51 protein-coding genes (1 of these 51 only partly in view) are annotated in these 57,211 nt (G+C 53.7%); 22 read left to right on the top strand and 29 right to left on the bottom strand.

The features are described 5' to 3' along the window. Positions 1-60: 60 nt before the first annotated feature. The gene (locus QWY27_RS05025; protein ID WP_290195326.1) at positions 61-843 is read left to right on the top strand and encodes an enoyl-CoA hydratase; all 783 of its coding nucleotides are present in this window, start codon (positions 61-63) and stop codon (positions 841-843) included. On the opposite strand, the gene QWY27_RS05020 is transcribed toward QWY27_RS05025, so the two are convergent. From QWY27_RS05020 to QWY27_RS05010, 3 genes are all read right to left on the bottom strand, one after another. Then, positions 844-1,632, bottom strand: a complete 789-nt coding sequence (locus tag QWY27_RS05020) for a hypothetical protein (RefSeq protein WP_290195325.1) — start codon at positions 1,630-1,632, stop codon at positions 844-846. A 73-nt stretch (positions 1,633-1,705) separates the two neighbouring features. Then, positions 1,706-2,155 (bottom strand): acyl-CoA thioesterase, encoded by a 450-nt coding sequence (locus QWY27_RS05015; RefSeq protein ID WP_290195323.1) that lies wholly within the window; start codon positions 2,153-2,155, stop codon positions 1,706-1,708. Positions 2,156-2,243: 88 nt separating this feature from the next. Further along, on the bottom strand, positions 2,244-3,500 hold the full coding sequence (locus tag QWY27_RS05010; RefSeq protein ID WP_290195321.1) for an MFS transporter: 1,257 nt from the start codon (positions 3,498-3,500) through the stop codon (positions 2,244-2,246). Positions 3,501-3,637: 137 nt separating this feature from the next. Between QWY27_RS05010 and QWY27_RS05005 the strand changes: the two genes are divergently transcribed. From QWY27_RS05005 to QWY27_RS04995, 3 genes are all read left to right on the top strand, one after another. Further along, positions 3,638-5,035: a M20 family metallopeptidase gene (locus QWY27_RS05005; RefSeq protein ID WP_290195319.1), complete on the top strand. Its 1,398-nt coding sequence runs from the start codon at positions 3,638-3,640 to the stop codon at positions 5,033-5,035. Positions 5,036-5,115: 80 nt separating this feature from the next. Next, positions 5,116-6,576 carry an N-acyl-D-amino-acid deacylase family protein gene (locus QWY27_RS05000; protein WP_290195318.1) on the top strand — a complete coding sequence of 487 codons (1,461 nt, stop codon included), beginning with the start codon at positions 5,116-5,118 and terminating at the stop codon, positions 6,574-6,576. Positions 6,577-6,624: 48 nt separating this feature from the next. Next, positions 6,625-7,716: a DUF6817 domain-containing protein gene (locus QWY27_RS04995; RefSeq protein WP_290195315.1), complete on the top strand. Its 1,092-nt coding sequence runs from the start codon at positions 6,625-6,627 to the stop codon at positions 7,714-7,716. An 18-nt stretch (positions 7,717-7,734) separates the two neighbouring features. Here QWY27_RS04995 and cho read toward each other — a convergent pair whose 3' ends face one another. Genes cho through QWY27_RS04980 form a run of 3 tightly spaced genes read right to left on the bottom strand, consistent with a single transcriptional unit; the run spans position 7,735 to position 11,009 of the window. Next, on the bottom strand, positions 7,735-8,598 hold the full coding sequence (cho, locus tag QWY27_RS04990; protein WP_290195313.1) for an excinuclease Cho: 864 nt from the start codon (positions 8,596-8,598) through the stop codon (positions 7,735-7,737). Positions 8,599-8,600: 2 nt separating this feature from the next. Beyond that, a complete protein-coding gene (locus tag QWY27_RS04985) occupies positions 8,601-10,211 on the bottom strand; it encodes an NAD(P)/FAD-dependent oxidoreductase (RefSeq protein ID WP_290195311.1) in 1,611 nt (536 codons plus the stop codon). Positions 10,212-10,226: 15 nt separating this feature from the next. After that, positions 10,227-11,009, bottom strand: coding sequence for a fumarylacetoacetate hydrolase family protein (locus QWY27_RS04980; protein ID WP_290195309.1), 783 nt, complete (start codon positions 11,007-11,009; stop codon positions 10,227-10,229). An 89-nt stretch (positions 11,010-11,098) separates the two neighbouring features. Between QWY27_RS04980 and QWY27_RS04975 the strand changes: the two genes are divergently transcribed. Further along, positions 11,099-11,635, top strand: coding sequence for a YaeQ family protein (locus tag QWY27_RS04975; protein WP_290195307.1), 537 nt, complete (start codon positions 11,099-11,101; stop codon positions 11,633-11,635). A gap of 7 nt (positions 11,636-11,642) precedes the next feature. Here QWY27_RS04975 and QWY27_RS04970 read toward each other — a convergent pair whose 3' ends face one another. The 3 genes from QWY27_RS04970 to QWY27_RS04960 form a co-directional block, all read right to left on the bottom strand. Beyond that, entirely contained in the window at positions 11,643-12,362 is a 720-nt protein-coding gene (locus QWY27_RS04970; protein WP_290195305.1) for a haloacid dehalogenase type II, read from the bottom strand. 16 nt (positions 12,363-12,378) lie between these two features. Then, the gene (locus QWY27_RS04965) at positions 12,379-13,152 is read right to left on the bottom strand and encodes an SDR family NAD(P)-dependent oxidoreductase (RefSeq protein WP_290195303.1); all 774 of its coding nucleotides are present in this window, start codon (positions 13,150-13,152) and stop codon (positions 12,379-12,381) included. 75 nt (positions 13,153-13,227) lie between these two features. Continuing rightward, entirely contained in the window at positions 13,228-13,890 is a 663-nt protein-coding gene (locus QWY27_RS04960; protein ID WP_290195302.1) for a DsbA family oxidoreductase, read from the bottom strand. Positions 13,891-14,039: 149 nt separating this feature from the next. Here QWY27_RS04960 and QWY27_RS04955 point away from each other — a divergent pair, with 149 nt between their 5' ends. The 6 genes from QWY27_RS04955 to QWY27_RS04930 all read left to right on the top strand — a co-directional run bounded on the left by QWY27_RS04955 (position 14,040) and on the right by QWY27_RS04930 (position 23,076). Next, positions 14,040-15,125 (top strand): isocitrate/isopropylmalate dehydrogenase family protein, encoded by a 1,086-nt coding sequence (locus QWY27_RS04955; protein WP_290195299.1) that lies wholly within the window; start codon positions 14,040-14,042, stop codon positions 15,123-15,125. Between the two features lie 120 nt (positions 15,126-15,245). Continuing rightward, positions 15,246-16,451 (top strand): efflux RND transporter periplasmic adaptor subunit, encoded by a 1,206-nt coding sequence (locus QWY27_RS04950; RefSeq protein WP_290195298.1) that lies wholly within the window; start codon positions 15,246-15,248, stop codon positions 16,449-16,451. Continuing rightward, complete coding sequence (locus QWY27_RS04945; RefSeq protein WP_290195296.1) at positions 16,448-19,615, top strand: efflux RND transporter permease subunit; 3,168 nt, start codon at positions 16,448-16,450, stop codon at positions 19,613-19,615. Before QWY27_RS04950 ends, QWY27_RS04945 begins: the two co-directional genes overlap by 4 nt. Then, positions 19,602-21,071, top strand: coding sequence for an efflux transporter outer membrane subunit (locus QWY27_RS04940; protein WP_290195295.1), 1,470 nt, complete (start codon positions 19,602-19,604; stop codon positions 21,069-21,071). Before QWY27_RS04945 ends, QWY27_RS04940 begins: the two co-directional genes overlap by 14 nt. 103 nt (positions 21,072-21,174) lie before the next feature. Next, the gene (locus tag QWY27_RS04935) at positions 21,175-22,011 is read left to right on the top strand and encodes an alpha/beta hydrolase (RefSeq protein ID WP_290195293.1); all 837 of its coding nucleotides are present in this window, start codon (positions 21,175-21,177) and stop codon (positions 22,009-22,011) included. Positions 22,012-22,014: 3 nt separating this feature from the next. Then, the gene (locus QWY27_RS04930) at positions 22,015-23,076 is read left to right on the top strand and encodes a helix-turn-helix domain-containing protein (protein WP_290195291.1); all 1,062 of its coding nucleotides are present in this window, start codon (positions 22,015-22,017) and stop codon (positions 23,074-23,076) included. Here QWY27_RS04930 and QWY27_RS04925 read toward each other — a convergent pair. The 4 genes from QWY27_RS04925 to QWY27_RS04910 form a co-directional block, all read right to left on the bottom strand. Continuing rightward, positions 23,030-24,508 (bottom strand): efflux transporter outer membrane subunit, encoded by a 1,479-nt coding sequence (locus QWY27_RS04925; RefSeq protein ID WP_290195289.1) that lies wholly within the window; start codon positions 24,506-24,508, stop codon positions 23,030-23,032. The genes QWY27_RS04930 and QWY27_RS04925 overlap by 47 nt on opposite strands. Positions 24,509-24,514: 6 nt before the next feature. Next, on the bottom strand, positions 24,515-25,714 hold the full coding sequence (locus QWY27_RS04920; RefSeq protein WP_290195287.1) for an efflux RND transporter periplasmic adaptor subunit: 1,200 nt from the start codon (positions 25,712-25,714) through the stop codon (positions 24,515-24,517). Then, the gene (locus QWY27_RS04915) at positions 25,711-28,908 is read right to left on the bottom strand and encodes an efflux RND transporter permease subunit (RefSeq protein WP_290195285.1); all 3,198 of its coding nucleotides are present in this window, start codon (positions 28,906-28,908) and stop codon (positions 25,711-25,713) included. The genes QWY27_RS04920 and QWY27_RS04915 overlap by 4 nt, the downstream gene beginning before the upstream one ends. A gap of 148 nt (positions 28,909-29,056) precedes the next feature. Continuing rightward, positions 29,057-30,115 carry an NAD(P)H-dependent flavin oxidoreductase gene (locus QWY27_RS04910; RefSeq protein WP_290195283.1) on the bottom strand — a complete coding sequence of 353 codons (1,059 nt, stop codon included), beginning with the start codon at positions 30,113-30,115 and terminating at the stop codon, positions 29,057-29,059. 125 nt (positions 30,116-30,240) lie between these two features. Here QWY27_RS04910 and QWY27_RS04905 point away from each other — a divergent pair, with 125 nt between their 5' ends. Further along, on the top strand, positions 30,241-30,813 hold the full coding sequence (locus QWY27_RS04905) for a cysteine dioxygenase family protein (RefSeq protein ID WP_290195281.1): 573 nt from the start codon (positions 30,241-30,243) through the stop codon (positions 30,811-30,813). Positions 30,814-30,818: 5 nt separating this feature from the next. After that, entirely contained in the window at positions 30,819-32,459 is a 1,641-nt protein-coding gene (locus tag QWY27_RS04900; protein ID WP_290195279.1) for a rhodanese homology domain-containing protein, read from the top strand. Here QWY27_RS04900 and QWY27_RS04895 read toward each other — a convergent pair. Both QWY27_RS04895 and QWY27_RS04890 read right to left on the bottom strand, forming a co-directional pair. Further along, positions 32,454-33,026, bottom strand: coding sequence for a phosphorylase family protein (locus tag QWY27_RS04895; RefSeq protein ID WP_290195278.1), 573 nt, complete (start codon positions 33,024-33,026; stop codon positions 32,454-32,456). The genes QWY27_RS04900 and QWY27_RS04895 overlap by 6 nt on opposite strands. Before the next feature lie 36 nt (positions 33,027-33,062). Next, a complete protein-coding gene (locus QWY27_RS04890) occupies positions 33,063-33,503 on the bottom strand; it encodes a PaaI family thioesterase (protein WP_290195276.1) in 441 nt (146 codons plus the stop codon). An 82-nt stretch (positions 33,504-33,585) separates the two neighbouring features. Between QWY27_RS04890 and QWY27_RS04885 the strand changes: the two genes are divergently transcribed. From QWY27_RS04885 to QWY27_RS04860, 6 genes are all read left to right on the top strand, one after another. Further along, complete coding sequence (locus QWY27_RS04885) at positions 33,586-34,803, top strand: serine hydrolase domain-containing protein (RefSeq protein ID WP_290195274.1); 1,218 nt, start codon at positions 33,586-33,588, stop codon at positions 34,801-34,803. Positions 34,804-34,827: 24 nt separating this feature from the next. Continuing rightward, positions 34,828-35,196: a cupin domain-containing protein gene (locus QWY27_RS04880; RefSeq protein ID WP_290195273.1), complete on the top strand. Its 369-nt coding sequence runs from the start codon at positions 34,828-34,830 to the stop codon at positions 35,194-35,196. Continuing rightward, positions 35,193-36,215 carry an alpha/beta hydrolase family protein gene (locus QWY27_RS04875; RefSeq protein WP_290195271.1) on the top strand — a complete coding sequence of 341 codons (1,023 nt, stop codon included), beginning with the start codon at positions 35,193-35,195 and terminating at the stop codon, positions 36,213-36,215. The genes QWY27_RS04880 and QWY27_RS04875 overlap by 4 nt, the downstream gene beginning before the upstream one ends. Positions 36,216-36,279: 64 nt before the next feature. Continuing rightward, on the top strand, positions 36,280-37,341 hold the full coding sequence (locus tag QWY27_RS04870; protein WP_290195269.1) for an isocitrate/isopropylmalate dehydrogenase family protein: 1,062 nt from the start codon (positions 36,280-36,282) through the stop codon (positions 37,339-37,341). 96 nt (positions 37,342-37,437) lie between these two features. Next, the gene (locus QWY27_RS04865) at positions 37,438-38,379 is read left to right on the top strand and encodes a dihydrodipicolinate synthase family protein (RefSeq protein ID WP_290195267.1); all 942 of its coding nucleotides are present in this window, start codon (positions 37,438-37,440) and stop codon (positions 38,377-38,379) included. A 43-nt stretch (positions 38,380-38,422) separates the two neighbouring features. Then, complete coding sequence (locus QWY27_RS04860; RefSeq protein ID WP_435433446.1) at positions 38,423-39,136, top strand: ribonuclease activity regulator RraA; 714 nt, start codon at positions 38,423-38,425, stop codon at positions 39,134-39,136. A 1-nt stretch (position 39,137) separates the two neighbouring features. Here QWY27_RS04860 and QWY27_RS04855 read toward each other — a convergent pair whose 3' ends face one another. Genes QWY27_RS04855 through QWY27_RS04825 form a run of 7 tightly spaced genes read right to left on the bottom strand, consistent with a single transcriptional unit; the run spans position 39,138 to position 46,380 of the window. After that, positions 39,138-39,983 carry a phosphatase PAP2 family protein gene (locus QWY27_RS04855; protein ID WP_290195266.1) on the bottom strand — a complete coding sequence of 282 codons (846 nt, stop codon included), beginning with the start codon at positions 39,981-39,983 and terminating at the stop codon, positions 39,138-39,140. After that, positions 39,976-41,208, bottom strand: coding sequence for a glycosyltransferase family 9 protein (locus tag QWY27_RS04850; RefSeq protein WP_290195264.1), 1,233 nt, complete (start codon positions 41,206-41,208; stop codon positions 39,976-39,978). Before QWY27_RS04850 ends, QWY27_RS04855 begins: the two co-directional genes overlap by 8 nt. 33 nt (positions 41,209-41,241) lie before the next feature. Continuing rightward, a complete protein-coding gene (locus QWY27_RS04845) occupies positions 41,242-42,288 on the bottom strand; it encodes a lysylphosphatidylglycerol synthase transmembrane domain-containing protein (RefSeq protein ID WP_290195262.1) in 1,047 nt (348 codons plus the stop codon). A 10-nt stretch (positions 42,289-42,298) separates the two neighbouring features. Beyond that, positions 42,299-43,882, bottom strand: a complete 1,584-nt coding sequence (locus QWY27_RS04840; protein ID WP_290195260.1) for a glycosyltransferase family 39 protein — start codon at positions 43,880-43,882, stop codon at positions 42,299-42,301. A gap of 20 nt (positions 43,883-43,902) precedes the next feature. Further along, positions 43,903-44,631 (bottom strand): DUF6776 family protein, encoded by a 729-nt coding sequence (locus QWY27_RS04835; RefSeq protein WP_290195258.1) that lies wholly within the window; start codon positions 44,629-44,631, stop codon positions 43,903-43,905. A gap of 22 nt (positions 44,632-44,653) precedes the next feature. Beyond that, positions 44,654-45,337: an N-acetylmuramate alpha-1-phosphate uridylyltransferase MurU gene (gene murU, locus QWY27_RS04830; RefSeq protein ID WP_290195257.1), complete on the bottom strand. Its 684-nt coding sequence runs from the start codon at positions 45,335-45,337 to the stop codon at positions 44,654-44,656. Then, positions 45,337-46,380, bottom strand: coding sequence for an aminoglycoside phosphotransferase family protein (locus tag QWY27_RS04825; protein WP_353958763.1), 1,044 nt, complete (start codon positions 46,378-46,380; stop codon positions 45,337-45,339). Before QWY27_RS04825 ends, murU begins: the two co-directional genes overlap by 1 nt. Positions 46,381-46,503: 123 nt before the next feature. Between QWY27_RS04825 and QWY27_RS04820 the strand changes: the two genes are divergently transcribed. The 3 genes from QWY27_RS04820 to rsmA are packed head-to-tail and all read left to right on the top strand — an operon-like array spanning position 46,504 to position 51,205. After that, the gene (locus QWY27_RS04820; protein ID WP_353958762.1) at positions 46,504-48,867 is read left to right on the top strand and encodes an LPS-assembly protein LptD; all 2,364 of its coding nucleotides are present in this window, start codon (positions 46,504-46,506) and stop codon (positions 48,865-48,867) included. Then, positions 48,864-50,402, top strand: a complete 1,539-nt coding sequence (locus QWY27_RS04815; RefSeq protein WP_290195253.1) for a peptidylprolyl isomerase — start codon at positions 48,864-48,866, stop codon at positions 50,400-50,402. The genes QWY27_RS04820 and QWY27_RS04815 overlap by 4 nt, the downstream gene beginning before the upstream one ends. 14 nt (positions 50,403-50,416) lie before the next feature. Beyond that, a complete protein-coding gene (rsmA, locus tag QWY27_RS04810; RefSeq protein WP_290195467.1) occupies positions 50,417-51,205 on the top strand; it encodes a 16S rRNA (adenine(1518)-N(6)/adenine(1519)-N(6))-dimethyltransferase RsmA in 789 nt (262 codons plus the stop codon). An 8-nt stretch (positions 51,206-51,213) separates the two neighbouring features. Here rsmA and QWY27_RS04805 read toward each other — a convergent pair whose 3' ends face one another. From QWY27_RS04805 to glyQ, 7 genes are all read right to left on the bottom strand, one after another. Continuing rightward, a complete protein-coding gene (locus tag QWY27_RS04805) occupies positions 51,214-52,353 on the bottom strand; it encodes a glycerate kinase (protein WP_290195251.1) in 1,140 nt (379 codons plus the stop codon). Between the two features lie 4 nt (positions 52,354-52,357). Beyond that, the gene (gene gloA, locus QWY27_RS04800; RefSeq protein ID WP_290195249.1) at positions 52,358-52,750 is read right to left on the bottom strand and encodes a lactoylglutathione lyase; all 393 of its coding nucleotides are present in this window, start codon (positions 52,748-52,750) and stop codon (positions 52,358-52,360) included. Between the two features lie 67 nt (positions 52,751-52,817). Continuing rightward, entirely contained in the window at positions 52,818-53,657 is an 840-nt protein-coding gene (locus QWY27_RS04795; RefSeq protein ID WP_435433447.1) for a M48 family metallopeptidase, read from the bottom strand. Beyond that, positions 53,654-54,400 (bottom strand): lysophospholipid acyltransferase family protein, encoded by a 747-nt coding sequence (locus QWY27_RS04790; RefSeq protein WP_290195247.1) that lies wholly within the window; start codon positions 54,398-54,400, stop codon positions 53,654-53,656. The genes QWY27_RS04795 and QWY27_RS04790 overlap by 4 nt, the downstream gene beginning before the upstream one ends. Further along, positions 54,390-54,932, bottom strand: a complete 543-nt coding sequence (gmhB, locus tag QWY27_RS04785) for a D-glycero-beta-D-manno-heptose 1,7-bisphosphate 7-phosphatase (RefSeq protein WP_290195246.1) — start codon at positions 54,930-54,932, stop codon at positions 54,390-54,392. Before gmhB ends, QWY27_RS04790 begins: the two co-directional genes overlap by 11 nt. Continuing rightward, the gene (gene glyS, locus QWY27_RS04780; RefSeq protein WP_290195243.1) at positions 54,929-57,061 is read right to left on the bottom strand and encodes a glycine--tRNA ligase subunit beta; all 2,133 of its coding nucleotides are present in this window, start codon (positions 57,059-57,061) and stop codon (positions 54,929-54,931) included. The genes gmhB and glyS overlap by 4 nt, the downstream gene beginning before the upstream one ends. Next, positions 57,058-57,211, bottom strand: the 3' end of a protein-coding gene (gene glyQ / locus QWY27_RS04775) for a glycine--tRNA ligase subunit alpha (protein ID WP_290195241.1). Its footprint extends 749 nt past the window's final position; 154 of the gene's 903 nt are visible here — the last part of the coding sequence; the start codon falls outside the window, past its right edge; it ends in the stop codon at positions 57,058-57,060. Before glyQ ends, glyS begins: the two co-directional genes overlap by 4 nt.

Here is a 57,211-nt window from a genome sequence, read left to right as displayed (position 1 = left end):
TTGCAAGAGATACTAACGGGGTTTGAAAAGATCCGACAACAATGCTTAAAAAGGAATTTCATGGCCGAGTTATTGATTACTAAACACGCAGCGGTTGGGACCATCACGATATCCAATCCTAATAAAATGAATGCAATGTCGGTGCAAATGTGGATGGACTTGCCCAAGGCTATTCGCGCCTTTGATGCAGACCCAGAGGTGCGAGTCATCGTGATTACAGGGCAGGGTGAAAAAGCCTTTGTGTCTGGAGCCGACATTTCCCAGTTTGACACGTTGCGCAGCTCTCCTCAGACGCAAAAAGACTACGAAGATGCCGTGGCGGATTCGATGATCGCACCACTCGAGTGTTCCAAACCAGTCATTGCCAAGATTCGCGGATTTTGTTTTGGCGGGGGGCTTGGTCTTGCAGCGGCTTGCGATATTCGGATCTGTGCCGACAACTCAAGCTTTCGAATGCCCGCCGCGCGCCTAGGCTTGGGCTATGGTCATACCGGTATCAAACGATTTACAGATGTGATTGGACTGGCGAATGCAACGGATATATTTGTGACGGCACGTCGCTTTGATGCCGCGGATGCACTGCGTATGGGATTTGTTTCGCGCGTGTGCTCAGCCGAGGAAATTGACGCGGTCGTCGATCAGTATACGCAAGCGATTTCAGAAAATGCGCCTTTGACTGTCGCGGCGAGCAAGTTCATCATACGCACTGTGTGCGCGCACCCTGATGAACAGGATATCCCACGCGCTGTGGAGATGGTCAAAAACTGTTTCGCAAGCGAGGACTTTAAAGAAGGACGGGCCGCATTCATGGAAAAGCGACCTGCCCAATTTAAAGGTCGTTGATTAGGCGCTTTCTCTTTTGGGAAATTGCATAAGTAAGATCGCGACACCATCAGCGCCGGCGTTGATGGTGGGTGCGGACTCATCTGGCGAGATAAAAACCAGCGAACGCTCGGTTGCCTGTTGCCCATTGATCTCGCATTGACCGCGCATGACAAGCCAGTATTGGCCGCGACCTGTCGTTGGAGCAGGACCACTGATCAATGCTTCGCTTGTCGTCTGATAAAGGGCGCACATCAGACCGTCATCCTCAGCAGGGACGATGGGCTGCATCAGAACGCCTTCGATACTTTTCGGACCATCCGCATCCCCAATCATTGGAGGAATTGATCCCAGGCCGTGGCGATAGGATTTTGTGCGGCCTTTGAGTGCTTCGCGATGCTCGGGCATCCAACGCGCGCCAGGGTCCCACCCGTTGCGAAGGGTGTAGTACTCAACACCTGTGCTGTCCGCGTGGATGGGCGCATAAGGCGTGAATGCCATCGCATAGTGAACAGTGAGGCCTTCGATAGGCTTGATACCGAACTTTCCTTCTCCGGAGACGAATACTTGAAACTGATCTGCCTGGTGATAATGGCCGGGGATGACGCTGTTGGGACCTTGTTCGACTAAAAAAGCGATCGGTTCGAGCGGTGGTGGAAAAGATTCTGGTGTGCGGGTTGGCAAGCCTTTCGCGCGGCGCTCGACTGAATTCACTCCCACATACGAGGAGATCCATGTGTCCGTTCCATTAGGTAAGCGGTAGTGGTGGCGTTCGTTACGCGCTTGTTCCCGTGTGACAACTGTCGTCATGTCTGATCCGTCTTCAAAATAGTTTTTTCAATCTTAACGTTACTCGGGGTGTCGTGTCGATAAATCCCGTAGGCTAAAAATTGTGAGACGCCTGACGAAAAGTGTCGGGGATATCAACAGGTCTCTGTGAAGCACGATTGACGCAGACATGGACAAACAGCCCTTGGGCGGCTGCCTCGTCTGACTCGTCGTTAAAGACGGCGACCTCGTAGGTGATTGAACTGCGTCCCATGCGACCGATCCGCACCCCGACTTTGATGACCCCGGGCGAGGATATTTGTCGAAAATAGCGGCATTCTGAAGCCACAACCAGCGTCTGGTATTCACCAGCCAATACTGAGCGCATGGCATGGTGCATTAAAAAACCATCTACCGCCGTGTCAAAAAAAGAGTAGTAATGAGCGTTATTGATGTGTCCGTACGAATCATTGTCTGCCCAGCGCAGCGTAATCATTTCAAAGAAATTGAAATCGCTTCTTAAAAGCGGTCCGGCTTTTTTGGTGTCGGTGGTGAGTGCGGTCATGGAAGTGATGTGAAATATAGTTGCAGTAAAAATTGATTGATCGGAACAGAAAAAGTGTCAGCAATGAAAGCCTGCTTCAAATGTCAGTTTAAGCGGGTCGATATTTTGTGGAAATCATGCACAGCGCGACAAACACGCTTAAGCCCAGGCCCCATGAGAGCCAGAGCACATTTGATCCCCAATCGGTTAATGCCAGGCCGAACAAAAAGGGCGCGGCAGCTTGCGCGAACTTGGATGGCATCATGAGCCAGCCTTGCCGTTGGCCATATCCTTTCGTACCGAAAATAGCCAAAGGCAGGGTCCCTCGGGCAATGATGAGGATGCCATTACCAATGCCATGCAAAATGACGAATGCCATCGCGAGAGGCGCGCCAAAAGCCAAGAGCAGCGCACCGCCGATCGGGTGGGTGAGCGCAGCGAGTCGGGTGCTGACCAAAGGATGCCAGCGTCGCATAAAAAAATAATCGATCAGGCGGCCAAGCACCTGAGAGGGTCCGACAAGCGAGCCGATCGTAAAGGCCAGCGCAAGCGGTACGCCCATTCCCTCCAGCATTCGTGGCATGTGGATCATAAGTCCCATTCCGACAAAGGCGTTCGCAGCAAAGACGAAGGCCAGAAGAAAGGCGGTGTAACGATTTGGAACGGGGGCGGGCTCGGCAGGCGGGGGCGTTGCAGGGGTTGGTAAAGAGCTTGGGGAAGAAGTGGTTTGAGATGCTGAAGCGTTTGCTTGGGTTGCGGACGGGTTGCTTTCTGTCTGCAGTTTTAATTCGGCGCTTGGGCTAAGCGGGGCAGGCAACATTGCATTGAGAGGCAAGCCAACCAACAGGTGAACGCAAGCCCAAAACCAGCATACGCCATTCCAGCCGAGGATGGATTCAACATACACCGAGACGGTCCAAGCAACGAAACTGGCAAATCCAGCGATTAAGGTGACGCCTGTAATCGGGTTGCGTGAGCTTTTACCAAATAATCTAACTATCGCTGAAAAAGCGACTTCGAATAGCCCGGTGGCCATCCCGAGCCCCAATATTGCGTAGGCAAACAGCACAGACCACATGCCTTGAGCAAAGCCTAGGCTGGTCAGACCCAAGGCAAAAATCAGATTGGATAACATCAGGACGGGACGCCCGCCAAAGCGGTCAACGAGCTTGCCTGCGATGGGGCCTGTCAAAGCCGACACCCCGAGCGCGACCGAAAAGCCGGCAAACAAGATGGCTGGCGACAGGCCTAATTCTCGGCTGGCGGGAATCGCGATCACAGCGGGCAGATAGTGCGCGCCGGCGCTCGCAATGACTTGGGCGGCGCCGGTGACGCTGACGGCGCGATAGATACGTGAGGAGGACATCTGCTTCCGGGTCTGTCTCGAGGTTATTTTTTCCTTATTATCCACTTTAAATGACTCAAAACGTACCTCGTTAGGCGAGGTTGTGCGATTGAGTGCCAAGCTTTAAGCTTGGGGATCCCTTTTTTTGTGAGCCTTCCATGAGTCGTCAGCAAGCCATCGATTTAGCGACTGCCTATTTTGATCAAGGACAGTTTCAAGCCACGCTCCAGCGCCGGATCGCAATTGCGACCGAAAGCCAGGAGCCGGGGAAAATTCCTTTATTGACGTCTTATCTCACCGAAGAGTTATCCCCGCTGCTCGTCAAGCTGGGCTTTGATTGCAAAATCGTCCCCAATCCCATCGAGGGAGGGGCTCCGTTTTTAGTCGCACGTCGGACTGAACCAGATGCGCATTTCACCGTTTTGACCTATGGCCATGGTGATGTGGTGCGAGGATATGCTCCTCAGTGGCAAGAGGGACTCGCACCCTGGACGCTCAGTATTCGTGGAGACCGTTGGTATGGTCGGGGGACCGCCGATAACAAGGGTCAACACACCATCAATCTTGCCGCGCTTGAGCAGGTGATCACGGCCCGCCAAGGCAAGCTCGGTTACAACGTCACACTGCTCATCGAAATGGGTGAAGAAATGGGTTCGCCTGGTTTGCGCGAAATGTGCGCCCTGCATGGTGATTTACTCAAGGCTGATTTATTTCTCGCTTCAGATGGTCCCCGCGTCTCGGCCTCACGCCCCACTCTTTTTCTCGGTTCTCGCGGCGCCTTCAATTTCGAACTGCGTCTGAATGTACGCGAGGGCGGCCATCATTCGGGTAACTGGGGTGGTTTGCTTAAAAATCCGGGTATTCGACTGGCCCATGCCATTGCCTCGATGGTCGATGCTAAAGGGCGTATTTTGGTCCCCAAATTGTTGCCGAGTGCGCTGCCTGACAATGTGCGTCGCGCTCTGGCCAATATTCAAGTGGGCGGTGGTCCCAATGATCCTGAAATCGATCCGGATTGGGCCGAGCCGGGCTTGACTCCGACCGAGAGAGTCTTTGCCTGGAATACTTTTGAAACGTTGGCTTTCAAAACAGGGAATCCTGATGCCCCCGTCAACGCGATCCCAGGTTATGCCGTCGCATTCTGTCAACTGCGCTACGTGGTGGGTAGCGACAATCAAAACTTTTTAAAGCATATCCGCGAACATCTGGATGCACATGGCTTTACGGATGTAGAAGCAATGCCGAGTCGGGGCGAAGCTGCTGAGGCGACGCGTCTTGATCCGGATAATGCATGGGTCAAAATGGCTGCAGAGTCGATTACGCAGACCACGGGTAAAGAAGTTGATGTGTTGCCAAACTTGGGCGGCACATTGCCGAACGATGCTTTTTCAAAAATACTCGCCTTGCCGACAGTCTGGGTGCCTCATTCATATGCGGCGTGTTCGCAGCATGCGCCCAACGAACATATGCTTGGTTCCGTGGCCCGTGAGTCTTTGCAACTGATGGCCGGTCTGTTTTGGGATTTGGGTGACAAGGGCGCCAAAATTGCAGCCTGACTTGGCACCGACTCAGACAGGCGGCAGACAGGATTTTTCTTGATACGCATGATCTTTCAATCTATCTGGAGTTTGAAGCGATGAGCACACAGTTTGATTTGTTGATTAAAAATGCCACAGTGATTGACGGAACGGGTGCAGACCGCTTCAAAGGTGATATCGGAATCAATGGTGATCGCATTGCGAAAATCGGCGATCTTGCTGGATGCACGGGGAAACAGGAAATAGATTTAAAGGGCCAAGTCGCAGCCCCCGGTTTCATCGATGCCCATACGCACGATGATCGCATGATGTTGTCGAATCCCGAGATGACACCCAAAGTCAGTCAGGGTGTGACCACTATTATCGGGGGCAACTGTGGCGTCTCACTTGCGCCGATGCCACGTCCGATTCCGGATCCTGTGACACCTCCGCTCAATTTATTGGATGATGAAGGCCAATGGTTCAAATACCGCAGTTTTAAAGAGTATCTGGATGCGCTGCGTGCCCAGCCTTCTACGACCAATCGTGCCATGTTGGTGGGCCATACAACCTTGCGCGTAGCCACCGTTGACGATCTGGAAAAGCCTGCGACGCCCGCTCAAATCGAGCAAATGCGCGAGCTTGTCGTCGAGGCGATGCAAGCAGGCGCGATCGGTGTGTCGACAGGCTTGTTCTACGAACCTGCCGTTGCGGCACCCACTGAAGAAGTGATTGAAATCTGTCGTCCCTTGAAAGAATTTAATGGTTTGTATTGCACGCACATGCGTGACGAGGCCGATGGGGTGATGGACTCGCTCGAGGAGACTTTTCGCATCGGTCGCGAGGTCGGGGTGCCAGTCGTGATCTCTCACCACAAAGTCATTGGCGCAAAAAACTATGGTCGCTCAGATGAAACGCTGGAATTTATCCGCAACAGCATGGCCAAACAGCCTATCTGTCTGGACTGTTATCCCTACGCGGCGGGTTCGACTGTGTTGTCGATGAGTCGTGCCGTGACCTCTGCGCGCGTGATTGTGACGTGGTCCAAGACCTTGCCCGAATATGCGGGTCAGGATCTTGATAAGATCGCCGCAAAAATGGGCGTCTCCCAAGAAGAGGCGGTTGAGCGTTTGCTACCGGCTGGTGCGATTTATTTCCGTATGGACGAGGGGGATGTGCAAAAAATCATGCAGTTCGGACCGACGATGATTGGTTCGGATGGTTTGCCGCACGATACCTCGCCTCATCCCCGTCTGTGGTCGACGTTCCCGCGTGTGCTGGGTCATTATCGACGCGGTCTTGGGCTATTTTCTCTCGAGACTGCCGTGCATAAAATGACAGGGCTGACGGCTGTGAACTTTGGACTTTCAGATCGTGGAGTGCTCAAGGAAGGAGCCTATGCCGATCTGACCTTGTTCAACGAGGAAACCATTGACGAGGTCGCGACATATGAAAATCCCATCGCTATGGCACGCGGGATTCATACGGTGATTGTCAATGGTGCCGTTGTTTGGGATCAGGGCAAGCCCACCGGCGCGCGACCCGGCCGTGTGCTCTCCCGCCTCGTTGCCGCCCACTAATGAGTGAATGATCCAGAGACTGCTTCTCTGTTCAACAGGACAACATCCATGACGACTGGTTTACCGACAATCGATCAAGCCCAGCTCTCGCGGGCGATTAGCTTGCTTGACGAAGAGTGGTTGCAGGACGATCCCGATCTCGGACCGGTCATGCCTCTGGTTCTTGGTCGGGGTGTCGGTCAAGACTGGCACAAGGCTGGCACATTTCGTCATCACTTGATTGGAGTGGCGCGTACGTTAACCTTGTGGCAACAGCCCAAGCATGTGCGTCAACTTGGTCTGTTGCACAGCGTGTATGGCAATGCGCATGTGGATTTAATGAAATTCGATCCCAAGAGTGAACGTGGACGTCTACAAGAGGCGGTTGGTGAGGATGCCGAGCGACTGATTCATTTGTTTTGTGTCATGTCGCGTATCGAATTTCTTGGCGCGTTATTCAAGGGGAATTTGACTGAATCCGGCAGTTTGACAATCACGTTGCATGGCGCACCTTTTGAGTTGAGCGCACGAGATGTCGCGGCCTTTATCGTGGTCAGCATGGCTGATATCTGCGAGCAATGGTATAGCTGGCAAGATGACATTTACATGGGTTACCCCGATTACAAGCCTCAATCAGCCCAACAGCATTGGGCGGCAGCGCTCTGGCCGGGACCGATGCGACCGACAACCTATCGCTGGGGACAGATCTCGCGTTTAGGCAATTTCCTGCAACATCCTGGTTTAAAAAATCAAGTACCTCAACCTCCTGTATTTGATAAAGGTCGTCAGATTTTGACGCCTGGTGATGAGGCTGCGGCTGCAGCGCTGTATTGGTCTGTCATGCAGCAAAGTCAGCCGCTGATGTCACCCGCTGCGACTGCGGCAGTCTTGGAGCAAGCGATCAAGCTCAATCCCTGGGTGGCCGAGCCTTACATGGTGTTATCGCAGCTGTACATGACAGAGCGCAACTTTGATTTGGGACGTCAATATGCCGAGGCTGGTGTTCAAACGGCCGCTTGCTGGGGGAACTCTTGGGATAAGCGCATCGGCTGGGATGGTTGGATGTCATGGGGCAGAGTGTTGCTGCAATCAGCTCAGAAACGTCAATGGCCAGAAACCTTGAATAAGCTGAATAATGTTGCCTTGAGCCCTGAGTTGTAATTGAACGCTCCAAGCGATTTACAACTCGACGATTTGCGCGGATCCATTCATGATGGGTTTACATAGGATTTTGTAGCCATCACTATCAAAGCCCGGGACGGTCATGTGGAGTGTGCGCGCTTCCTCCAGTGTCGAGACACTGCCCAGATAAAACCAGTTTTTCACGACATGGATCTGTGTCTCGTCATTCAGGGTTTCAACCAGGCCAATGGCGCCTGAATAGGGCCAGCACATCAACCGTTGATGGGACAAACTCGCCATTAAACGCGCACGATGCGCAGTGAGGGTCTCTTTGCCATGACACGCACCGGCACAGCGATTCAGCATCGCACGAAAGCACGCGCGATTTGCGGAAAGTTTTTCCAGACCCAGTATGCTCAAGCACAGTTGTTGTTCGTCTGCGATATGTTTAAGAGCTTCAAGCGCCGCATGTCGACTCGCATACAAACCATACAAATCAGGGGTGTTGGAGAAGTCGATTTGATTGGAATAGACGACCTCTGGCTTGTCACCCTCGATACGCAGCGAGCATATCTGTCGGGTACGGCGTAATTTTTGATTAAAGAGAGGCTGCCGTTCTTTAATCAGCCGGGCCTCGAGCAGCAAGGCTCCAATTTCACCTGTTGTGCGGATGAAAGTGATTTTTTGCGTTTGTCTCAACATGCGGGCTTCGTCAGCGGTACGCAGGTGCGACATGACGCGAGCCCGAATGTTGACGCTTTTACCGATATAAAGCGGCAGATCATCCGAGCTACCATGAAAGATATACACGCCAGGCGTGTTCGGCAGATCCTCGATGCTGTCGCGCAAGTGTGTCGGATAGGTATAGCCCAGGGTCGTATCGATGACCGGTCGTGTCTGACGTCTGACAGCGCGCGTCACGATCAAGCCGAAACGTAACTCAGGGCAAGCGCTTCAGCCACCCGGATGCCGTCGACACCGGCAGACAAGATGCCACCCGCGTAGCCTGCACCTTCTCCAGCCGGATAAAGCCCTTTGACATTCAAGCTTTGGAAGTCCTGACCCCGCGTGATACGCAGAGGTGAAGAAGTTCGCGTTTCAACCCCTGTCAATATCGCATCATGCATGGAAAAACCTTTAATTTGTTTTTCAAATGCGGGTATGGCTTCACGGATAGCTTCAATCGCGTATGCCGGCAAGCTTGTGGCCAGATCCGTGAGATGAACACCCGGTTTGTAAGACGGGATCACGCTGCCGAGTGCTGTCGAGGCACGACCCAACAGAAAATCTCCGACTAGCTGTCCGGGAGCCTCATAGGTGCTGCCTCCCAGCACATAGGCGTGTGATTCGATTTGGCGTTGAAAGTCAATGCCGGCAAGGGGACCACCCGGATAGTCTTCAGGCGTGATGCCAACGACAATCCCCGCATTCGCATTGCGTTCGTTGCGTGAGTACTGGCTCATGCCATTCGTGACAACACGATTGGGTTCCGATGTCGCCGCGACAACTGTGCCGCCGGGACACATGCAAAAGCTGTAGACTGCTCGACCGTTCGTCGCGTGATGGACGAGTTTATAGTCTGCTGCGCCGATCAGTTTGTTGCCCGCGTTCGGACCGAGGCGGGCGCGGTCGATCAACGACTGAGGATGTTCGATTCGAAAGCCGACGGAAAAGGGTTTGGCCTCCATGTAAACGCCGGCGTCGTGGAGAACTTTAAAGGTATCGCGCGCACTATGTCCCAGCGCGACGATGACATGATCAGCTGGGAGGATTTCCCCGCTTTCCAGTTGAACGGCGCGAATCTGTTGGTTCTCAATGTCGAATCCAACCACTTTTTGGGAAAACCGAATCTCGCCACCTAGCGAGATGATTTCCTCTCGCATTTTTTCAACGACACCGACGAGTCGAAACGTGCCGATGTGAGGTTTGGCGACATACAGAATTTCCTCTGGCGCGCCAGCTTTGACAAACTCCCGGATAACTTTGCGGCCGTAAAACTTGGGATCCTTGATTTGGCTGTAAAGCTTGCCATCTGAAAAAGTGCCTGCTCCGCCTTCGCCAAATTGAACGTTCGACTCGGGGTTGAGGACGTTCTTGCGCCAAAGTTTCCAAGTGTCCTGCGTACGTTCACGCACGGCTTTGCCGCGCTCCAGAACGATTGGTTTCAAACCCATTTGCGCCAAGACTAGCGCGGCAAAGATTCCACAAGGACCAAAGCCGATCACAATGGGGCGCGGACGTTCTGAGCGGTTTTCGAGCCCAGCCGGAACAACAAATTTGTATTCGGTATCAGGTGTAGGACGAATGTGTGGATCGCGAGCAAACTTTTTTAATATGGCCTCTGGCTCTGAGACTTTGACATCGACGGTATAGATAAAAGTCAGTGCGCTTTTTTTTCTTGCATCGTAGCTACGCTTAAAGATGTCAACAGACAAGAGTTGAGCGGGTGTGATGCCGAGCCGTTCAATAATGGCGGCGCGCAATTCTTCCTCGGTATGCTCAAGCGGCAAGCGTAATTCGGTAATATGAATCATAAATATCGCCGGTGATCAGAGTTGTACGGAGACCGAGCCAATCCCATCAAACTGAGCAACGACAAGATCGCCTGCCTGGGCGGCCGGCACACCAGACCAACTGCCTGTGGTGACAATCGCACCTGCTGGCAGCGTGTGACCTGCGGCGGTTGCGTGCTGTAACCAGGAGGGAATGACCCAGCGGGGATCTTGCATGGAATGGGTCCCGATAAATTCCAAGGGCGCCTGATTGCCGATTTTGACGGTGCAGCGCTGCTTGGACCAGTCCCGACGTGCTTCTTGCTCCCCATAGGGTTGCCATTGTCCGATGATTAGAGCCCCATGTGACTGCATGTCTGCCAGTTTGAGTAAGGCAGGCGTGTCGTTGCCCTGCTGCCAGCGCGAGTCTACGACTTCGATCGTCACGGTAAATGCGTCGATCAATGCATGGCCTTGCTCTTGGGTCAGATTGCGCGCTTGGGCTGGCGTTACAGCATGTTTGGTTTTAAAGGCAATTTCGATTTCGATGAGTCTGAGATTGAACGGGTAGGCGGCCGCCTGAGCGGGGCTTTTCCAAATCCCGCTATCCAGTAAAGCTGTATTCAAAATCTCACCGGATCTGGAGGGGCCGCCTGATTTCCAATGACGCGACAGGGGCGCTTGCTCGGGAGCCAGGGCATTCAAGATGATGTCCTGAACGGCCATGGCTTCGGCGACGCTTGTGAGTTGTCCCTCGAAGAGAGTTGCATCGGCGGGTGTCTGCGTGCGACGAGCCGTTAACAAAGCTTGAGCAATAACGTCGATTTGTGGGTTTGACATGAAAATTCACTTAAGAGTTGGTAATCAAGGATAATTCATAACTTCCCGTCGTGACGCCTTGGCGTCAGACTGTACTTCTAAGACGACTTATGGCCCTGCGCGCAACCATCTATAAAGCTGAACTCAATGTGGCGGATTCGGACCGCCATTACTATGAAACCCATGCCTTGACTCTGGCGCGTCACCCTTCTGAGACAGACGAAAGGATGATGGTACGCCTGTTGGCGTTCGCCTTGAATGCGCATGAGAATCTTGTTTTTACCAAAGGAATCAGTGATGCCGATGAACCCGACCTCTGGCGCAAGGATCTGACGGGCGCAATCGATCTATGGATCGAGGTTGGGCAGCCTGACGAAAAACGTATTTTAAAAGCTTGCGGACGCGCCGCGGAAGTGGTGATTTATTGCTATGCGGGTCATACCAGCAAGTTATGGTGGGACGGCGTGCAAAACAAGCTCGCCCGCATGCGTAATCTCAAGGTTGTCTGTTTGCCGTCTGAGCAAACAAAGATACTCGCCACCTGGGCTGAACGCACAATGACTGTGCATGTCAATATTCAGGATGGCGAGCTTTTTGTTTCCTCGGATAAGGGTCAGATGGCGTTGGAGCCTCAGACCTGGCGCTAGACCGACGTTAAACACCCATCTGCGTCGCGAGATCGCGAATGTCCTTGGCGACAATGTCCCAGTCATGCGCGGCAACCAGATTGGTGGTTTGACCGGGTCCGTGTTCTGTGGGACGCGGCCAAAAGGCAGTTTTAAGTCCAACGTTACGCGCCGCCAGCAAATCATCGTTATGCGCAGCGCACATCATCACCTCACCGGGTTCGAGCTGCAATGCGGCGCAGACACCTAGATAGGACTGCGGCTGGGGTTTGTAACAGTGAAATACTTCCGTTGAGAGATTCAGATCCCAAGGCAGACCAGTGTACTTCGCGATGTCGGTCAGCAAGGAAATATTGCCATTGGACAATGGGGCGATGATGTATTTGCTTTTGAGTCTGGTCAATCCTCCCACCGCATCCGGCCAGCCATCCAGTCTGTGCCAGACCTTGTTGACATGCACGCGCTGCGCTTCAGTCATCGCCTCCAGGCCAAACTCCTTGATCAACACTTCAAGGGATTCGCGATGCAGCACATCAAGAATCGTCCAAGGACGCTTGCCGCTGCGAACAGCCTCCATCGATGGCTGATACATGCTGCGCCACTTAACGGCAAAGGCTGTCCAGTCTGCCTCGAAGCCATTTTCCTGGCCCCATCGGGTCAGGTCGCGCGCAATGCTGCCGCGCCAGTCAACCACTGATCCGAACGTATCGAATACCATGGCTTTGACAGTAGTTGTGAGTGAGGGCATGAAAAGTGCTCCGTATTTACATCACTGCGGATAAGCCGCCGTCCAGGTTGACGCTGCTGCCGGTGACATAGCTGCCACCTTCGGAGGCCAGAAACGTCACGACATTGGCAACCTCCTCGGCGCGTCCCACGCGACCCAGCGGGATGGTTTTCCCCATGGTTTCATACATTTGTTCGACCGGAATGCCTGCTTTTTCAGCTTTGCGTTCATGCTGGCCGGCCCGGATCAGGCCGATACAGACACTGTTGACCAAAATGTTGTTTGGTGCGAATTCCTTTGATAAGGCTTTCGTCATCGCGAGACCCGCAGCACGTGTCACGGTCGTTGGCATCGATTTTTCTTTTGGTTGTTTTGCGCCAATGTTTGTCACGTTGATAATGCGACCCCAATTGTTTTTTTTCATTTCGGGGATCGCTAGACGCGTCAGTCGGATCGCCGCGAAGAGTTTCAGGTCAAAATCAGCTTGCCATTTTTCATCAGTGACGGACTCGAATTCGCCTGTTGCCGATGTGCCAGCATTATTAATCAGGATGTCCAAGCGACCATGGGCCTTGAGAACCTCTTGCACCAGACGTGTGCATTCCGCATCCTGCGAGACGTCCGCAGCAATCGCCGTGACTTTACCGCCGGCAGCTCGAATTTGGGCCGCCACCTCGTCGAGTAAAGCTTGTCCGCGTGCCGCGATGACAACCGTCGCACCCTCTTGGGCAAACTTCATGGCAACGGCTTTGCCAATGCCTTGAGAGCCCCCGGTTACCAGGGCGACGCGATTGTTAAGTTGTAAGTCCATGTCAAGTCTCCGTACTTTAGCTCGAAATCTGAGTGATCGAGTGATGAATGAATGAAAAAAGTGAGTCGAACTGGTTTAAATTTTTTCGGCGCTTTCGGCGGCAATTTGACGCAGGGCTTGTTCGAATGCCTCGGGTGGTTGCGCACCTTGCAACAGATACTGGTCGTTAATGATGATGGAGGGGACAGAATGGATCCCCATGCTGGTGTATTTCTGTTGTTGCGCACGCACCTCAGTCTTGAAAGTCTCGTTGTCCAGAATATTTTTAGCGCGAACCGGATCGAGTCCCGCGCGTTCGACCGCTGCGAGCAGGTTGTTTTTGTCATCGAGATCGACGGCTAACTGAAAGTAGGTGATGAGGAGTTCGCGTTTGAGCTTGTGCTGCGCGGCAGGGCCGTGTTCCAAACCTGCCCAGTAAAGCAAACGATGCGCGTCAAACGTGTTGTAGACATGTTTGCGACCCTCAGGATGAAAAGGGTAGCCGACGGCTGCTGCACGGGCCTTGATGTTTTCCTGGGTTGCACGTACCTCTGCAACTGTTTTGCCGTATTTTTGGGTCAGATGTTCAAACACTTCCTGACCGCCTGGCGGCATCTGAGGATTGAGTTCGAAAGGTTGGAAATGAATCTCAACTGGGATCGTTTCGCCGATGTTTTTAAGGGCGATTTCCAGGCCGCCCAGCCCAACGGCACACCAGGGACAGGCAATATCCGAGACATAGTCGATCTTGATGGCCATATGAGTTCCTGTAGGATGAGAGCGATTCTGAAAAGAGTGAAACTGACGCCAAGTCATTGTAAACATATACTACGCGTGCAAAACGAGAGAGGGCCTATGCCTGATAAAAAGGGTTGACCCGAAAATTAAATATTGGAGACATCAGTTAAATGGCTAAGTACCAGATTGCGACAATAGAGGGCGATGGCATCGGGCCGGAGGTTTGCAGTGCGACGGTAACCGTGCTCAAGGAGGCGTTGGGTTCTGGCGTGATGGATTTCAATGATCTGCCAGGCGGTGCTTCGCACTATTTGAAGTCCGGTTTTGTCCTGCCTGAGGAAACATATGCCGCGTGTCAGAGCGCGCATGCCATGCTTCATGGTGCGGCCGGCTTGCCAGATGTGACGTATCCGGATGGCACAGAGGTTGGAAATGATTTGCACTTGCAGCTCCGGTTCAAGCTCGATCTGTACGCAAATGTGCGGCCGATCCGTCTGTATCAAGGAGACTTCTCTCCACTGAAAAATCGCCAGGCAGGCGACATTGACTACATTATTGTCCGGGAGAATACTGAAGGTCTGTATGCCAGCCGGGGTGCAGGCGTCTTGTTGCGAGGCGAGGTTGCAACGGAGACGCTGGTGATGACACGCAAGGGTATTGAGCGGATCGCCAAGTTTGCCTTTGAGTTGTCTCTAAAGCGCGGTGGCGCACCGATGGATCACAAGCGTCGGATGACGGTGTGCGACAAAGCCAATATTTTGCGAAGCTATGCTTTTTTCAGATCAATTTGCGAGGAAGTGGCCCAGAGCTATCCTGATGTAGCGATTGATTATTCATACGTCGATGCCATGACTGTGCATCTGGTCAAGCGACCCGAGTTTTACGACGTCATTGTGGCCGAAAATATGTTTGGGGACATCATTTCAGATCTGGGCGCAGCCACAGTGGGAGGCATGGGTATTGCCCCGTCAGGCGAGCTGGGTGATCAACATGGCTTATTTCAAGGCGCGCATGGTTCAGCGCCGGATATCGCCGGTCTGAATGTCGCCAGCCCCCTGGCAACAGTGTTGTCAGGTTCCTTTATGCTGCGCTGGCTCGGGGACCGTCATCTGGATGAGAGTCTCATCGACGCTGCAGGCCGTATTGAGCGCGCAGTGGAACTCACGCTGTCTCAAGGCAAGGCAATTCCACGGGATTTAGGTGGCCAGGCTTCCTGTTCGGATGTGACCCAAGCCATTTGCCGCAATCTAAAATAAATTTTATTTAGTGATGGGTGTATTTGAGGTCGTTTTCTTGGGAATTCTGGCCTTTTGGCCAGAATATTTGGGTTTACCCGTATAGAATCGTAAGATTGCTTGAATGTTCGGGAATCCCACATGATCGGTGCAGTGCACAAAACAGTACCAAACTATTTATTAAAGAAAAATTGGCAGATCTTGAATCTGTCGCGTCAGGTAAGTTACACGTTCATACTTGCGCTGCTTTGCGTAGTGTCGGGTGGCGGGCTTCAGGCTCAGCCAGCAGGACCGCAGGGTCCCTTGCCAGTATCGGTGATTGAGGCTCAGCCCACCAATCTCCCCAATGTGCTGGAAGTCACGGCACAAGCAGAGGGTGCCAAGGAAACAGAGGTTCGTGCACGGGTGAACGGGATCTTGCTCAAGCGTCTGTATGAGGAAGGCAGCCCCGTTGAGGCGGGTCAGCCGCTTTTTCAGATCGATCCAGAGCCCTTTAAAATTACGCTCGAAGAAGCTCAGGCGCGCGCTAAGCAAACTGCCCGCGAGGCTGCACGTCTTAAGCTGCTTTACAGCAAACAGGCCGTGAGTCGCAAAGAGTTCGATGATGCAACCTCGATTAACGAGATCGCGCAGGCGACCTTGAAGACGGCTCAACTGAATCTGAAGTGGACGACTGTCACAGCTCCTGTTAGCGGTATTTCCGGGCGTGCATTGCGCTCCGAGGGTAATCTGATTTCCAGCACGGGCGATGCGGGTTTGCTGACCTCAATCTATCAGATCAATCCGATCTGGGTGCGTTTTGGGTTGTCCACCAGCGATACCGCACAATTGCCTGGAGGCCGTTTAGATCCAAAGTTGAAAACAGGTGTGGAGTTGTTACTGCCGAATGGACAAGTCTATCCTGAGCAAGGCAGATTAAATTTTCAATCCACCTTTATCGATCCCAAACTCGGTACGCAGCAAATGCGCGCCGAATTTCCCAATCCCAAAAGTGAAATTTTGCCGGGTCAGTTTTTGCGCATTCGCATCACAACAGGGATGCAGGAAAACGTATTTTTAGTGCCCCAGGCTGCTGTGATCCAAAGCGAACGCGGCTTTATGGTCTGGACTGTCGGTGCTGAAAACAAAGTGGTGCCAACACCCATCAAGGTTGGCAAGTGGTCTGGTAAAAACTGGATTGTATTGTCCGGTTTAAAAGCGGGTGATCGTGTCGTGACGGATCAACTCATCAAAATCCGTCCAGGTTCTGTGGTCAAACCCACCGTCGTGCCGCTTGCCCAAGCCTCGCCTGGTACCGCGCCATCCTCATCGCCCAATCAGGCGGCAGCACAAAAGGATGGTCGATGAGTTTCTCCAGTTTTTTTATCGGCCGGCCGATTTTTTCGGCGGTGATTTCCATCACAATCGTGATCGCGGGCTTGATGGCCGTGCGCGGCTTGCCTATTGCGCAGTATCCTCAGATCGCACCACCTACCGTCATCATCACGGCAAACTATCCAGGTGCATCGACCGAGACACTGACGCGCACTGTCGCGGGACCGATCGAGGAGCAGTTGTCCGGCGTTGAGAACTTGCTGTATTTCAATTCGAGTGCCCAGTCGAATGGTTCGTTAGTGATCACGGCGACCTTCGAGGTTGGAACGGATATTGATACTGCGACGGTTAACGTCAACAACCGCGTCAAAATCGCCGAGCCAAGGCTCCCGGACATTGTCCGCCAGTTCGGCGTCACGGCGCAAAAACGGTCAAATGATATTTTGCTGGTGACCGCGATTACTTCTCCCACAGAGGAGTTCTCCAACCTCTACCTCTCTAATTATGCTCTGGTCAATATCGTTGATGAGCTCAAGCGTTTGCCGGGGGTGGGGGATGCCCAGATTTTGGGAGCGAAAGATTATTCCATGCGCATCTGGCTCAAACCCGACCGGATGGCGCAGCTTGGAATCACTGCACCAGATGTCGCAGCGGCCATCGCCGCTCAAAATAAACAGAACGTTGCAGGTAAGATTGGCCAAGAGCCAGCACCCCAGGGTCAGCAGCTCGTCTATACCGTGACGGCCAAGGGAAGGTTGGTCACGCCCGAGCAATTCGGCGACATCGTGATCCGTTCAGACGGCGCGAGCGGTACGCTCAGACTCAAAGATATCGCGCGTATCGAGCTTGGTGCGGCGGACTACGACGCCAACACTAAGCTGGTTGGTCAGCCTGTTGCGCTTGTTGCGACGTATTTACAGTCGAACGCGAACGCACTGGCCGTTGCAGAAAGTGTCCGCAAAAAGATGCAGGAATTAGAGAAAAAATTTCCGCCTGGCATCGAATATGTCATTCCTTTTGATACGACAAAATTTGTCACTGCTTCGATTAACGAGGTGATTAAGACCTTGTTCGAGGCCATGATTCTTGTGGGTCTGGTGGTGTATCTGTTCTTACAGAATTGGCGTGCCACGTTGATTCCGCTCATCGCAGTACCAGTTTCTCTGATCGGGACGTTTGCAGGCTTGTGGGTATTTGGTTTTTCGATCAATACCCTGACTCTGTTTGCGATGGTCTTGTCGATTGGCATCGTGGTGGATGATGCCATTGTGGTTCTGGAGAACGTCGAGCGTTTAATGACCGAGCGCAATCTGTCACCCAAAGAAGCTGCCTACGAGGCAATGCGAGAGGTGTCTGGCGCTGTGGTGGCGATCGTGCTTGTGCTGTCTGCCGTGTTTATTCCGGTCGCGTTTTTAGGCGGGATTGCCGGTACTCTTTACCAGCAGTTCGCGGTGACGGTGGCTCTTGCTGTGATCCTCTCCGGAATTGTCGCCTTGACGTTGACGCCGGCTTTGTGTGCTGTCTTGCTCAAGCCAGGTTTGCACCAGTCGAAAGGCTTTGGATGGTTCAATCGCGGCTTCGCCTCGTTTACCCGTCAGTACACCAAACTCGTCGACAAGACTTTGCATCACAGAGTGATTGGCACCACAGTATTTGGTGCGATTCTAGTTGGATGCTTTGTGATGTTTCGTCTGGTGCCGGGCGGGTTTGTACCGGCCGAAGATCAAGGCTATCTAATTAGCGCCCTTGTGCTGCCCGATGGTGCGAGTCTTCAGCGCACGGAACAAACAGGCGATACGTTTCAGAAACGCGTGGTCCAGGACCCGGGTGTCGCGCGTGTGTTTGTGATTGCCGGTCGAGACATCATTGGCGGTGGCAACAAGGCCAATGCCGGGACGATTTTTATTCCGCTCAAAGACTGGGATGAGCGCACGTCATCGTCCGAGCAACTCGCCAGGAAATTCACGGGTGTTGGTATGAGTTTGTCCGATGGTATGGCCTTGGTTTTTAATCCGCCGCCTATTCGCGGCTTGGGTTCGGCAGGTGGTTTTGAGTTTTACGTGCAGTCCAAAGGCGAACCATCCGTCACTGAGTTGGCGAAGGTGGTGAACAACTTTACCGAGGAGCTCAAAAAGCAACCCAAGCTGACAGGGATTAATACTTTTTTCAGACCGACTGCGCCTCAACTGTATGTCGAGGTCGATGAGGCCAAAGCGTTGTCACTCGGCATACCCGTGGCAGATGTTTATTTAAGTCTTCAAGCCACGATGGGTGCCTTGTATGTCAACGACTTTAATTTGAATGGACGCACCTATCGCGTGCAGATGCAGGCCGATTCGCAGTACCGAACTGAGCCGACCGATCTTGGTCAGATTTATGTACGCGCCAATAATGGCGGCATGGTACCTGTGTCTGCACTGATTTCGGTGAATCAAGTGGTGGGACCTGAGCAGCTTGAGCGTTTTAATGGCTTTCTGGCCGCCAAAGTGCTTGGTAGTGCTGTTCAGGGAATCAGCTCTGGCGAGGCGATCAACATCGTTCAAGAAACAGCGCGCGCCACCTTGCCGACAGGCTATGAGCTAGCCTGGGCGGGACAGGCCTATCAGCAAATTCGTACGGGCGACGCGTCTGGCTTGGCATTCATGTTTGGCATCGTGATGGTGTTCTTGATTCTCGCTGCGCAGTATGAGCGCTGGTCCTTGCCGATCGCGGTGCTGCTGGCTGTGCCGTTTGCCTTGTTTGGCGCGTTGCTTGCGGTCTTGCTGCGTGGGATGCCGAACGATATTTATTTTCAGATTGGCTTGTTGGTGCTGATCGGGCTTTCAGCGAAAAACGCCATTTTGGTTGTGGAGTTCGCCTCTCAAAAACGCGCGCAGGGGATGAGCACGATGGATGCCGCACTCACTGCGGCCCGCTTGCGTTTCAGACCGATTGTGATGACTTCGCTGGCTTTCATTCTTGGGGTGTTTCCGTTGGTGATCTCGACGGGGGCGGGCGCAGCAGCCCGCCAGTCTATGGGTACGGGAGTTTTCGGTGGCATGCTGGCCTCGACTTTTATCGCGACCATTTTTGTCCCAATGTTTTTTACTTGGCTTTCAAGGAAGAACAAGCAGCCAAGCCCTCAGGAGCCCAAGTCCTCTGCTCATCAAAATGAAACGGAGCCACCTGTGTCGGAGAATAAACATGACGCATCGTAAGGGCTCCGCAAGGCAATGCATCACTCGGTTCGCAGGCGTCTGCGCCTTGACGGGCATGCTGTCAGGGTGTTTGCTTGGACCAGACTATGAGCGTCCCGCAGTCGAACTGCCTGATGCCTATCGCACACCATCGCAAGTCGCCAGCCAGTCTGTGGCCGTCACGAGCGTGAATCAAGCGCCACGATCGCCCAGTGCCGAGGTGATGAAAGAGTGGTGGACTTTGTTTAACGATCCTGTTTTAAATGATTTGATTGTCAGCGCACAAAAAAATAATGCGGATATACAGATCGCTGTCGCGCGTCTAGGACAGGCTCAAGCGCTCGCCCGACAAGCGGGTGCGGCGTTATATCCGACTGTTAATCTAACTGCTTCAGGGACGCGCGCCTCGACTGGTACTTCAGTCAATCCCTCGGGGGTCGGTTTCCAAACCAATACAGCGCAGTTGGGTGTGGTGACGTCGTATGAAATCGATGTCTGGGGCCGCGTGCGTCGCAATATCGAATCGGCTACTGCTGTGGCCACTGCGAGTCAATATGAGCAGGACAGTGTGCGTTTGACACTTTCCGCTCTGGTAGCCAACACCTATCTGCGTTTGCGCGCCTTGGATGCGCAAATCGATGTGGTGACTAATTCAGTTAAAACCAGAGAAAACTCGCTACGGGTTGCGCAGGCCAAGCTCGATGGCGGTCTGGTATCGCCCATTGATGTGAGTCAGGCCCGTGCCGCGAAAGCAGCTTCCGAGGCCGGTCTCTCTGAGTTGACGCGTCAACGCGCGATTGTTCAAAATCAACTCGGTATCCTGACGGGGCAGCTGCAGTTGACACTTGCCCCTCTCGACTTGCGAGGCTTGCCTATTCCGCCTGTGCCACCTGCTGGCTTACCCTCGACTTTGCTTGAGCGCAGACCTGATGTGAACCGCGTCGAGCAAGAGTTAACGGCGGCGAATGCGCGCATAGGTGTTGCGACTGCGAATTTTTTCCCAACCTTGTCTTTGACCGCTTTATTTGGCGCGCAGAGTGTGGACTTCAGTGCTTTTCTGTCCGGACAGAGTGCGGTGTGGTCCGCAGGTCTCGGTTTGTTGCAACCTGTATTTACAGGAGGTTCGCTCAGGGCACGTTTGGATTTCGCCAAGGCGCAGCAGCAAGAAGTGTTGGGCAATTACGTTAAAGTTGTAAGAAATGCTTTTGGCGAGGTCAGTGATGCCCTCGTATCGGTGAACCAGACTTTACAGACTGAGCATTACTTGACTGAGCAGGTTGCCGCGGCGACCAAGGCTCAGGAGTTGGCGACAGTACGCTACGAAGCGGGCTATGTGGACTATTTGAATGTGCTGGAGGCTCAACGGGTGCAGAACGAGGCAAACCTTGCCTTTGTTCTGAATCGCGCATTGCGTCTCCAGGCTGGTGTGGATTTATTCAAGGCTTTAGGCGGCGGCTGGAACCCACCCACTCCCTAGATTAATCGCCTGAAATGAAATATAAAAGCGAGCTCGGCAAATGAACTCTCGAACCAAGCTGAGCGAGCGGATAACGAACGAGACCAATCATAGGAATGTCGTGATGAATGAAGCGATTGAAAAACAGTACAACCCCCGCACGACGGTCACGCCCGAGCAGCTTGCGCACTTTAGCGCGCTCGGTGAGCGATTGAGCGAGCAGGCTCGTCAAAAGTATGCGGGACGCTATGATCTAAGATTCGGTGACGGACCGCTTGAAAATGCGGATTTCTTTTACTGTGGCAAGCCTAACCGTCCTGTCATGGTGTTTTTTCATGGCGGTTACTGGCGTGCTCGCGACAAAAAGGATTACAGTTTTGTTGTGAACGGGGTGTTGCCATTGGATTGCTCTGTCGTTGTGATGAACTACGACCTCTGCCCCGCTGTCACGGTGCAGCAGATTGTCGCTCAAACCAAGCGTGGACTGGAATGGGTAGAGAGCCAGGCGCAAGCATGGCAGATCGATCCTGAGCAAATCTATGTTTCGGGACATTCAGCGGGTGCACACATCATAGCTGCAACATTGGCGCACACTGGTGCCCCTTTTCAACTCAAACATCACAAGATTAAAAAAGCTTACTTAATTAGTGGCGTCTTTGATGTTGAACCTGTTTTACAGATTTCGGTCAATGAGGAAATCAGACTCAAGCCGAGTGATGTGCAAGTCCTGAGCCCCGTTCGCCATCCGTTTTCCCCCGAGGTTGCCTATGAGGTCATCGTAGGTGGCGCGGAACCGAAGGATTGGATCGGTGAGTCTGAGCGCATGGCGGCACATTTGCGTAATCAGGGCTGCACAGTTGGCCTGCATGTTTTGCCAGGGCTGAACCACTATACTGTGCTGCATGAAATGGACCGGCCAGATGGCTACGTGTCCAAGCTGTTTGCGCGCGATATTGGGTGAAATATGGACAATGTTGATCAGCAGAGTGTCGAGCAGGATCCATCAGCAACCGCCTTGCGCGCCCGGTTGGGTGAGTTGCTGTCTCGCGAGCGGCTGAGCCAACAAAAAGATGTGAATGATGTGGCACGTCGCTTGATGCTTTCCAAGCTTCAGTTGCTTGCGATTGAAACTGGAGCCTCCGAGAGCTTTCATCATGAAAGACGCTACATACAAGGCATCAAGAGTTATGTTTTTTATCTTGGACTGCAAAGTCGGACGGATGTCACCGAGCTCGTGACGCAAATCGAGGGTTGGTCTGCCGAGGCGCTCAAAGCTTCGCCTGCTGCGCGGGTGGCTGATTTGCACCGAACTGCTGCGTCACCTGTCGCTGCCAAGTCGTATGCGCGGCGTGGACCTCGTTTTCTGTTTCTCGGACTTGGTCTGCTTGTTGCAGGCGCGATTGTTTTGGCGATTTATGAAGGCTGGCCTTTCAAAGACGATACGCAAGAAGTCGTAAGTACTGACGGTATTCAGCCCGTTACCACCTCGGTTGTGACACCTATGTCTTCTCCCAAAGTGTTGTCTGCCGCCTCAGGTTCGAGTTCAAATCCTGGTGGGTCCACCACCGCAACGATAGCTGGAGTAGCCGCTGGTGCAGGTGCAGCCTCGCAGGCGGGGATTGACTCAAAAACGACAACCTCCACTCTTTCGCCTCCCTCCGCGCCCGCAATTGCACCCGCTGCCACACCCGCTGCCGTACAAAATCAAGTAGAGGCCACTCAGCCCAGTTCGGATAAAAAACCTGTTGCGATGCAGGATGGTAAAAATTTAATGCGTATCGATTTCAGCGGGGAATGCTGGGTTTCGCTGCAGACGGCTGAGGGTAAAAAAGAAGAGCGTATTTATAAGGCGGGAGAGAGTCTCTCAGTACCTTTCGCGAGTGTGACTTCAATGGTGCTGGGCAACGCGCCAGCCGCCAAAATATTTCTGGCGGGTCGCTCAGTCGATGTGCTGTCTAAAGGTTTGACCAATGGCAATGTTACAAGGCTCGATCAGAAGGGGATCCAGACTTTACTGAAGAACTGAGGCCCTCCCAGCCCCCTCCTAAGGCCTTGACAAGAGCAACGCTCGCGATGAATTGCCCCCCGTGCATTTGCCATTTGATGCGCTGTGCCGTGAGCTGATTTTGTTGAATCAAGGCAAGTGTCTGGGCCGTATCCAGACCTTCCCGGTAACGAATCGCACTGATTTGATAGGCACGATTGAGATTGTTGACGGCTTCGTCCTGCATGGCGCGCGCGCGATCGAGTTGCTGCAGCGCGCTCATTGCGTCCTGAGTTTCTTGAATGGCGACCATGACTGATTGCCGATAGTTGGCAAGCGTCAGTCGATAGCCTGCTTGGGCGAAGCGGTAATTGGCGCTGATGCGACCGCCATCAAAGACTGTTTGCGTGGCCGTGAGTCCAATTGACCAGATGAGCGACGGCGCATTGAAAAGCGCGCTGAGTATGGAGCTTTCCCCACCAAGAAAAGCCGGAGCGAGCGTGAGCGTCGGGAAGTAAGCGGCTTTCGCGACTCCTATTTGAGCATTGGCAGCAGCCATCGCACGCTCGGCTGCCGAGACGTCAGGTCGTCTTTCTAACAGTGTCGAGGGTAAACCAACCGGGAAAGCTGGAACCTTTGCAGGTAACGTTCCGGGAGGTAGACTAAAGGCTGATGCGGGAGTGCCAGTCAAGGTTGCAAGCAGATTTTCCTGAACGTTACGCTGAGACTTCAGAATTTCAAGTTGCGCGCCGCTGGACTGAGTCAGTGCCGTCTGCTGCGAGAGCTCTGTGCGTCCTGCCGCTCCCATGTCGTAGCGCTTTTTGATCAAGGCTAAAAGTTTGTCTTGAATTTGAACGATACCTGTCAGGACTCTGATTTCCTCATCGTATTGACGCAACAGAAAGTAGGCATTCGCAAGTTGAGCCGTTAGCAAAAGCTTAACGTTTTCAGTGTCTGCAGCGGCTTGTTCGGCAGTGCTGCGAGAGGCTTCGACTTCGCGTCTGACTTTACCTAACCAGTCTATCTCATAGGTCATCACCGCCACCGGACGGAAGTTATTTTGGGTGGTTGATTGATTGGTGCTGTTATAGGTGGTTCCAGGGCGATTCGCAGAAGTTTCCGTACGGGCACCTGTCGCACCGATGGACAAGGTGGGCAACAGCGCCGCGCCACGTGCATCGCTTTGCGCGATGGCTTGATCGAGTCGGGCGAGCGAGGCGCGCAAGGTGTTGTTGTTCGCGAGGCTGGTCTCCATCAGCTGGTCCAGCGTCGGGTCACCGAATGCTTTCCACCATTTGTCTTTCGGCAGACCATCAGCCGGCACGGCAGGTTTCCATAGCGCTGGATTCGCGCCGGGCAAAGATTTCCAATTTTCGGGAAACTCAACAACGGGTCGCTCATAGTCGGGACCGATCGGTGCGCACCCCGCGCATACGATGGCCAACAAACAGAGAGCGAGTCTGGATTTCATCATGACGTGTCAGGAACCTCGCCTGGAGGCAGGCGCGCGCGGAGCAGGGGACTGAGGCACAACCGCTTGACCATTCACGAGTGAATCCATTGGATTCAAGATGATTTGGTCATCAGGGGACAGCCCGCTGCGGATTTCAACTTGGTTGCCAAAGTCAACGCCGAGCGTGACTTTTTTCTTTTCTACTCGATTATCTTTGACGACTGCGATGAAGGGGCCGCCCGCTCCAAAAATCAAGGTGTTTGTCGGTACGATCAGGCTATTGCCCAAGGCAATTTGCATGGCAACTTCGACATAGGCACCCGGCATCAGCGCATTGTTCTCGTTGGGGATTTCAACATCGACTTGTAGTGTGCGGGTATTGATGTCGATGGCGCCCGCCGTGCGAGCGATACGACCTTTGATAATGTTGTCTGGCGCATTGGTCTGATAGACCGACACTTCATCTCCAACTTTGACTTGAGCGATGCGATCCTGAGGCAAATAAACGTAGACGCTCAGTTTGTCGGTACGCGCCATGCTGAACATGGCCTGCGCATTACCAACGTTACCAGCGTTCACAAGATCGCCGAGATTGACGTTGCGTCGCGTGATACGTCCTTCGAAAGGCGCCACCACCGTGCCAAAACTTTGCAGCTGTTTGAGTCTGTTTAGAACCGCTTCACTTTGTCTGTAGATTCCGGTTTTTTCATCCATTTCCTGTTGAGAGACGGCATCCTCCGCGCGCAAGCGTTTCCAGCGCTCATAGACTGTTTTGGCTAATTTAAAGTTCGCGGTCGCCTCTTCAACTTGGCGATTGATTTCAGGAATATCGATCAGAGCGAGTGTTTCACCTTTTTTAGCGGTATCGCCCAAGTCTTTAAACCATTGTTTGACATAGCCTGTTACGCGAGAATGAATTTGTGCTTCATTGATCCCGCGAAGCGTGCCGGGCAGTACCAAACGCATATTGGGATTGTTCTTATCCGGTGCTGTAGGCTTGACGACAAGCACATGCATCACGCCACTATCGTCGGCGCGTTTGGCAAGAACTTCAGCGAAAGACCGGCGTTCTAGCAGCGCGGTCACCAAACCGAATATCAATAGGGCCAAGACGATCAGTGCAACCCAAGTCGTCGTCCTGAGCGTTTTTTTCAATTTGACTTGCGACTCTGGGTTATCTGGGTGTCCGAGAGGCAAACCATGAGAATCGTGGAGCGTGTCCTTCATTCTGTTGCTTCCTTGGAGGTGTGGCGCTTGTCGAGCCAACCATGCAGACTGGCGAAAAGAACGGGTACGAATAAGAGTGTGGAGACCGTGGCAAGCAGCAAACCGCCAATCACGGTTCGACCGAGGGGTGCGTTTTGTTCAGAGCCTTGCCCCAAGCCGATTGCCATTGGGATCATGCCGATAATCATGGCCAGTGCGGTCATCAGGACAGGTCGAATGCGGGTCGCCCCTGCCTCGAGGGCTGCCGCAAGAGGTGAGAGACCATCTTTCAGGCGCTCGCGTGCAAAGGAAATGACCAGCACGCTGTTGGCTGTCGCAACCCCCATTGTCATAATGGCGCCAGTCAGTGCCGGTACGCTGAGATTGGTGCGTGAGATCACCAGCATCCACGCAATTCCTGCCAGAGCCGAAATCAGCGCGGCAATGATGATGAAAGGGTCCAGCCAGGATTGAAAGTTCACCACAATCAAGAGATAGACCAGCAACACCGCACCAAGGAGTCCGATGCCCAGGCCCACATAGGATTGCTGCATCGTCTCGACCTGACCACGCATCGTGATGCTGCTGCCGCGCGGGAGTTCTGATTTTGCTTCGTCCAGAATGACCTGAATATCCATGGCGACTGCAGCGAGATCGCGTCCACGCACGTTGGCGTATATATTGATGGAGGGACGAATGTTGTAGCGCGTCAAAATCGCAAATTCAGTTGTGGGTGACGAACTCACCAGATTGCCGATCAGTTGAGTGCCGCGATTGGCGGCAGCGTTGGCTGTGGCGGAGGCAGCAGAAGCCGCAGCGTTGGCGGGGCCTACCGGTAGCCTGAGCAGATCATCGAGTGAGTCAATGTTGTATTGTGGTGTTTGCGCCTGGATGGCGTAACTGATGTTGTTAGCTGGGTTCAGCCAAAAAGAGGACGTAGTTTGAGCGCTGCCTGAAAGAGGTAGCAGTATGTTCTGTGCAAGATCTGCGGGCGTCAGACCCATTCCCTGCATGCGGGTGCGATCCATATTCAAGGCGATGGAAGGTTGATCCAGACGTTGATGGATGTGGACGTCCGCGGCGCCCGGAACAGCGGAAATTTTACTGATGAGCTTTGCCGCAAGTTGATGATTGGCGCGATAGTTGTTTCCAACGATTTGTACATCGATCGCGGCGGGTGTGCCAAAATTTAAAATCTGTGTGACGATATCTGCGGACTGGTAGAAGAACTCAACACCGGGGAAACGCTCGCGCAGAATCGGCATAAGCTCTTCCATGTACTCCAGGCTAGGACGATGGCCGGGCTTAAGCGAGATCATGATGTCCGCGTCAAACGAGCCAATCGTGCCTGAACTGCTGTACGAAAGGTTGATACCGCTGTTGGGCAGGCCAACATTATCGAGAATGCCGTCCAGGTCTTTTTCCGGAATGACCTCACGGATGACCTGTTGGACTTCATCTGCCAAGATCGCAGTGCGTTCGACACGCGTGCCTGTTGGCGCGCGCATGTGCAGTTTGATCTGACTCGTGTCGACAAAAGGAAATAAATCACGACCCAGGATGAAAAAAATACTGCAGGACAACAAGCAAAAAGTCAGGAAGCCCGCTATGAATTTTTTTCGATTGCTCATGAGGTGTCCAAGCAAAAGCACATAGCTGGCGCGAAAAATTTCAAAGCGGGCATTGAAGCCCACATGCACCTTGTGAATCCAGCGACCGATCGGGCCGGGTTGACCTGCGTCCTTAAGCATGAGGTAAGCCAGTGTAGGCACCAAGGTTCGGGATAAGACATAGGAAGCAAGCATCGCGAAGCTCACTGCTTCGGCAAGCGGGACAAAAAGATAACGCGCCACACCACCCAGGAAAAACATCGGTACAAACACAATACAGATAGAGAGTGTGGCGACAAATGTTGGTACGGCAATCTCGCCAGCTCCATCAAGTACGGCCTGATAGAGATCCTTTCCCATGTGGATATGGCGTTCGATATTTTCGATCGTGACGGTGGCATCATCAACCAAAATACCGACTGCGAGCGCCAATCCTCCAAGTGTCATGATGTTGATCGTCTCGCCCAGTAAATGCAGCGCGATAAGCGAACTAAAAATTGACAGTGGAATTGAAATCGCGATGATGGACGTTGTGCGCCAGTTGCCCAGAAACAGCAAGAGCATCAGCGCGGTGAGGCCGCCTGCAATCAGGATTTCATGAATCACGCCCGCGAGCGCTTTTTCAACAAAAATTGACTGGTCGCCCAAGAGTCTGACGTCAATGCCTTCCGGGAGCAGCGGCAAGATGGAGGGCATTCTTTCCTTGACCTCCCGGACAATGTCCAAGGTCGAAGCGCCGCCATTTTTGAGAGCCGTCAAAATCAGTCCGCGTTCTCCATTTTGGCGCACGATATTGATTTGGGGCGAGAAGCCGTCGCGAACGTGGGCGACTTCACGCATGAAGGTCGTGGCGCCATTGACGGTTCTGATGGGAATGTTGTTTAGCTCTGCAATCGAGGTCGGCGAAGAGTTCAGCGAGATGTTGTACTCGACATCATCTATTTTTGCGGAACCTGAGGGTAGGGTGAGGTTTTGTGCCGTAATCGCATTGATAACGTCCGAAGAAGTCATGCCTTTCGCGCGCAATGCTTCGGGGTCAATGTCGACAGACACGGCACGGACCTTTCCGCCATAAGGAAAGGGCACAGCAATGCCGGGGATCGTGACGAGTTGCGGCCGCATGATGTTTAACGCGGCATCGAAGAGCTCTTTTTCGGAAAGCGTTTTGCTCGACATCCCCACTTGAATCACGGGGATCGAGGAGGCCGTGTACTTGATCACCAGGGGAGGCGCGACACCGGGCGGCATTTGTCTCAGTGCAGATTGTGAGACGGCGACAACTTGGGAGATCGCGGTTTGAATATTGGCTTGAGGTTGAAAGTAGATCTTGATAATAGTGATGCCGCCAAGCGAACGCGATTCGATGTGTTCGATGTCGTTGACGGTTGTCGTAATGGAGCGCTCGTGATTCTGGGCGATGCGATTGCCCATTTGCTCGGCCGACAAACCACGGTAGTTCCAGATCACACTGATAACCGGTATGTCGATTTCAGGCAGCACATCGACTGGCGTGCGCTTGATGGCCAAGGGGGCGGAAAGCAAGATGAGAATAGCCATCACGATAAACGTGTATGGCTTATCTAGTGCGATCCGAACAATCCACATCCTGAATTACCTGCGTTAAGCGCTTACGTTCTGCAAGCCAACATGGCTGTACTCGTCAGATCAGCACGCAAGAAGTATAGAGAAACTGGAAAGTGTCGGGTAGGGATATTTCATTTTTGCATACCCATTCGTTGGAGATGCGCTATTTTTAAGGGTTTTCCCGAGCTGTTGCGTGTTGCAGGTACTCCTGCTCCAGGACGGTCATGAGATCTTTGACACGCATGGGCCGCGCCTGAGCGTACGCACTGCCCGCCCAAAGGCTTTGGTGCTCGCCGTCATCATGCTGCGCGGCGATTTGCCGCAGAGGTGTGGTGAGCGTGTTCTGGAGGGGAAAGGGCAAGTGGGGCTGTCCCTGCATGGCCTCGATGAAGGTATTGCGTAGACCCTGCGCCCGCCTTCCTGAAAAGCCATGTGTGAAGACTGTGCCACGGGTGGGTTTAGTTAATAAGAAATGCTTATGTGCGGGCGTTGCACCCGATTCATCGCAGACTAGAAAAGCAGTGCCCATTTGAGCGGCTGAGGCGCCAGCCTCTTTGGCTCGGGCAATATCTCCTCCCGTCATGATGCCGCCTGCGGCGACGACAGGAATCCTCAGGGTCGCGGAGAGTTGTCTGACCAGCGCGAGGGTCGCAAGATCCTCGTCCAAGGTGTCGGGCTGAAAGGTGCCGCGATGGCCGCCAGCCTCGATTCCCTGTGCGATGACAAAGTCGGCGCCGGCCGACTCGATTGCTTGCCCCTCCGCCAGGCAGGTGGCCGTGACGCCTACAGCGATGCCTAATAGCTTTGCGCGCTCGAGTACCTCTGGTTGAGGTAAGCCAAAATGAAAACTCAGGACAGCAGGTCGGTGCAGCCAGACTGGCTCCAGCATGGCCTTTAAATCCGGAAAAAAGGGCGGTTGGGGGCACACTAGTCTCAAGTCCTGGGCGATCGGCATTCGCTTGAGCGCGGCGACGGCCTGATGCTGGAGCTCCAGACTGGGCGTGGGGATTTCTTGAAAGACGAAAAAATTAGCGTTGATTGGGCCCGAGGTCAGGCGTTTGGCTGCAGCAAGATCATCACTGATTTTTTGAGGAGAACTGTAAGCAAAGCCAAAACTGCCCATCCCGCCGGCTTGTGCGACACCGGCAACCAATGCCGGGGTATTGGCACCACCCGCCATCGGTGCTTGAATAATCGGAACGCGCAATTGATTCAGAGCAAAAGCCATGGTTGAGTCCGCCTTTAAAGAATTGGGTAAACCATTCTATCCCCGGAATGCCGTATATCATTACCCAAAGAAAGAAAACATTTTTGATTGAATGACTAAATGACGAGTCGTTAGGAGACCAGGAAATGAAAAACGGCAGACTATTGACATTTGTGCAAGGGATGAGTCGCTTGCTCGAGGGTAAGCCACACGAGCCCTTGATTTTGGAGGAAGGGGGCGCGTTATTGGGGGAGCTTGTTCAGCACGATGATTGGCTCCCCGAGGCGTTCACTCGACCTCACCCGCAGTTCTATCAACAATATCTGCTTTACGCCGATCCCTTGGAGCGCTTTTCCATGGTCAGCTTTGTGTGGGGACCCGGACAAAAGACCCCTGTTCATGACCACATGACCTGGGGTCTGATCGGAATGTTGCGTGGTCAAGAAATTGACACCCACTATTTCAAAGAGGCGGATGGGAGTTATCGCCGCGGCGAGAGTAAATTATTGCTGCCCGGACAAGTGGGGTTTGTTTCGCCTTCGACGCATGACGTCCACGAAGTCGCAAATTACTATGCTGACCGAACATCGATCAGCGTCCACGTGTATGGCGGCAATATTGGCCGGATTCATCGCCATGTGTTTGATCCTGTTACTGGACAGGAAAAGTCTTTCGTTTCGGGCTATAGCAGCGACGTCGTCCCCAATCTTTGGAATTAATACAGATGCAGAGTCTTGCCAGTGTAGCGATTGAGTTGTGTCATTATCAGGATGTCCGTCAGGCTCTTTTGGACAAACGCGAGATTGCTTTTTTGGATGTCCGCGAGGAGGATCCTCATGCACAATCGCACCCGTTATTCGCGGCCAATTTCCCTTTGTCACGGTTAGAACTCGATGCATACAGCAAACTGCCGCGTCGAGATGTGTGGGTTGTGACGATTGATGAAGGCGACGTGCCGCTTGCGGATTCGGATGCGATGCGGGCCGCCCAGCGATTGATGTCTTTGGGATACACCTGCGTCAGTGTGTTTGGAGGGGGCGTGCGTGCTTGGGCCGCCGCGGGCGGAGAGCTCTTCAAAGACGTTAACGTGCCGAGCAAGTCCTTCGGTGAGTTGGTCGAGTCACGCAAACACACGCCCTCTTTGTCTGCTCAGGAAGTCAAAGCATTGATAGACGAGAAAGCGGATGTGGTGATCGTCGATGCGCGACGGTTCGATGAATACAACACCATGAGTATCCCAACGGCAATTAGTTGTCCAGGCGCTGAGTTGGTATTGCGTATCGCGGAGTTGGCACCTCGACCTGAGACGCGGGTCATTGTCAATTGCGCGGGTCGTACGCGCAGTATTATCGGCACCCAGTCCCTGATCAATGCCGGCATTCCCAATCAGGTCTCTGCACTTCGTAACGGCACGATAGGTTGGACACTTGCCGAGCAGGTTCTCGATAAAGGACAAACCAGAAAATTTCCTCAAGTCTCTGAGGCGACGACAAGCAAGGCTGCTGAGCGTGCGCGACATGTTGCGGACCGCGCGGGCGTCAAGCGCGCCTCGCTAGCCGAGGTTCAGACATGGCGTGCTCAGACAGAACGCACGACTTATTTTCTTGATACTCGAAATCCCGAAGAGTTTTTAACGGGTCATCTGCCCGGATTTCGTTCGACACCTGGTGGTCAGTTGGTCCAGGAGACAGAGATGGTCGCGCCTGTCCGTGGCGCAAGACTGGTGTTGGCCGACTCTGACGGTGTTCGGGCAAACATGACAGCCTCTTGGCTCGCTCAAATGGCCTGGGATGTTTATGTGCTGGATGGCGTTGACCCCAAGGACTTCAGTGTCAAGGGTGCTTGGCAGCCTGAGATGCCAACACTTCCTGAGGTTTCCTTGATTGACTCCTCGCGCTTGGCTGCATGGCTTAAGGATGTCGTTTCACGCTCAGATACGATCGTAGTGGATCTTGGCCGTCACGCTCAATATGTGCAAGCGCATATCCCTGACGCGCGTTACGTCTTGCGCTCACAACTCAAAGAGGCCATAAACCGTTTACCCAACGTTGCGCGCTATGTACTGACTTGTCCGGATGGGTTGATGGCGCGTTTTGCATTCGAAGAGTTCTGCGACGAGGTAAACCGTGTCAGACCTGGCGTTGAAGTGTTCGTCCTGGATGGCGGTACACAAGCGTGGCGCGAGGCTGGCTTTGGGTTGGAAAAAGGGCCGACGCACTTGATTTCCCCGCCGCTGGATCGTTACAAGCGGCCGTACGAGGGAACGGACAATGCTCGCGAAGCCATGCAGGGATATCTCGACTGGGAGTTCGGTTTGGTTGAACAGCTTGGACGGGATGGAACCCATCACTTCTGGGTTTTATAAACGTTCACTCTGCTGGAGTGCCATCAGTTTTTCCAGAAAGAGCGATTCGCCATGGTTGATCTTATCGTGCCAAACCTGCCCTGACTCTTCGTTGGTGAAGTCAGTCACGTACTTATAGGACAACCAAGGCAGCCCGTGTGCGTGGGCCACTGCGGCAATCGCAAAGAGCTCCATGTCCACCACGTGGATGCCTTGTTCTTGGAGCCAGGGATCTTTGGTCGTCACGAAACTATCGCCCGTACCGCAGGTGTGCGTTCCCTGAGGAGAAAAATACTCGTGTGGGCGCTCACAAAAGGGCACGCGGCCACGAGGCGAGAGAGGCTCTGCGATCATGTCGCGCTGTACGACGCGTCCAATCTCAAGCAGTCCGGACACCTCCTCACTCACGGCGCCCACCGTGCCAAAATTCACAATCAGCGATGGACGTGTTTGCGCGATCGCATGCAGAGCGGTCATCGTGGCATTGATCTTGCCGATACCCGTGTAAAAAACCTCAACGCCTGGCGGCATCTTCCGATGATCAAGCTCGGGACGAAGCGCAGTCAGGACGATCAGGTTTGCGCGCATGATTTTTATATGTCTGATGCTCTGTTTGCTGGAAAATTAGTCTTTCTTGGGCCAGAGTACCATTTGCGTGCAACGGAAAATCGCGATTTTCTTATCCGTTGCGGCATCGGTGACGACTGCGTCCCATACCTGAGTATTGCCGCCGAGGTGTTGCGCTGTTGCGGTGCAGCGAATGATGGCGCCTTCGCCTCGCACGGTACCCAGATGGTTGCTTTTGAGCTCAATGGTTGTAAAGGATGTGGCGCCCTCGGGCAGGTGGGCGATTGTGGCGTACCCACAGGTAGTGTCGGCCAGCGCGATGACGCTCGCGGCATGGAGGTAGGTGTTCGGAGCAAAGTGGACTTTGCGCAGTTTCATCTGGCTTTTGAGCGTACCTTCTGATAATTCGATCATCTCGACACCCATCAGACCAGGGAGGTTTTCCCCACTGCGTTGGTTGAGTTCTGCAACAGTGATGGAGGGACGAAGCTTGCCCATACTAGAGATTCCTACAAGACAAAGGGTTGAATTAACGTAAGATTATGCCGTAACTGCATCTCAAACATTAGAGTGGAACGCCATGACCTCGACGCCTTCTTCATTTTCTCGCACCGGTCCCGAATACGAGGCGCATGTGCGGCAAGGGTTTTCTCAGTCCAGACTGGAGCGTTTGGGAGAAGCCTTGGAGCAACAGATTGCCACCGGTATTTTTCCGGGCGCAGTCACGATGGTGATGCGCAACGATGAGTGCGTGCATTTTGAAGCCTATGGGCACCAGGATGCCGCCTGTTCGATCCCGATGGCTCGGGATTCGATTTTTCGGCTGGCCTCCATGACCAAGCCGCTTGTGACTGTTGCAGCGATGATGCTGGTTGAGCGTGGTCGTTTCAACCTCTATGATCCGATCACTCAATGGTTGCCCGAACTCAAAGATTTGAAGGTCGAGGCACCCGAGGGCGATGTGCCGCTGATCCGGCCGATTACGGTACAGGACTTGATGCGCCATACAGCAGGCTTTGTGCATGGTGATCGCGCCAAGTCGCCTCGTATTAGAAAACTGTATGACGAACTGAATATCGAGGCTAGAGAACAAGACATTAGCGGCGACCAGATGCTTAAAAATCTCGGGACAATACCGCTTGCCCATCAGCCTGGCACATTCTGGGAGTATTCGGTCGCGGTGGATGTGCTGGGTCTGCTGCTTGAGCGTGTCGAGAACAAGACGCTCGAGGAGATTCTGAATGTCTTGTTGATTAAACCGCTTGGCATGCGCGACACCTCGTGGTGGGTCGAGCCTGCGCGTCTGGGTCGACTGGCCGAGGCGCCCGACTCAGATCCGCTCAAGGCAAGCATGCTCAAGGCCTATCGACAGACGACCAATCCTGTTGGCAGAACCTATTTGCGTGGCGGCGCAGGTCTGTTGGGGACCGCCTCTGATTACATGCGGTTTTTGCAAATGATGCTGCGCGGTGGCGAGCTTGACGGACGACGTTATTTGTCCAGACGCACGGTTGAGTTCATGTGTTCAGAACATACGGCTGGCATGGGCGGAACAACTCTCGCCAACACCGGGCCGGGCTATGGGTTTGGATTGGGTTTTGCTGTGAGGCTCAGCCAGGGAATGTGCTGGGTGCCAGGATCCCCTGGCGAGTCTTTGTGGTCTGGCGTGTGGGGCACAAGTTTTTGGCTTGACTTCAAGGAAAACCTGACGGCACTCATTCTGACGCAAGGTCCAACACATAAAATTCAAAGTCGTATGTTGTACAAGACGCTTGTCTATTCAGCTTTGGTGAAATGATTAAACGTTTCAAGGGCAAATGACATGAAATTCAGCATCCAGCACGCTCAGGACAAGCCTTTCACGCACGATGGGTTGCGTGAGTATTTTGATTATCGCGACCTGGGTATATTTGACGCGACGCAGGGGGCCGCGGTCATGCACGTGATCCGTGCCAGTCGAGGCAGCAACGCGACGGGTGAATGGCATCGCCACGAAATTAATTTCCAATTTGTCTATGTGCTAAAAGGTTGGGCGATTTTCGAATACGAAGGTCACGGCGAACATAAACTTGTCGAAGGAACGTGTGTGCATCAGCCACCCAACATCCGTCATCGGGAGATCTGTCACTCAGAGGATTTCGAGTTGATAGAGATCGTATTGCCCGGTTCATTTAAAACGGTTAGCGCATGAGCATCAAGCGACGGCGCTTGCTGAGTGCCGCCGGAGGGATTGGTATTCTCGGTTCGATCGGGGGATTTGGTCGACCTGGGATCAGTTCAGCCACCTCATCCGCTCGTGATCCTGCTGTTGAGTTGCTCAGAAATCCAAAAACAGGACGCACCATTAAATTGCGTACCCGTCTGCCAGCGACTCAAGCGCCAACCGGTTTGATTCTTTACTCGCCAGGACTAGGCAGCGGTGTTAGCAATGGCGAGGTCTGGTGCGAGGCTTGGCGACAGGCGGGTTTTCTGGTGGCGACGCTTGCGCATCCCATTACGGATGACTCCATTTGGCAGACGAGCCCCAAGAAAACATTCAAGTCCAATATGCAACAGGCGCTGGCGGGTCCGCAATATGGATTGCGCGTCTCCGATTGCCAGTTCGCACTGGATTATTGCTTGCAGTCCACTCGGCTTGCGCCCTATATCGATGCAGCCAGAATTGGTCTGGCCGGTCATTCATATGGTGCGCTGACTGCGCAAACCATCGCCGGGCAGCCTCTCGGGGGGCAAAATATGTACGACCCCAGGATCAAGGCTGTCATCGCATTCTCTCCGGGTGCCACGTCTGTTGAGCGGGCACGCTCCATGTCCAAGGTGCGGATCCCGTTTTTTTGTATCACGGGAGATCATGATCAGTTTGTGACATTTAAAAAAGATGCGGACGCGATTGAGCTTGGCGTGAGTTTGGCGAATCGCGAGTTGATCTATGCGCACCTGCCCGCAGGCAAAAAAATCCAACTCAAGTTGCGAGACGCTGACCATATGAGTTTTGCGGGCGAGCCGATTGATTCCAGTCGTTTTAGTCGTGATATCAAGGTGACCGATCATGGGAATCAGGCTGTGTGGGGGGTAGTGAGTCAGATGACGACGGCTTTTTGGGAATATTATCTTGCCGTGCCGGGTAAGTCTGTGCCCGCGACGCAGGAAGCCTTTCAAAAGCGCCTCAAAGCATTTCAGCGCCCCGGTGACGAATTGAAATTTGGCTGAATATGTCGATAAATTGTTCTATTCTTTGTTGTAATCACAATCAAAATCTATATAGAGACTGAACATGAAAATTATTGTCCTGCCTGGTGATGGCATTGGCGTTGAGACGGTATCCGTCGCGGTGGACGCGCTGGAGTTTGTGTCTAAAAAATTCAAACTCGACTTATCTTTACAGCATGATATCGCCGGGCATGAGAGTCTGAAAAAATACGGCACAACCATTCATCCAGGTCTGTTGGAGGCTGTCAAAAAAGCGGATGGTCTGCTGTTGGGCCCTATGGCGACCTACGACTTCAAAGACGAAGCCAAGGGTGAGATTAATCCCTCGAAATTTTTTCGCAAGAGTCTTGATCTCTTTGCCAATATTCGTCCTGCCAAAACGTTTCCCGGTTGCAGCACGCCTCATAAACCACTGGATCTCGTGGTTGTGCGTGAAAACACCGAAGGTTTTTACGCCGATCGCAATATCGAGTCGGGTGGAAGCGAAATGCTGATCACCCCCGATGTGGTGGTTTCTTTGCGTCGGATCACGCGTGTGTGTTGCGAACGGATCGCGCGTGCAGCGTTCGAGCTTGCGATGACCCGCAGAAAGCATGTCACGGTTGTGCACAAGGCGAATGTTCTGAGACTTGGTGATGGCATGTTCATCGATTCTTGCCGTCTGGTGGGTAAAGAGTTCCCTGAAGTACAGATCGAGGAAATCATTGTTGACGCGATGATGGCTCACGTCGTGCGCACACCTGAACGCTATGATGTATTGGTAACCACAAACATGTTTGGCGATATTTTGTCGGATCTGACTGCCGAGCTTTCAGGCAGCCTCGGGATGGCCGCTTCGATCAATGCCGGCGCGAATTACGCCATGGCTCAAGCTGCCCATGGCTCGGCCCCCGATATCGCGGGTAAAAATCTTGCCAACCCTTTTTCTCAAGTCTGGTCAGTTGCGATGCTGCTAGCCTGGTATGGCCAGCGCAAAAATAAACCACAGTTTGTCGAGGTCGCCCAGCTAATGGAGGCTGCGATGGCTGAGGCGATCGCAGCGGGCGAGTCCACGACTGACATTGGTGGCAAGCTTGGCACCAAAGAGACCGGCCAGGCTTTGCTGGAGCGTTTGTCAAGAGCTTAATCAGTATTTTGAACGTTGTTTGTGCTAATGTTACGCGCACTTAATCCTGCGATGGCTGATTCCTGCAGGTTTGCTACGAGACAAGGAACAATTGTAATGACCGCGAATACATTTAACGAAACCGCCGAAGGCGTCTACCTGATTACCGTCACCCCTTTCAAAGACAATGGCGATCTTGATTTGGTCAGCACTGACCGCATGGTTGATTTCTGTCTGGAGCGCGGCGTAACAGGCTTGACGATTTTGGGCATCATGGGTGAAGCCACCAAGTTGACTGCCGATGAGTCGCGTCAGTTTGTACGTCAGGTACTCGCACGCGTGCAGGGTAAGGTTCCTGTCGTTGTGGGGGCCTCTGCTGCGGGTTTTGCACCGATGAGCGAGCTCACCAAAAGTGTGATGGACATGGGTGCGGCAGGCGTGATGGTTGCGCCGCCCTCCACGGTTCGTACAGATGATCAGATTTGCAGTTATTTTGACATGGTCACTGAGACGCTCGGACCTGACGTTCCCTGGTGTTTGCAGGATCATCCCACCTCGACTGGGGTTCAAATGTCGTCAAGTGTTGTGTTGCGTATTTTGAAAAACTCGCCCACTTGCGTCATGCTCAAGCACGAAGACTTCCCCGGTTTGGCCAAGCTATCGGCCGTTCGCCAGGCGATTGAAAAGGGCGATTTGCGGAAGATTTCGATTTTGACAGGCAACGGTGGCGGTTTGTTCTTGCCCGAAGAGATGGTGCGCGGTGCCAATGGCGCGATGACTGGATTTGCGTACCCCGAGATGATGGTTGATGTGGTGAATGCCTTCAAAGCTGGAAACGTCGAACGCGCGTTCGATATTTTCGATTGCTATCTGCCTTTGGCGAAGTATGAGCAACAGGCTGGCGTGGGTTTGGCAGTGCGTAAGCATATTCTGGCGCAACGCGGCGCGATCGCCTCTGCTGCGGTTAGAAAGCCTGGTCCAAAGCTGTCTGCGCAGGATTTGGCTGACATCGCCCGCCTGATCGCCCGACAAGAGAAAAAGCTCGCGGCGCTTGGCTAAGTCGCAACATACAACCTCACAATAAGTGACTCGGAGAGTACTCATGGTAAATATGCAACTTGATCCCAAGGTAAAAGATATTCTTGCCGGAATCTCAACGGCAACGCTGACAACGATTTTGCTCAAGAAAGGATTGCGAAACGTCTGGATGCGCGGCACCAAACCTATTCGTTCGGGTCAGCCTCGCTTGGTCGCCCGCGCGTTCACGCTGCGTTTTGTGCCCGCGCGTGAGGACTTGGCGACACCAGAGTCCTGGTCCTCGCCTAAGTCCACGCGTGGCGCGATTGAAGACATGCCCGAAGGTTGTATCGCGGTCGTGGACTCCATGGGTGTTCAGGATGCGGGCATTTTCGGTGACATTCTTTGTGCCCGGATGGCCAAAAAGAAAGTGGCTGCGCTCGTGACCGACGGTGTGGTGCGTGATTTGGCTGGTGTGCTCGGCACAGGTTTGCCTGTCTGGTGTTCGGGTGCCGCAGCGCCTCCATCGGTGGCGGGTCTGACTTTCGTTGACTGGCAACAGCCGATTGGTTGCGGTGGCGTGGCAGTCTTTCCTGGTGATGTCGTGGTCGTGGATGATGATGGCGCGGTGTTGATTCCTGCAGCGATGCTGGATGATGTCGTGACTGCCGCAGAGGCGCAGGAAAAACTCGAAAGCTGGATTATGAGTCAGGTTGAAAAGGGTCATCCCTTGCCGGGCTTGTATCCGCCTAACGCTGAAAACCTTGCACGTTACAAAGCTGAGACCGGTCAGAAATAAGTCACGGTGATGCAACTGGGGGCTTGGCGCGAACAAAAGAGCGCCAAGTGAACCAGGTAATGCTGATAAGCGCGATCCCGGCGGCGACAAATTGCACCGGGCGCGTCTGCGGAAAATCGATAGTTGTTGTCAATAAAATAAATACGCCCACCAGACCAGCGGCGCTAATGATCCGCATTAGCCAGGACTGTGGCAGCAGCGCGCGCGCCGGGATCCCCTGAGTCAAGCGAGCACCGGCAACACCACTGAATATTCCAATCGAAGCCCCTGCGCAAACATCCGCTGGCCAATGTGCGCCAACCGCGATGCGTGCGATACCTGCAAGCGTCGCCACGACAAATAGCCAGCGATAAGCACCCCGCTTGTGCGCCTCCATTGCAAAATAGAATGCCGTCAAAATCGCAAACGCAGTGAGTGTGTGACCTGAGGGCATCGACAGTGAGGTGAGAGGTTTGCCTAAAATAAAAAAGCTTGCAGGGTCTAGTACCGAAGGGGGGCGAGGCATTTCAAGCGTGTGTTTCAGCACACGAGAGATGATGCCAGCGATCGCACCTCCACATAAGGCGGCTGTTAACAGGCGGGGAGCTAGCAGTAACAAGGGACAAGCTAGAGCAAATATTCCCCAACCATTACCCAGCATATTGAAGCTGACCCAAAACAGTTCTGGTAGTGCTTGCGCCCAGGCATTGATGCGCAGGAATAATTGCGGTTCAGGCGCAAACAGCCAGAGTCCCAGCCAAACGACCAGTGGAACCAGACACCATAAAAAGTCGCGTGCTTGCACCGTTGAAAGAGGGGGGTGCTGCGGGGGCTGCGTGGTCTCTCGACGCCCTCCAGGATTAAGCATTTTCTCGGGCCGCCTTAAATTGCACCGCCACTTTTTCCATCACCTGGGCAACCGAGATCGCCTGCATGCAGACGTTATCCGAGCATGGCGTCTTGCGATGATTGGCAGCGCTCACGCAAGGGGAGCAGGCGAGCTGAGCCGTGATCGGGATGGATTTGCCAAGAGAACCGTACAAGGCGGGTGTTTCAGGTCCGAACAGCACGACGGTATGCAGATTTGTGACAGAGGAAAAATGACCTGGTCCTGAATCATTCGTGACCATTACATCCGCGAGGCTGTAAAGCGCTGGGAGCTCTGAAAAGGAAACCTGTCCAGCGAAATTCAGTGCACGTTGAATATTTGCGCCTCGTCGAACATGCTCGACATAATCGAACTCAGCGGGCGAACCTGTGATCAAGATCAGACTGTCTGGCCACTTGCGATTGAGTTCAACAATCAGGGCAGAAAAACGTTCAGGTGCCCAGCGACGCTGAACAAGCAGCTCACTGGCATTTGGGTTCACAAGAAAAAGGGCGTGTCGACCAACTTCGAGGGAGCATTGCGCCTGTTGGGCCAGATATTCGATGCGCTCACGCACAGTCTGTCTCACGGCAGGATCGATCACAGCCTGTGCGATCTTGATCGCTTCATCTGGAATATGAATTTTGCTGAAGGGCGTTTCCTGCTCGGTTGAAAAAGCTGCGTGAATCAAGGACAGGAAGTTTTTTGCGATATGAATGTGAGGGTTATAGTGAACCTTGTGGGTCAGCATGTTGCCGCGCCAGAGACCTTCACCGTGGAAAATGTGATATCCCACACGGCGACGCGCGCCGCACAGACCCGTTAATAGCGCGGTGAAACGAGAAAACAGTTCAAGATCGATCACAGTATCGATCTTGCGAGCGCGCGACCAGAGTAGAAATTTGAGCGTATCGCGGGCCAGTGAGACGACAGAGCTCGAGTCGATCGTAAAGACGTTCTCTGCCGGTACGGTATTCAGAAGACTTAAGCTTGCGCGGTTGCTTTTGAAAATTAAAAAGAAAATCTCTGCGCCACGCGCTTGGGTCTCGCGCATGGCGGGATCCACGATGATGGCGCTGCCCATTTCTGACAACTCAATGAAAAGAACCTTGCGTGGCAAGGCGGGTTTGCCCGAGAACAGTCTCAAGATCCAGTCAAGGATCAGGACGACTGGCGTAAAGAGGGCGCAAAGCGGAACACCGACTCGATGGTCGATGGTGCGCATGGTGTCAACACTTAGGCTCATAGACTCGATATTCTAATGATGTTTTGAAGCGCTGGGTGCCGCACTGCCAGCATCCTCGCGTTTGCGTCTGAGCAGCGACAGCGCACCGGGCAAATACGTGACAAGCGTCACAATGCCGAAACTGATTGCTGCTAAAACTGAAATGCCGCTGTCGATATTCCAAAGAGCCAGAGTGGCCGAGAGGGTGGCCTCGCGTAAGCCCCATCCAGAAATGCTGATCGGCAGCATCATGAGCAGGCCGAGTGCCGGCATGCCAATCATCAGCGCTGAAAATGGTGCGGTCACACCAAAGGCTTTCAGACAGCACCAAAAGCTGGTGAGCGCCAATGCATGGGTGAGCACCGATATCACGATTTGTGGTACGACAGTCGGCCATCCCAGCCCGGTTTTCAGTGCAAGCATGGCTTGAGGCATGCCGAGCTTATTCAAGATCCGCTGGATCAAGTCACGGCTTGCCCGAGTCCTCAGCAAGATCGAGGCAAAGCCTGCCGCACCGATCATGCCTCCAAGCACCCACCAGCCCAGTGTCTCACCCCAAGGGGCCAGAATGGCACCACCCAGAATCAACCCGAGCGCTCCAAGAATGTTGTTGCCGAGTAAACCGAGTCCGCGATCAAGTGCGACGCTAAAAAAGCCCAGCCGCAGCCTTGGGGGCGCGCGATTTAAGTCAATCGACTCATGAAGCTCCTGGTGCAAGGTTTGTGAATGAGCCTGGGCGCGGGCATGGTAGGGTCGACTGCCCTCGACCGCGCGGTAACTGTCTCCCCCGATTGTGCTGGGGAGCCCCTGATTGATCAGGCCGCCTGCAAAGTAGAGGGTGATGTAGTCCCGGACGGGCCGATAGAGCTTGACGCTGCGCATCAACCACCCCCAGCGCAACACTGCTAGCAAATTGGTCAGCACCAGCAACACGACGGCCGCTCCAAACCATATGGGCTGAATGGCGATTTTTGTATCTCGAAGGGCTTGCCAGTCGATATTGCGCGTGGCCAACCAGAGCAGGGCGATGGACAGCGCAATGCGAATGTAAGGCCAGAGTTGTTTAAAAATGTGTTTCAAGTGGAGCGCTTTATTTAGTGGTGGGGGTGGCGCCCCAGTGACGGCAATGGTAGAAGTCAAAGCGTGAGACGTGACGGTTGAAGCGCTTGGATTCAAACGTGCCGATGAGTGAGCACGCTTCAAACTCTCCAGCCTTTGTTGGCAAGTCGAACTTTACTTGCGACCAGTTTACAAAAAGACTGTCGGAACCGGGCGGAATTTTGCCAAACCAGAGATCAAACTGATCAAATCGGTTATCTAAAACATAAACAGGCAGGGGGCGGGCATACCATGCCAAGCGACTGCCTAAGGTCCAATTGCGCACGGACAGCGAGTCGAGGTTGTGGCTGCTTGCGAGCTCACGTGCTTTGAGACCGGCTTCATCCCAGCCCCATAAATCGGCTAAAGGATTTTTACGCACCAGCGCGTGGTCTTGTGACAGACCGGGCACACCCACAAAAAAGAGGGCGGCAAAGGCGACCAAACAAATCACCGTCTGGGTGCGAATGAAAGCCAAAATCAGGGCGTGGCGACCACTTTCCCAGCGTTGCGCCAGTGCATTCGCCGCAAAAGGCGTGATCGCCAGCCACGCGGGCGCTGTCCAGTGCGGAAGGCTGCCACCCCCTCCTGACATCAGGCCAGTCACTAAAAACGGGATCAAGAAAAATAACAGCAGCGCAGCCAACACCCAATTTTTGCTTTGAATGATCTGGCGCGTGGCAAGGTATGCCCCCATGATCAATAGTGGCCCGTAGGCGACAAGCTGGATGCCGACAAAGGCTGCGAGTCTGCGAGCCTTCCAGGCGCCGCCGCTTCCGTGCTTGAGCTGGTACACAAAGGAAATCCACTCGTGCTGGGCATTCCAGTACAGGACCGGACTGATCAGGATGAGCGCGACCAGCGCTGCCACCCAAGGTCCCGGTGCAGCCAGCACGCGAAGCCCGCGTGCTAGCAGCAGCGTCACAATCACAGCGATCGCTGGCAGGATTGCGGTGTATTTTGAGAGCCCCGCCAAGCCAAGCAGCACACCGAGTGTGAGCCATAACAGCCATTCGCGTGGATTCTTTTTTGTCGGTATTTGACTTTGCGCCAGGCTGAGCGTGACCGACATGAGCAGCAGGACGAGCACCATGAGCAGACTGTCGGGCAATAAACCCACGGCCAGCACATGCATGACAGGTGCCAGCAGCACGAGTCCGACGGCCCACAAGCCGACCGATGTGCGCAAGGTGGATGAGGGGCCTGCGGCGTTCGCGATGGAGTTTTGTGCGTTTACTGTCGAATGCCCTAGCTTCAAGTCATACAGTCTAAGTGCAAGTTGTCGGGCCAGCAGACAGGCGGCCAGCCAGAGCAGCTGCGGAATCAGACGGATAACGAAGTCTGGCGCACCTGCCGCGACCAGTGGCCATTGGATCCAGCCAACCAGAGGCGGATGATCAAAATAGCTCCAGTCTGGTTTCGCTGCATACAGCACATAGTGGGCTTCATCGACTGAAAGCGTGAGCAAAAACCCAAAACCAAAATGAATGATCAGCCCAAGCGCCAGCAGCGTTTTTAAACTCAGGCGGGAGGCGATAGCGGTCGTTGTCGCGCTGCGGGCATCGTAATTCTGCACGGTGAGTCGAATAGCGTGACTTATTTGACCTGAACTGGCAGGATGCGCCAAGTCACTTGACGTTTACCGTCTTCGGCCAAGACCTTGGCATTGGCGCGCGTGGCGGTAAAGCCCGCAGGCAAATCCGTCGTCCCAGTCACATGTAAAAAGTGATTGAGTTTGATGGCGATACGAGGCAGGGTGATGGTTTCGACTTTGCCATTGGCATAACGGCCCTCAAAAGAGAGTTCAAGCCAGCCTTTGAACTCAGGCTTTTGATTGTTTTCTTGAAGCAGCCAAACGAGGTAGGACAGTTTGGTGGAGTTTTTTTCTTGGGTGAATTGACTGGTGCTGACTCCGATCGGTCCGTAGCGCGGATCATAGGGCAAGGTCCTGGCGAACAAGTTGAGCTGCTCACGCAAGGGGCCAATGAGGGACTCGGCAGTTGTCAGGCTGTTTTTCAGCTGCTTGATTTGCTCGTCACGCGTGCGAACTTCGGTGTCGAGCACTTTTTGCGACTCGTCCACGCGGGTTTGCAGGGTCTGCTTTTCAATCGATAAGTTTTTGAGCTCTTCGGTCAGCTTTTGTGTCTCGGCAAGGGACAAGCGTTTTTCACCGTAGCTGGCTTGCAAAAAAAGGACGCCGCCGCCACCCAGCAAAATACCCACTAAAAACAGGATCAGCCACCCGGGAAGACCACGTGAACCACGGCGCGTGTCATACGGTGCGGGTTTGAAAATCGCACGTTTGGGTTGAACACGTATGACCATATCTTTCTCCGCTGCGCAGGCATCAATTCCTAAGCATGCATTCTAACGTGTTGAGTCGCTCAGGGGTACCCACGTCAACCCATGCACCCTCGTGGAGTTGCCCGCAAACGGTTTGACGCGCAATCGCTTCTCGCAAAAGCGGGGCGAGTTTGGCAGGTTTGTTTGCGGGTGTTTGCCCAAAAAGTGATGGTTGGTAGACACCGATGCCCGCAAAGGTGTGTTTGACACTTGTTTGTTCGCTGACAAGCCCGCTCGCAGTCAAACCAAAATCCCCGTTTGGGTGGTGGTCCGGGTTGGGGACAAGAAGCAGCCAGGCCTCTTTCGTCGACTCGGCCAGTGAGCGTGCGATCTCAAAGGCTTGCGCTGGCTGCCAGTCGCACCAGATATCTCCATTCATGACCAAAAAAGGCGCGGTGCCCAGAAGCGGCAAGGCTGTAGCGATCCCGCCAGCCGTCTCCAGCGCGACAGCTTCGGCTGAATAGCGAATATTGACGCCAAATTGACGGCCATCGCGCAGTGAGCTCTCCAAGCGCTCACCTAGCCAGGCATGATTGATGACAATTTCGTAAATGCCAGCCGCAGCCAGTTTTTCAATATGCCATTGAATCAGTGGCTTACCTGCGACAGGAATTAAGGGTTTGGGTAAAGTATCCGTGAGTGGTCGCATGCGTTCGCCCCGACCGGCTGCGAGAATCATGGCATGCATCAGAATGTATATCCCACCTTGGTCTGTACCTGATCGAGCTCATCGAGCACGCGTAAGAGCGGTTTAAAAGCAAGATATCGTCCCGCGACTTGACGGACGTATTGATTGACGCGCGGAATATGGGCCAGATAGGCGGCTTTTCCATCGCGGTGATTCAATCTGGCAAATACACCAAGGATTCTTAAGTTTCGTTGTAACCCCATCCATTCGTAATCTTGGTGGAAGTCGGCAAAGTCAGCGGGTACGGACAAGCCGTTTTTGCGTGCCAGTTCCCAGTAGCGAATCGCCCAGTCGAGCTGCTGCGGTTCTTCCCAAGTCGTACGGGCATCCATGACAAGCGAGGCGAGATCGTAGGTAATCGGCCCAGAGACAGCGTCCTGAAAGTCCAGAATACCAGGATTTGGGCCGTGTTCCGGGAGCTGACAGCGCATGAGATTAGGTGAATGGAAATCGCGATGAACAAGGACGCGGGGTTGGGCCGCATTATGTTTCACTAGCAGGTCGAAAACTTGCTCAAGTCCCTGCAAGGCTGCTGGAGCGAGAGTCACTTTGCAATGCACCAAGACGTACCATTCGACAAATAAGCCTAGCTCGTCTTTCAGTCGAGCATCGTCATACACGGGCAGGCCTGCCGTGTCCGCTGCTTGCATGCGCACCAGTGCCGCCAAGGCTTCCCGATAGATCTTTTGCAAAGTTGCATCGTCGAGTCCCGACTGAATGCAGTCGTAGTAGGTTGTCGGTCCAAGATCTGTCAACAGTAAAAAACCCTGAGTCAGGTCTTGCGCCAATATTTTCGGAACATTGAGTTCAAGCGCGGCGAGTCTTTGTGCGACATCAACAAACGGTCTGCAATCTTCTTGAGGAGGGGGGGCATCCATCACGACAAGCGTGCCTTGGGCGGCTTTCAACCGAAAATATCGTCTAAAGCTTGCATCACTTGAAGCCGGGGCAAGACTCTCCAAATCAAGTTTCAGAGTGGCTGGGCAGTCGCTTAGCCACTTGATGAGACTGGCCATTCTGGGATCGGTTCGTGTGGTTGACATTGTTGTAAAGATTGAATGAAAAAGTGAATCTGGTAAATGGTTTAGGGCATCGCAGCAAAGATGAGGGGCTTCTCTATAATAGCGCTAGGATTGAATATATTTTCAGAGATCTTTTTTCAAAACGTGCGCATCTTTTATTCGTTGTGGTTGATGTTGGGGCTGGGTATTGCGGCTGTGCATGCGCAACCTACTCCCGCGCCCTCGACTCCAGCGATTGTAGGTCCTGGCTTGCGTCTCTCCCCACTGTTGGAGCGCAGCACGGTACCCGACAAGGAAATGCCGGCTTTTCTAGAGGGCGCGCAAATAGAAGGCGATGGTCTGGGCAATGCGAAGCTAAAAGGCAAAGCGAGCATCAGACGGCAGGATGCGGTCCTGAAGGCCAATATTATTGATTACAACAAGCGTACGGGCGTCATGGACGCGCAGATCAACGCTCGACTGATCCGGGATGGCAACGTCATCACTGGCACCAGCATCATTTACAACTCCGAAGACGGAACTGCCAGCATTGATCAGCCTAACTTCTGGCTAGACGATGGCGGAGCGGGTGTCGGTTCCTGGGCGGACGTGTTCAACCGGGATCAGATGAGCATCATGGATGTGACCTACAGTGGTTGCCCTTGTCCTCAGCCGTCCTGGTATATCGAGACTGAAAAACTTGATTTGGACTATGCCGCCAACGAAGGCGTGGCGCGTAATGGTGTGCTGTATTTTAAAAATGTCCCGATTCTTGCTTCGCCCTATCTGACATTTCCAATTAAAAAGGAGCGAAAATCCGGCTTCTTGCTGCCAACTTTCGGCAATACCTCTAATACCGGTTTTGATTACACGCAGCCTTATTACTTTAATATTGCCCCCAATTACGATGCCACGCTCCAGACACGTGCGATGTCCAAGCGCGGCGTACAACTCGGGGGCGAATTTCGCTATCTAGGGTCGAGCTACAGTGGCACGATGGCCGGGACGTATTTGTCCAAAGATCTCCAGACTGGCGAAGATCGCTGGTTATACAGCGCCCAACACAGCCAGAGCTTTGGTCGAGGGTTTTATGGTGCCTACAACGTCAATGGCGTGTCAGACCCGAAGTATTTTGATGATTTTGCAAGCCTGGGCTTTAATCAGGCTGTGATTACAGCCGTCCCCCGCCAGGTTGGTGGCGGCTGGGCTAATCAATATTTCAGTTCCAGCGTGCAAGTCTCGACCTTTCAAACCTTGTCGGGTCTGCCCCAGTACAACAAAATTCCCGAGTACACCGTCAATGCCCAGCGCTTTGATTATGGCGGGTTTGACGTACAGAGCTTGAATACTTTTACTGAGTTCCGGGCGCCGCTCGATAATCGTTTTGCTCTGGGGCCGAACGGTAGTTTGCGTTTCCGACCTGATGGTCAACGCTTGCTTTCCTATAATTCGATCGCTTATCCGATTGTGCGACCCGGCTGGTACATTACCCCCAAAGTCGCCATGAGCTTGTCCCAGTATCAGACAAACTGGTATGGCCTGGAGCAGGTGTTTGGCTATGGTCAGCCCAGCAATGGTCGGGCCTTGCCTATCATGTCGGTCGACTCGGGTATGACGTTTGAGCGCGACACCACATTCTTTGGAAAGGGCGCACTGCAGACTCTTGAGCCTCGCGCCTACTATTTACGTGTGCCCTATCGCGATCAGTCGCAGTATCCCGTATACGATACGACGCTTGCGGACTTTAGTTTTTCCTCCGCTTTTCAGGAAAATATTTTTGCGGGCTTTGACCGGATCGCGAACGCGAATCAGGCAACCTTTGCCCTGACGACACGCTGGCTCGATGCCAACTCGGGTTTTGAGCGCTTGCAGCTTGGCATCGCGCAACAATTTTATTTCGAGGATCAGCAGGTGACCTTGCCGGGGCAAATTCCTCGTACCAATACAAAATCACAGTTTCTCTTTGGCGGCAGTGCCGCGTTGACAGATACACTCAATCTGACTTCGCTCGTGCAATACAACCCTTATGCCAGTCAGATCAGTCGGGCACAAATAACCAGTCGCTGGCGTCCGCAGAGGTTGGCCACTCTTGCTTTATCGTACCGTTATCAGGTGAATCCACCGCCTTTGAGCCTTTACCAGTCGCAAGGTCAAAATCAAGTTAGTGCGGCGTTTCAATGGCCATTGACAAAGAAGTGGTATTCGATCGGGCGAGTGGATTATTCTCTCAATAACGCCACTTCACCGAGTGTGATTGATCCTTCCCGAATTGTCGCGATCCCGAAGGTGACACAGGCTGTCATGGGTCTCGAGTATAAGGGTGATTGTTGCTGGACGGGTCGAGTGGTTTTCCAGCGTTATGTGGTGAGTGTGGATCAAACCAACACGGGTGTGTTTTTTCAACTCGAACTTGGTGGCTTAGGTAATTTAGGTCAGAACCCGATGGGTGTGATTGGTCGCAGTATCCCGGACTATCAACCGATTAATCCTCCGGTTCCACGAGTGGGTAAATTTGAAAGGTACGAATGATGAGAAGCACGACCAGATTACAGCGTTGTTTGGCACTGCTGGCGTTCGTGGGTATTACGAGTTTGGCCTTGCCTGCTGCAGCACAGTTGGGTGCGCCGGCTCCTGCCGCACGCACCAACACCGCGCAAAAAGCGTCAGGGGGAGTGGATGCGGACGGGATTGTTGCTGTTGTCAATAAAGATGTGATCACGCGTCGCGAACTGGATGCCCGGGTACGGATCGCCAAGCGCGAACTCGCAGCGCAGCGTGTCCAGGCACCTCCAGATACTGTGCTGGAGACTCAGATTTTGCAGAGGCTGATCACTGAAACGCTTGAGCAGCAAGAGGCTAGAAAGCTGCGAATTGAAGTCAACGACGGGATGCTTCAGTCCGCGCTGGAAATTATTGCAAAGCGTAACAACACAACTGTCCCAGTCATACGTAAGCAGATCGAGGGCGCTGGGATCGGTTGGTCTGATTACACCGCCATGATTCGTCGCGAGCTCATGATTGAGCAATTGAGGCAGCGTGTGGTCGACAGCACCATCTTTGTGTCGGACTCCGAGGTGGATGCCTACTTGCGCGAACAACAGGCCCGCAAGGATGGTAATTTGCCTCTCTCGGTCCCACCACCGCCTGCGCCCAAGCCACCTCCACCGCCACCTAAACCTCAGGCGGCAACGCCCGCCATTATGGGCCTGGCTCAGATCCTGGTACGGGTGCCTGAAGGCTCCTCAGAAGAGGAAATCAAGGCCTTGCGCGCCAAAGCGCAAGGGCTGCTGACGCGTGTGCGTCGTGGCGAAAGCTTTGAGGAAGTTGCCAAATCTTCTTCAGATGGTCCAGAAGCGAGCCGTGGCGGGGATATGGGTGTGCGTCCGTTAAGCGGATGGCCCGATCTGTTCCTCAAAGGCGTCGCAGGGGTGCCCGATGGGCGTATCAGTAACATCATCCAAAGCGCGAATGGTTTTCACATTCTGAAGGTGATTGGTCGTGCGGGCGGCACGCCTCCCACACCGAAGCCTCAGCCACAGCCACAAGCTGCGCCGGCTCCAGGTACGCCTGGCGGACCGGTGCCGCAGGGACCTATGCCTGTTCAACAGACACAGGCGCGACATATTTTGATTAAAACCACAGCTGTCGTGACTGATGAAATCGCACGACAGCGTCTGGCGCAGATTCGTGAACGCATCGTTCAAGGCGGCGAGAATTTTTCGGATATGGCCAAGCGCTATTCGAATGATTCATCCGCTCCCCAAGGTGGCGCGCTCGGATGGTTGAATCCAGGCGAAACTGTGCCACCTTTTGACAAGGCAATGAATGCGCTCAAAATAGGCGAAATCAGTATGCCTGTTCAGACTCAGTTCGGTTGGCACCTGATTGTTGTGGATGCTCGCCGCACCCAGGATATGGCTGAACAGTTCAAGAGAAATCAGGCGCGTCAGCAAATATTCCAGCAGCGTTCGAATACGGCTTTCGAGGCATGGCTGCAACAGGTGAGAACGCAGGCCTTCATAGATAACAGGCTTGAAAAGAGTCTGCGTCAGTCCGGACGTTAGGGCGAGTGGCCTCATTGAATCAACCGGCGCATCAGGCCCGTAAACGCTTCGGCCAGAATTTTCTGGTGGATGTCGCCGTCGTGGAGTCGATTGTCCGTGCGATTGCTCCTCAACCCCAAGACAATATGGTTGAGATTGGACCAGGGTTGTCTGCGTTGACTGCTCCCTTGCTCGAACGACTGGAGCGGTTGTCCGTGATAGAAATCGACCGAGATCTTGCGCAGCGTTTACGCGAACGTTTTCCAGCCGAGCGCCTCAACATCGTTGAAGGCGATGCCCTACAGATCGATTTCGCGCAGTTTGGCGACAGGCTTCGGATCGTGGGTAACTTGCCCTACAACATTTCGAGTCCCTTGTTGTTTGCCCTGGTCGGCTGTGCTGAGCGGGTGGTTGATCAGCACTTTATGCTGCAAAGAGAAGTGGTCGATCGCATGGTCGCGCGAGCTGGCGAATCCGACTACAGTCGCTTATCGGTGATGTTGCAATATCGTTATCGCATTCAAAAACTTTTTGATGTCTTGCCCGAGGCGTTTGATCCTCCACCAAGGGTCACCTCATCAATCGTGCGCATGATCCCCTTGGGGGCGGATCGCGTCCGTGCGCAGAGCGATACCTTGTTTAGTCAGGTAGTACAACGCGCCTTTTCCCAGCGTCGCAAAATGTTACGTGGTGTGTTTGGAGAGTGGACGGCTTTGATTCCGTGGGAAACTTTAGGGATTGAGCCGACATGGCGAGCCGAGCAGGTTTCCGTGGCAGGTTTTGTCGGCATGACAGACGCGTTGTGGCAAGCGGGTGTTCGCTGAATCCCCGCTCAATGTGATTGTTGGGCCGCCATCCAGAGTCTGAGTATGTCTTGGGCTCGCGCTTGCAAGAGTTGTTCGGCATGGGCGCATGCTTGCTCGAGCGAGGTGGGGCCCGCAACCAAACTAAATGCCGCGACCATTCCGATTTTGTACAAATCTTGATAGCCTTCGCCTAAAGACCCTGCGATCGCGATGACCGGTACGCCTGCTTCTTTGGCTATTTTGGCGACACCCATTGGCGTTTTGCCATGAAGCGTTTGCGCATCCATGCGACCTTCTCCCGTAATGACGAGTGTGGCACCCTTCATTGCTTGAGCCAGACCGCCAAGCTCTGCCACCACCTCGACGCCGGGACGAAAGCTTGCTTGCATCCATGCATGTGCCGCAAAACCCAAACCGCCCGCAGCACCTGAGCCAGGTGCATGACGCAGATCGCGCCCAAGCGTTTGCGCACATAGGTCTGCAAAGTGACCAAGGGCCGAGTCCAGTCGCTTGACGTCCGCAGGTGTCGCCCCTTTTTGAGGTCCGAAAATGGCTGAGGCACCCTTTGGACCACAAAGGGGATTATTCACATCCGAGGCGATCGTGATGGGCGTAAGCTTGAGTCGAGGGTCAAGTTGGGTGGCATCGATTCGTGCGAGTCTATCCAGTGCGGCTCCACCTGGGGGTAGCGACTGGCCTTGGTCGTCAAGCAAAACGAGACCGAGTGCTTGCAGCATGCCAGCGCCGGCATCGTTGGTGGCGGAGCCTCCAAGGCCAAGCACGATTTGTTTCGCGCCTGAATCCAGTGCCTGGACGATCAGTTGGCCCACACCAAAACTGCTGGCGCGCAACGGGTCACGTTCGGCGACGGCGATATGCTCTAAACCGGCCGCACATGCCATTTCGATGATCGCGACCTGATTCGCCAGCCAGCCCCAGTGCGCATGAATAGGACGACCCAGCGCATCCTGCACTAAGCTGGTCTTTCGCTCTCCACCTGTCGCTGCCAAAATTGCCTCGACGGTTCCTTCGCCTCCATCGGCCATTGGGATACAGATGCAATGCGCCTCGGGTGCTGCTTGGCGCAGTCCATGCGCGATCGCTTGAGCAACTGCCGGGGCGGAGAGTGACTCCTTGAAGGAGTCAGGGGCGATCACAATTCTCATGGGATCAGGAGGCTGTCTTTTTTTGGATCAATTCAATTTTGTAGCCGTCTGGGTCTTCAACGAAGGCGATGACGGTGGTCCCGTGCTTCATCGGACCCGCCTCGCGCGTGACTTTACCGCCGCGTGCGCGAACTTGATCGCAGGCCTCGTAGGCGTTATCAACAGAGAGGGCAATATGTCCATAACCTGTTCCCAGATCGTAGGAGGACGTATCCCAGTTGTAGGTCAGCTCCAGAGCCGGGCCTTCACTTTCATCCTGATAGCCTACAAAAGTATTGGTAAAACGACCGCTTGGGTACTCTGTGCTGCGCAGCACGCGCATGCCAAGCACCTTGGTGTAGAACTCAATGGATCGCTCGAGATTGCCGACGCGCAACATAGTGTGCAAGATTCTCATACGTTTTCCTTAAAAGACTGAGAGCAGATCAGAAAGGTCAATGATAACAACAGCTCGAACCGCGAGATTAGAGGTCGGGGACATGATCGGGCGTGTGCTGTTTGAGTAATTTCTTTGCTTGTTGATAATCAGGATACAGTTGCTGAACTTCAGACCAGAAATCCTGGCTATGATTCATTTCGCGTAAATGGGCGAGTTCATGCGCGATGACGTAATCGATGACCATCGGTGAGAAATGGATCAGTCGCCAGTTCAACATGATATTGCCATCGCTCGTGCAAGATCCCCAGCGTGTGGCAGCAGATGACAAGCGCCAGCGCGTGATGGTCAGGCCTGTTTTATCCAGAAAGTGCTGCAGACGTTGACCAAACCAAATTTTTGCGCGGGACTGGAGCCAAGACTGGGCCATGTCTCGGATGCGGTGCGTATCGGCATCGTTGGGTAAGGGAAGCCACAAGCGTTGGCCGTGTTGTGGTGCCTCTGGATTGCCTTCAAAATAAGCCACCGCGCGAGCGTTTTGCTGGTTGGGCGTTCCTGTTTGCAAAATGATTTTGCAACCCATGTAGGGCAACTCTCCACCGGGTTGCCAGCGTGTGTGGGACATGGCCAAACGCTCTTTGCGAGCTTGCCAGTCCTGCAATTTGGCCAGAATCCATGGCATTTTTTCAATGACGGCTTCATCAATCTGAGTCAATGTCACCCAGTTTGGCGCTGTCACACGCAAGCCTTCATCCTGGATCACAAAGCCAATGCTTCGGCGGCGTGAACGCAGCAGGGTAAAGCCGACTGCTTGATCGCCGTGCCTGACAACTCTCCATTTGGCGCCGAGCGGCATGGTTTCAGGCGCAATCGTCCAGCCCGGTTTCGGGGTATCTGCATCTGACAGCAAAAGCTCAAGCTGACTCATGGGTGGTGAGGATAGCGCTCGGGATTGAGGCGTTGCATCTCGGCTTCGATCCATTCTTGGACGCGTTCATTCAGCGCTTCGGGTGTCAGCCCCACTGAATCGATAGCAGGACCAATGGAAACAGTAATACAGCCTGGTTTTTTGATAAAGGCTTGACGCGGCCAACATTCACCTGCGTTGAGTGCGATGGGAATCACGGGCGCACCAGTGCGTGTGGCTAGTAAGGCGCCGCCCATTTTGAAGCGTCCGGTTTTTCCGGGCGCGATGCGGGTGCCTTCGGGAAACAGAATCGGCCAGCGGCCTTCATCGAGTCGTTCCTGTCCGACTTTTACGACTTGTTCGAAGGCGTCGCGACCTTTGCTGCGGTCGATCGGGATCATGGCAAGCAAGGCCAGACCCCAGCCAAAAAAAGGCACGCGATGGAGCTCGCGCTTGTAGACGAAACAGACTTCGCGCGGAAGATAAGCGGGTAGAAATAAAGTTTCCCAGGCGGACTGATGTTTGGAGAGCACGATGGCAGGACCCGTTGGGAGGTTTTCCCAGCCTTTGATTTTCCATCGAACGCCGCAGATCACGCGAGCGCCCCAGATGGCGAGACGGGGCCAACCCATAGTCAGTTTGTAGCGCCAGTGCAGAGGCAGCGGTGACCACACCATGCAGGCAAAAGCATAGGGAATGACGGTCACCACTAACAGAGTGGTGTAGAGCGTGGCCCGAGCAATGAGTAGAATTTTATTCAGCATGGGCGAGTATTTTTTCCACTGCTTCGGCGAGATCTTGAACGATCTGCGTCCCTGAGGGAAGATTACCTTGTGCAAGAGTTTTGGGCCCATTGCCGGTTTGCACCAGCCAGGGGCGACAGCCCGCACTCGCACCGGCTTGAATATCTCTTAGAGAATCGCCGACTGTCGGGACATCCTGAAGTTCGACGTCATAGCGTTTGGCGATGTCCTGAAAGAGGCCCGGTGATGGTTTACGGCAGACACAGCCGTCCTCGGGTCCATGGGGGCAAACAAATATCGCATCGACCGCACCATTGAGTTTTGCCAGTTCCCTTCTCAATTTCATATGGATTGCGGTGAGTGCTGAAATATCAAAGAGGCCACGTGCCAAGCCGGATTGGTTTGAAGCGATGGCAACGGTCCAGCCAGCTTGATGCAACCGCGCGATCGCTTGGAGACTGCCAGGGATCGGATGCCATTCATCAGGACTTTTGATGTAGTCCGGACTGTCTTGGTTAATGACACCATCTCGATCTAGGATGATCAGCTTCATGCGGCAAGTCTGGAAATGTCGGCCACTTGGTTCATCAGCCGATGCAGTTGTGCGAGGAGCGCCAAACGATTTTGACGCACGGCTGGGTCATCAGCCATGACCATGATGTCATTAAAAAATGTATCTACGGCAGTACGTGTTTGAGCCAATGTTGCGAGCGCAGCTTTGTAATCGCCAGAATCGAATTGCTGTTGCGCGACAGGTTGCACTTGCGTGATGCTTTGAGCAAGGGCTTGTTCGGCTGCCTCGGTGAGTAGTATCGGGTTGACCGCGGGTAAACTGCCCTCTGCTTTCTTGAGCAAATTGCCAATGCGTTTGTTGGCTGCGGCAAGACTTGCTGCATCAGGACTTTGCGCAAAGGCCTCCACGGCCATCACACGCGCTGGTATCTGATGGAGTGATGTGTTCAGTGCAAGGACGGCTTCCACAGCGTGACGATCGTGCTGCGCAATGAGTTGATTGCGGAGTCGTTCGAGAATGAATGCGTGTACGTCTTGAACAGTGTCTGTCTGTAAGGTGCCCGGTGCAAAGGTGTCGGCGCTTGCTTGCAGAAGACCCTGCAGGGTGAGAGGGCCGTCTTGTTGAATGAGCAAGACCCCGCCGGCTGTTAATTGTTCGAACGCACTAATCAGTCCAAGTGCCGCGCGACGTAAGCCAAAGGGATCGCGCTCTCCGGTTGGAGCAAGCCCAATCCCCCAAATGCCGACCAGTGTTTCCGAACGCTCTGCCATGAACAGAACGATCGCAGTCAGGTCATCGGGTTTGACGGGTGTCTCGATCCTGATGCGATATTGGCCCGCAAGCGCTTGCACGACGCCTGGCGCTTCATTGTCACCGCGCGCATAGTAGGCGCCCATGATGCCTTGCAGCTCCGGAAACTCACCCACCATATTGGTGTTGAGGTCTGCTTTGGCAAGTAACGCCGCGCGTTCGCACTCTGCGACCTGTGCGCCGAGCGCGCGGGCAAGCCAGGCTGCGATCTTTTGAACCCGGGTTGACCGTTCAAGCTGGGTCCCTAGCTTGTTGTGATAGACGATTGCGCTGAGTTGTTCGATACGGTCGGCAAGAGGTGTTTTGCGATCTGTTTCGAAAAAGAACTCGGCATCAGCCAGACGTGGCCGAATGACCCGCTCATTGCCCTCGATGATGGCAACGGGCTTGTCAGTCGGCATATTGCTGACAATGAGAAACTGATTGGTGAGTTTCCCGGTTGCAGGGTCAAAGAGAGGGAAGTATTTCTGATTCAAACGCATGGTCAAAATCAGACATTCCTGAGGAACGGCTAGGAACCGTTCTTCGAATTTTCCGACATAGACAACAGGTGCTTCGACCAGGGCAGTGACCTCATCAAGCAATGCGGGGACTTCTGCGTCATGACCTAGCGAGGCGCCAAGCTTGCTTGCTTGTGCATCGAGCAAGTCTTGAATCCGCGCGCGTCTTTTCTCAAAAGACGCCATCACATGTCCCGTCTCAGCTAGCTGAGTTTCATAATTGTCAGCGCTGGATATCGTCAAGGCGCCGGGATGCAAAAAGCGGTGGCCGTGGGTGACTCGACCTGCTGTTAAACCTAGAATTTGTGCCGGAATCACAACGTCGCCAAATAATGTGACCAACCCATGGGCGGGTCGGACAAATTTGACCGAGGTTTGACCGTCGGCAAGTTGATATTTCATGACCTTGGGAATGGGCAAGCCGGCTAGGGCCGTTTCAATCGCGGCCTGCAAGATGTCAACGAGCTTGGCGCCGGGGGCTGTGCCGCTCGCGACAAGGTAGTCTTGTTTGCCGTCGGATTCTCGGCCAAGCTGACTGATGTCCATTTGCTCCCAGCCCTTGGCTGCGAGTTTTTTAAGCAAGGCGGGGGTTGCGGCACCTGAGGCATCTAAACCGACTTTAACAGGCATCAGTTTTTCGGAAAAAGCTTGATCGGGCGCCACATCGAGAATCTGGGTCAGGCGCACCGCCAGTCGACGCGGGGTCGCGAACGGCACGATCTGGTTATCTGCCGCGACAAGGCCGTGTTGAGCCAGCGCGGCGCACAAGCCCTCTGCAAAAGCCTGTCCGAGTTTGGGAAGTGCTTTGGGCGGGAGCTCTTCGGTAAAGAGCTCGACGAGCAAAGGGCGCGTGATCATGACTGTGCCCCGTTGGTTGAGTGCAGCATTGGAAAACCTAGTTTTTCGCGGGATTCGTAATAGGCCTGCGCGACGGCCCGAGATAGGTTGCGGATACGTCCAATGTAGGCGGCCCGTTCGGTGACGCTAATCGCGCCGCGCGCATCCAGC

It is taken from the genome of Zwartia vadi (assembly GCF_030410375.1).
Lineage (GTDB): Bacteria > Pseudomonadota > Gammaproteobacteria > Burkholderiales > Burkholderiaceae_B > Zwartia > Zwartia vadi.
The sequence above is the reverse complement of the archived record's forward strand: the minus strand, read 5'-3'. Positions and strand labels throughout refer to the sequence as shown.

What these genes read in the sequence shown, in the direction of transcription:
- QWY27_RS04975 (WP_290195307.1), top strand. Translation starts at nt 11,099, where the DNA reads ATGGCCCTGCGCGCAACCATCTATAAAGCTGAACTCAATGTGGCGGAT.
- QWY27_RS05020 (WP_290195325.1), bottom strand. Translation starts at nt 1,632, where the DNA reads ATGACGACAGTTGTCACACGGGAACAAGCGCGTAACGAACGCCACCAC.
- QWY27_RS04905 (WP_290195281.1), top strand. Translation starts at nt 30,241, where the DNA reads ATGAAAAACGGCAGACTATTGACATTTGTGCAAGGGATGAGTCGCTTG.
- QWY27_RS04860 (WP_435433446.1), top strand. Translation starts at nt 38,423, where the DNA reads ATGGTAAATATGCAACTTGATCCCAAGGTAAAAGATATTCTTGCCGGA.
- QWY27_RS04940 (WP_290195295.1), top strand. Translation starts at nt 19,602, where the DNA reads ATGACGCATCGTAAGGGCTCCGCAAGGCAATGCATCACTCGGTTCGCA.
- QWY27_RS04960 (WP_290195302.1), bottom strand. Translation starts at nt 13,890, where the DNA reads ATGGCCATCAAGATCGACTATGTCTCGGATATTGCCTGTCCCTGGTGT.
- QWY27_RS04930 (WP_290195291.1), top strand. Translation starts at nt 22,015, where the DNA reads ATGGACAATGTTGATCAGCAGAGTGTCGAGCAGGATCCATCAGCAACC.
- QWY27_RS04825 (WP_353958763.1), bottom strand. Translation starts at nt 46,380, where the DNA reads ATGTCAACCACACGAACCGATCCCAGAATGGCCAGTCTCATCAAGTGG.
- QWY27_RS05015 (WP_290195323.1), bottom strand. Translation starts at nt 2,155, where the DNA reads ATGACCGCACTCACCACCGACACCAAAAAAGCCGGACCGCTTTTAAGA.
- QWY27_RS04790 (WP_290195247.1), bottom strand. Translation starts at nt 54,400, where the DNA reads ATGCTGAATAAAATTCTACTCATTGCTCGGGCCACGCTCTACACCACT.
- QWY27_RS04900 (WP_290195279.1), top strand. Translation starts at nt 30,819, where the DNA reads ATGCAGAGTCTTGCCAGTGTAGCGATTGAGTTGTGTCATTATCAGGAT.
- QWY27_RS04950 (WP_290195298.1), top strand. Translation starts at nt 15,246, where the DNA reads ATGATCGGTGCAGTGCACAAAACAGTACCAAACTATTTATTAAAGAAA.
- QWY27_RS05010 (WP_290195321.1), bottom strand. Translation starts at nt 3,500, where the DNA reads ATGTCCTCCTCACGTATCTATCGCGCCGTCAGCGTCACCGGCGCCGCC.
- QWY27_RS04815 (WP_290195253.1), top strand. Translation starts at nt 48,864, where the DNA reads ATGATGAGAAGCACGACCAGATTACAGCGTTGTTTGGCACTGCTGGCG.
- QWY27_RS04895 (WP_290195278.1), bottom strand. Translation starts at nt 33,026, where the DNA reads ATGCGCGCAAACCTGATCGTCCTGACTGCGCTTCGTCCCGAGCTTGAT.
- QWY27_RS04935 (WP_290195293.1), top strand. Translation starts at nt 21,175, where the DNA reads ATGAATGAAGCGATTGAAAAACAGTACAACCCCCGCACGACGGTCACG.
- QWY27_RS04965 (WP_290195303.1), bottom strand. Translation starts at nt 13,152, where the DNA reads ATGGACTTACAACTTAACAATCGCGTCGCCCTGGTAACCGGGGGCTCT.
- QWY27_RS04850 (WP_290195264.1), bottom strand. Translation starts at nt 41,208, where the DNA reads ATGCGCACCATCGACCATCGAGTCGGTGTTCCGCTTTGCGCCCTCTTT.
- QWY27_RS04795 (WP_435433447.1), bottom strand. Translation starts at nt 53,657, where the DNA reads ATGAGTCAGCTTGAGCTTTTGCTGTCAGATGCAGATACCCCGAAACCG.
- QWY27_RS04885 (WP_290195274.1), top strand. Translation starts at nt 33,586, where the DNA reads ATGACCTCGACGCCTTCTTCATTTTCTCGCACCGGTCCCGAATACGAG.
- gmhB (WP_290195246.1), bottom strand. Translation starts at nt 54,932, where the DNA reads ATGAAGCTGATCATCCTAGATCGAGATGGTGTCATTAACCAAGACAGT.
- QWY27_RS04925 (WP_290195289.1), bottom strand. Translation starts at nt 24,508, where the DNA reads ATGATGAAATCCAGACTCGCTCTCTGTTTGTTGGCCATCGTATGCGCG.
- glyS (WP_290195243.1), bottom strand. Translation starts at nt 57,061, where the DNA reads ATGATCACGCGCCCTTTGCTCGTCGAGCTCTTTACCGAAGAGCTCCCG.
- QWY27_RS04920 (WP_290195287.1), bottom strand. Translation starts at nt 25,714, where the DNA reads ATGAAGGACACGCTCCACGATTCTCATGGTTTGCCTCTCGGACACCCA.
- gloA (WP_290195249.1), bottom strand. Translation starts at nt 52,750, where the DNA reads ATGAGAATCTTGCACACTATGTTGCGCGTCGGCAATCTCGAGCGATCC.
- QWY27_RS04890 (WP_290195276.1), bottom strand. Translation starts at nt 33,503, where the DNA reads ATGGGCAAGCTTCGTCCCTCCATCACTGTTGCAGAACTCAACCAACGC.
- QWY27_RS04880 (WP_290195273.1), top strand. Translation starts at nt 34,828, where the DNA reads ATGAAATTCAGCATCCAGCACGCTCAGGACAAGCCTTTCACGCACGAT.
- QWY27_RS05005 (WP_290195319.1), top strand. Translation starts at nt 3,638, where the DNA reads ATGAGTCGTCAGCAAGCCATCGATTTAGCGACTGCCTATTTTGATCAA.
- QWY27_RS04870 (WP_290195269.1), top strand. Translation starts at nt 36,280, where the DNA reads ATGAAAATTATTGTCCTGCCTGGTGATGGCATTGGCGTTGAGACGGTA.
- QWY27_RS04855 (WP_290195266.1), bottom strand. Translation starts at nt 39,983, where the DNA reads ATGCTTAATCCTGGAGGGCGTCGAGAGACCACGCAGCCCCCGCAGCAC.
- QWY27_RS05025 (WP_290195326.1), top strand. Translation starts at nt 61, where the DNA reads ATGGCCGAGTTATTGATTACTAAACACGCAGCGGTTGGGACCATCACG.
- QWY27_RS04995 (WP_290195315.1), top strand. Translation starts at nt 6,625, where the DNA reads ATGACGACTGGTTTACCGACAATCGATCAAGCCCAGCTCTCGCGGGCG.
- QWY27_RS04875 (WP_290195271.1), top strand. Translation starts at nt 35,193, where the DNA reads ATGAGCATCAAGCGACGGCGCTTGCTGAGTGCCGCCGGAGGGATTGGT.
- QWY27_RS04945 (WP_290195296.1), top strand. Translation starts at nt 16,448, where the DNA reads ATGAGTTTCTCCAGTTTTTTTATCGGCCGGCCGATTTTTTCGGCGGTG.
- QWY27_RS04805 (WP_290195251.1), bottom strand. Translation starts at nt 52,353, where the DNA reads ATGAGAATTGTGATCGCCCCTGACTCCTTCAAGGAGTCACTCTCCGCC.
- QWY27_RS04915 (WP_290195285.1), bottom strand. Translation starts at nt 28,908, where the DNA reads ATGTGGATTGTTCGGATCGCACTAGATAAGCCATACACGTTTATCGTG.
- QWY27_RS04980 (WP_290195309.1), bottom strand. Translation starts at nt 11,009, where the DNA reads ATGTCAAACCCACAAATCGACGTTATTGCTCAAGCTTTGTTAACGGCT.
- QWY27_RS04985 (WP_290195311.1), bottom strand. Translation starts at nt 10,211, where the DNA reads ATGATTCATATTACCGAATTACGCTTGCCGCTTGAGCATACCGAGGAA.
- murU (WP_290195257.1), bottom strand. Translation starts at nt 45,337, where the DNA reads ATGCATGCCATGATTCTCGCAGCCGGTCGGGGCGAACGCATGCGACCA.
- QWY27_RS04970 (WP_290195305.1), bottom strand. Translation starts at nt 12,362, where the DNA reads ATGCCCTCACTCACAACTACTGTCAAAGCCATGGTATTCGATACGTTC.
- QWY27_RS04865 (WP_290195267.1), top strand. Translation starts at nt 37,438, where the DNA reads ATGACCGCGAATACATTTAACGAAACCGCCGAAGGCGTCTACCTGATT.
- QWY27_RS04910 (WP_290195283.1), bottom strand. Translation starts at nt 30,115, where the DNA reads ATGGCTTTTGCTCTGAATCAATTGCGCGTTCCGATTATTCAAGCACCG.
- QWY27_RS04955 (WP_290195299.1), top strand. Translation starts at nt 14,040, where the DNA reads ATGGCTAAGTACCAGATTGCGACAATAGAGGGCGATGGCATCGGGCCG.
- QWY27_RS05000 (WP_290195318.1), top strand. Translation starts at nt 5,116, where the DNA reads ATGAGCACACAGTTTGATTTGTTGATTAAAAATGCCACAGTGATTGAC.
- QWY27_RS04835 (WP_290195258.1), bottom strand. Translation starts at nt 44,631, where the DNA reads ATGGTCATACGTGTTCAACCCAAACGTGCGATTTTCAAACCCGCACCG.